This is a genomic window from Paenibacillus sp. FSL H7-0442 (assembly GCF_038593105.1).
Classification (GTDB): domain Bacteria; phylum Bacillota; class Bacilli; order Paenibacillales; family Paenibacillaceae; genus Paenibacillus; species Paenibacillus polymyxa_D.
Window position 1 is genome coordinate 4,487,563 of sequence record NZ_CP151963.1, and the last position, 57,671, is coordinate 4,545,233.

Annotated in this window: 56 protein-coding genes (2 of these 56 only partly in view); 17 read left to right on the forward strand and 39 right to left on the reverse strand. The window is 47.8% G+C overall.

Translation table 11 applies throughout. The features are described 5' to 3' along the window. A protein-coding gene (locus tag MHH57_RS19750; RefSeq protein ID WP_069012658.1) for a glycosyltransferase crosses the window boundary here: on the forward strand, positions 1 to 876 show its 3' portion. The gene continues 219 nt to the left of window position 1, outside the view; the window shows 876 of its 1,095 coding nt (coding positions 220-1,095); the start codon falls outside the window, past its left edge; its stop codon occupies positions 874 to 876. Positions 877 to 927: 51 nt separating this feature from the next. Next, entirely contained in the window at positions 928 to 2,022 is a 1,095-nt protein-coding gene (locus MHH57_RS19755; protein WP_029518310.1) for a glycosyltransferase family 4 protein, read from the forward strand. A 91-nt stretch (positions 2,023 to 2,113) separates the two neighbouring features. On the opposite strand, the gene MHH57_RS19760 is transcribed toward MHH57_RS19755, so the two are convergent. Genes MHH57_RS19760 through MHH57_RS19775 form a run of 4 tightly spaced genes read right to left on the reverse strand, consistent with a single transcriptional unit; the run spans position 2,114 to position 7,442 of the window. After that, on the reverse strand, positions 2,114 to 3,967 hold the full coding sequence (locus MHH57_RS19760) for a beta-glucoside-specific PTS transporter subunit IIABC (RefSeq protein WP_069012668.1): 1,854 nt from the start codon (positions 3,965 to 3,967) through the stop codon (positions 2,114 to 2,116). Positions 3,968 to 3,972: 5 nt separating this feature from the next. Next, positions 3,973 to 5,082 (reverse strand): ethanolamine utilization protein EutH, encoded by a 1,110-nt coding sequence (gene eutH, locus MHH57_RS19765; protein ID WP_029518308.1) that lies wholly within the window; start codon positions 5,080 to 5,082, stop codon positions 3,973 to 3,975. 11 nt (positions 5,083 to 5,093) lie between these two features. Further along, positions 5,094 to 6,128 carry a Gfo/Idh/MocA family oxidoreductase gene (locus MHH57_RS19770; protein WP_029518307.1) on the reverse strand — a complete coding sequence of 345 codons (1,035 nt, stop codon included), beginning with the start codon at positions 6,126 to 6,128 and terminating at the stop codon, positions 5,094 to 5,096. Positions 6,129 to 6,161: 33 nt separating this feature from the next. Then, entirely contained in the window at positions 6,162 to 7,442 is a 1,281-nt protein-coding gene (locus MHH57_RS19775) for a DUF4038 domain-containing protein (protein ID WP_069012657.1), read from the reverse strand. Positions 7,443 to 7,686: 244 nt separating this feature from the next. Between MHH57_RS19775 and MHH57_RS19780 the strand changes: the two genes are divergently transcribed. Continuing rightward, complete coding sequence (locus MHH57_RS19780; protein ID WP_029518305.1) at positions 7,687 to 8,715, forward strand: LacI family DNA-binding transcriptional regulator; 1,029 nt, start codon at positions 7,687 to 7,689, stop codon at positions 8,713 to 8,715. A 113-nt stretch (positions 8,716 to 8,828) separates the two neighbouring features. On the opposite strand, the gene MHH57_RS19785 is transcribed toward MHH57_RS19780, so the two are convergent. Beyond that, a complete protein-coding gene (locus MHH57_RS19785; RefSeq protein WP_029518304.1) occupies positions 8,829 to 9,734 on the reverse strand; it encodes an NAD(P)/FAD-dependent oxidoreductase in 906 nt (301 codons plus the stop codon). 114 nt (positions 9,735 to 9,848) lie between these two features. Continuing rightward, a complete protein-coding gene (locus MHH57_RS19790) occupies positions 9,849 to 10,247 on the reverse strand; it encodes an RrF2 family transcriptional regulator (protein WP_029518303.1) in 399 nt (132 codons plus the stop codon). 159 nt (positions 10,248 to 10,406) lie between these two features. Here MHH57_RS19790 and MHH57_RS19795 point away from each other — a divergent pair, with 159 nt between their 5' ends. The 5 genes from MHH57_RS19795 to MHH57_RS19815 all read left to right on the forward strand — a co-directional run bounded on the left by MHH57_RS19795 (position 10,407) and on the right by MHH57_RS19815 (position 16,000). Further along, complete coding sequence (locus MHH57_RS19795) at positions 10,407 to 12,332, forward strand: BglG family transcription antiterminator (protein WP_081317619.1); 1,926 nt, start codon at positions 10,407 to 10,409, stop codon at positions 12,330 to 12,332. A gap of 123 nt (positions 12,333 to 12,455) precedes the next feature. After that, positions 12,456 to 12,824, forward strand: coding sequence for a PTS lactose/cellobiose transporter subunit IIA (locus MHH57_RS19800; protein ID WP_029518301.1), 369 nt, complete (start codon positions 12,456 to 12,458; stop codon positions 12,822 to 12,824). A gap of 17 nt (positions 12,825 to 12,841) precedes the next feature. Beyond that, complete coding sequence (locus tag MHH57_RS19805; RefSeq protein ID WP_342434437.1) at positions 12,842 to 14,137, forward strand: PTS transporter subunit EIIC; 1,296 nt, start codon at positions 12,842 to 12,844, stop codon at positions 14,135 to 14,137. 70 nt (positions 14,138 to 14,207) lie between these two features. Further along, positions 14,208 to 15,644 carry a glycoside hydrolase family 1 protein gene (locus MHH57_RS19810; protein WP_342434438.1) on the forward strand — a complete coding sequence of 479 codons (1,437 nt, stop codon included), beginning with the start codon at positions 14,208 to 14,210 and terminating at the stop codon, positions 15,642 to 15,644. A gap of 29 nt (positions 15,645 to 15,673) precedes the next feature. Next, positions 15,674 to 16,000, forward strand: a complete 327-nt coding sequence (locus MHH57_RS19815) for a PTS sugar transporter subunit IIB (protein ID WP_039272650.1) — start codon at positions 15,674 to 15,676, stop codon at positions 15,998 to 16,000. 66 nt (positions 16,001 to 16,066) lie between these two features. Here the strand turns inward: MHH57_RS19815 and MHH57_RS19820 are convergent, their stop codons facing one another. The 3 genes from MHH57_RS19820 to MHH57_RS19830 all read right to left on the reverse strand — a co-directional run bounded on the left by MHH57_RS19820 (position 16,067) and on the right by MHH57_RS19830 (position 18,397). Then, a complete protein-coding gene (locus MHH57_RS19820) occupies positions 16,067 to 16,999 on the reverse strand; it encodes an NAD-dependent epimerase/dehydratase family protein (protein WP_209949729.1) in 933 nt (310 codons plus the stop codon). A gap of 131 nt (positions 17,000 to 17,130) precedes the next feature. After that, the gene (locus tag MHH57_RS19825) at positions 17,131 to 17,757 is read right to left on the reverse strand and encodes a DUF1796 family putative cysteine peptidase (RefSeq protein WP_069012652.1); all 627 of its coding nucleotides are present in this window, start codon (positions 17,755 to 17,757) and stop codon (positions 17,131 to 17,133) included. After that, on the reverse strand, positions 17,750 to 18,397 hold the full coding sequence (locus MHH57_RS19830; RefSeq protein WP_029518295.1) for a DUF1796 family putative cysteine peptidase: 648 nt from the start codon (positions 18,395 to 18,397) through the stop codon (positions 17,750 to 17,752). Before MHH57_RS19830 ends, MHH57_RS19825 begins: the two co-directional genes overlap by 8 nt. A 245-nt stretch (positions 18,398 to 18,642) precedes the next feature. Between MHH57_RS19830 and MHH57_RS19835 the strand changes: the two genes are divergently transcribed. Together MHH57_RS19835 and MHH57_RS19840 are read left to right on the forward strand one after the other, a co-directional pair. Continuing rightward, the gene (locus tag MHH57_RS19835; protein WP_029518294.1) at positions 18,643 to 18,990 is read left to right on the forward strand and encodes a hypothetical protein; all 348 of its coding nucleotides are present in this window, start codon (positions 18,643 to 18,645) and stop codon (positions 18,988 to 18,990) included. Positions 18,991 to 19,015: 25 nt separating this feature from the next. After that, positions 19,016 to 19,438, forward strand: a complete 423-nt coding sequence (locus MHH57_RS19840; protein WP_029518293.1) for a hypothetical protein — start codon at positions 19,016 to 19,018, stop codon at positions 19,436 to 19,438. A 65-nt stretch (positions 19,439 to 19,503) separates the two neighbouring features. Here the strand turns inward: MHH57_RS19840 and MHH57_RS19845 are convergent, their stop codons facing one another. Genes MHH57_RS19845 through MHH57_RS19860 form a run of 4 tightly spaced genes read right to left on the reverse strand, consistent with a single transcriptional unit; the run spans position 19,504 to position 23,430 of the window. Then, positions 19,504 to 19,677: a hypothetical protein gene (locus tag MHH57_RS19845; protein WP_165148594.1), complete on the reverse strand. Its 174-nt coding sequence runs from the start codon at positions 19,675 to 19,677 to the stop codon at positions 19,504 to 19,506. Between the two features lie 31 nt (positions 19,678 to 19,708). Then, on the reverse strand, positions 19,709 to 20,929 hold the full coding sequence (locus tag MHH57_RS19850) for a glycosyltransferase family 4 protein (RefSeq protein ID WP_342434439.1): 1,221 nt from the start codon (positions 20,927 to 20,929) through the stop codon (positions 19,709 to 19,711). Positions 20,930 to 20,962: 33 nt separating this feature from the next. Then, positions 20,963 to 22,189 carry a sialidase family protein gene (locus MHH57_RS19855; protein ID WP_069012650.1) on the reverse strand — a complete coding sequence of 409 codons (1,227 nt, stop codon included), beginning with the start codon at positions 22,187 to 22,189 and terminating at the stop codon, positions 20,963 to 20,965. Then, a complete protein-coding gene (locus MHH57_RS19860) occupies positions 22,189 to 23,430 on the reverse strand; it encodes a sialidase family protein (RefSeq protein WP_342434440.1) in 1,242 nt (413 codons plus the stop codon). The genes MHH57_RS19855 and MHH57_RS19860 overlap by 1 nt, the downstream gene beginning before the upstream one ends. Positions 23,431 to 23,626: 196 nt before the next feature. Here MHH57_RS19860 and MHH57_RS19865 point away from each other — a divergent pair, with 196 nt between their 5' ends. Continuing rightward, a complete protein-coding gene (locus tag MHH57_RS19865) occupies positions 23,627 to 23,983 on the forward strand; it encodes a hypothetical protein (protein WP_239645229.1) in 357 nt (118 codons plus the stop codon). Here the strand turns inward: MHH57_RS19865 and MHH57_RS19870 are convergent. The 18 genes from MHH57_RS19870 to MHH57_RS19955 all read right to left on the reverse strand — a co-directional run bounded on the left by MHH57_RS19870 (position 23,980) and on the right by MHH57_RS19955 (position 40,430). Continuing rightward, complete coding sequence (locus MHH57_RS19870) at positions 23,980 to 25,179, reverse strand: glycosyltransferase (RefSeq protein WP_069012648.1); 1,200 nt, start codon at positions 25,177 to 25,179, stop codon at positions 23,980 to 23,982. The genes MHH57_RS19865 and MHH57_RS19870 overlap by 4 nt on opposite strands. Before the next feature lie 28 nt (positions 25,180 to 25,207). Continuing rightward, positions 25,208 to 25,924 carry a glycosyltransferase gene (locus MHH57_RS19875; protein WP_029518287.1) on the reverse strand — a complete coding sequence of 239 codons (717 nt, stop codon included), beginning with the start codon at positions 25,922 to 25,924 and terminating at the stop codon, positions 25,208 to 25,210. Next, entirely contained in the window at positions 25,921 to 26,919 is a 999-nt protein-coding gene (locus MHH57_RS19880; protein ID WP_029518286.1) for an NAD-dependent epimerase/dehydratase family protein, read from the reverse strand. Before MHH57_RS19880 ends, MHH57_RS19875 begins: the two co-directional genes overlap by 4 nt. Continuing rightward, complete coding sequence (locus MHH57_RS19885) at positions 26,880 to 27,734, reverse strand: SDR family oxidoreductase (RefSeq protein WP_069012647.1); 855 nt, start codon at positions 27,732 to 27,734, stop codon at positions 26,880 to 26,882. Before MHH57_RS19885 ends, MHH57_RS19880 begins: the two co-directional genes overlap by 40 nt. Beyond that, on the reverse strand, positions 27,731 to 28,717 hold the full coding sequence (locus MHH57_RS19890) for a polysaccharide biosynthesis protein (protein WP_029518284.1): 987 nt from the start codon (positions 28,715 to 28,717) through the stop codon (positions 27,731 to 27,733). The genes MHH57_RS19885 and MHH57_RS19890 overlap by 4 nt, the downstream gene beginning before the upstream one ends. Continuing rightward, a complete protein-coding gene (gene wecB / locus MHH57_RS19895; RefSeq protein WP_209949724.1) occupies positions 28,710 to 29,801 on the reverse strand; it encodes a UDP-N-acetylglucosamine 2-epimerase (non-hydrolyzing) in 1,092 nt (363 codons plus the stop codon). The genes MHH57_RS19890 and wecB overlap by 8 nt, the downstream gene beginning before the upstream one ends. A 121-nt stretch (positions 29,802 to 29,922) precedes the next feature. After that, on the reverse strand, positions 29,923 to 31,584 hold the full coding sequence (locus MHH57_RS19900; RefSeq protein WP_029518282.1) for a glycosyltransferase: 1,662 nt from the start codon (positions 31,582 to 31,584) through the stop codon (positions 29,923 to 29,925). Between the two features lie 60 nt (positions 31,585 to 31,644). Next, complete coding sequence (locus MHH57_RS19905) at positions 31,645 to 32,778, reverse strand: glycosyltransferase (protein ID WP_029518281.1); 1,134 nt, start codon at positions 32,776 to 32,778, stop codon at positions 31,645 to 31,647. A 33-nt stretch (positions 32,779 to 32,811) separates the two neighbouring features. Next, positions 32,812 to 33,903, reverse strand: coding sequence for a DUF3880 domain-containing protein (locus MHH57_RS19910; protein ID WP_029518280.1), 1,092 nt, complete (start codon positions 33,901 to 33,903; stop codon positions 32,812 to 32,814). 181 nt (positions 33,904 to 34,084) lie between these two features. After that, the gene (locus MHH57_RS19915; RefSeq protein ID WP_039272662.1) at positions 34,085 to 34,444 is read right to left on the reverse strand and encodes a hypothetical protein; all 360 of its coding nucleotides are present in this window, start codon (positions 34,442 to 34,444) and stop codon (positions 34,085 to 34,087) included. Further along, entirely contained in the window at positions 34,392 to 34,742 is a 351-nt protein-coding gene (locus MHH57_RS19920; RefSeq protein ID WP_039272663.1) for a hypothetical protein, read from the reverse strand. The genes MHH57_RS19915 and MHH57_RS19920 overlap by 53 nt, the downstream gene beginning before the upstream one ends. Then, positions 34,742 to 35,074, reverse strand: a complete 333-nt coding sequence (locus MHH57_RS19925; protein ID WP_029518277.1) for a hypothetical protein — start codon at positions 35,072 to 35,074, stop codon at positions 34,742 to 34,744. The genes MHH57_RS19920 and MHH57_RS19925 overlap by 1 nt, the downstream gene beginning before the upstream one ends. Before the next feature lie 29 nt (positions 35,075 to 35,103). Further along, on the reverse strand, positions 35,104 to 35,391 hold the full coding sequence (locus tag MHH57_RS19930; RefSeq protein WP_013311765.1) for a hypothetical protein: 288 nt from the start codon (positions 35,389 to 35,391) through the stop codon (positions 35,104 to 35,106). A 119-nt stretch (positions 35,392 to 35,510) separates the two neighbouring features. Continuing rightward, positions 35,511 to 36,971 (reverse strand): glycosyltransferase, encoded by a 1,461-nt coding sequence (locus tag MHH57_RS19935; RefSeq protein WP_342434441.1) that lies wholly within the window; start codon positions 36,969 to 36,971, stop codon positions 35,511 to 35,513. Between the two features lie 72 nt (positions 36,972 to 37,043). Continuing rightward, entirely contained in the window at positions 37,044 to 37,775 is a 732-nt protein-coding gene (locus MHH57_RS19940) for a sugar phosphate nucleotidyltransferase (protein ID WP_029518275.1), read from the reverse strand. Beyond that, complete coding sequence (locus MHH57_RS19945; protein WP_069012642.1) at positions 37,772 to 38,572, reverse strand: glycosyltransferase family 2 protein; 801 nt, start codon at positions 38,570 to 38,572, stop codon at positions 37,772 to 37,774. The genes MHH57_RS19940 and MHH57_RS19945 overlap by 4 nt, the downstream gene beginning before the upstream one ends. Continuing rightward, positions 38,569 to 39,504: a glycosyltransferase family A protein gene (locus MHH57_RS19950; RefSeq protein WP_069012641.1), complete on the reverse strand. Its 936-nt coding sequence runs from the start codon at positions 39,502 to 39,504 to the stop codon at positions 38,569 to 38,571. Before MHH57_RS19950 ends, MHH57_RS19945 begins: the two co-directional genes overlap by 4 nt. After that, positions 39,501 to 40,430 carry a glycosyltransferase gene (locus tag MHH57_RS19955; RefSeq protein ID WP_069012640.1) on the reverse strand — a complete coding sequence of 310 codons (930 nt, stop codon included), beginning with the start codon at positions 40,428 to 40,430 and terminating at the stop codon, positions 39,501 to 39,503. The genes MHH57_RS19950 and MHH57_RS19955 overlap by 4 nt, the downstream gene beginning before the upstream one ends. A 559-nt stretch (positions 40,431 to 40,989) precedes the next feature. Between MHH57_RS19955 and MHH57_RS19960 the strand changes: the two genes are divergently transcribed. Together MHH57_RS19960 and MHH57_RS19965 are read left to right on the forward strand one after the other, a co-directional pair. Beyond that, positions 40,990 to 42,768 carry a M4 family metallopeptidase gene (locus tag MHH57_RS19960; protein WP_069012639.1) on the forward strand — a complete coding sequence of 593 codons (1,779 nt, stop codon included), beginning with the start codon at positions 40,990 to 40,992 and terminating at the stop codon, positions 42,766 to 42,768. A 468-nt stretch (positions 42,769 to 43,236) separates the two neighbouring features. Next, a complete protein-coding gene (locus MHH57_RS19965; protein ID WP_209949722.1) occupies positions 43,237 to 45,036 on the forward strand; it encodes a M4 family metallopeptidase in 1,800 nt (599 codons plus the stop codon). Between the two features lie 130 nt (positions 45,037 to 45,166). Here the strand turns inward: MHH57_RS19965 and MHH57_RS19970 are convergent, their stop codons facing one another. Both MHH57_RS19970 and MHH57_RS19975 read right to left on the reverse strand, forming a co-directional pair. Continuing rightward, a complete protein-coding gene (locus MHH57_RS19970; protein WP_209949721.1) occupies positions 45,167 to 45,946 on the reverse strand; it encodes a WIAG-tail domain in 780 nt (259 codons plus the stop codon). Between the two features lie 113 nt (positions 45,947 to 46,059). Continuing rightward, entirely contained in the window at positions 46,060 to 47,223 is a 1,164-nt protein-coding gene (locus MHH57_RS19975; RefSeq protein WP_342434442.1) for a glycosyltransferase family 4 protein, read from the reverse strand. A 204-nt stretch (positions 47,224 to 47,427) separates the two neighbouring features. On the opposite strand from MHH57_RS19975, the gene MHH57_RS19980 reads away from it, so the two are divergent. Together MHH57_RS19980 and asd are read left to right on the forward strand one after the other, a co-directional pair. After that, positions 47,428 to 48,555 carry a YheC/YheD family protein gene (locus tag MHH57_RS19980; RefSeq protein ID WP_029518268.1) on the forward strand — a complete coding sequence of 376 codons (1,128 nt, stop codon included), beginning with the start codon at positions 47,428 to 47,430 and terminating at the stop codon, positions 48,553 to 48,555. An 88-nt stretch (positions 48,556 to 48,643) separates the two neighbouring features. Beyond that, the gene (gene asd, locus MHH57_RS19985; RefSeq protein ID WP_029518267.1) at positions 48,644 to 49,441 is read left to right on the forward strand and encodes an archaetidylserine decarboxylase; all 798 of its coding nucleotides are present in this window, start codon (positions 48,644 to 48,646) and stop codon (positions 49,439 to 49,441) included. A gap of 187 nt (positions 49,442 to 49,628) precedes the next feature. Here the strand turns inward: asd and MHH57_RS19990 are convergent, their stop codons facing one another. Then, on the reverse strand, positions 49,629 to 50,414 hold the full coding sequence (locus MHH57_RS19990; protein WP_342434443.1) for an AraC family transcriptional regulator: 786 nt from the start codon (positions 50,412 to 50,414) through the stop codon (positions 49,629 to 49,631). Positions 50,415 to 50,594: 180 nt separating this feature from the next. Between MHH57_RS19990 and MHH57_RS19995 the strand changes: the two genes are divergently transcribed. Next, positions 50,595 to 51,893 carry an aminotransferase class I/II-fold pyridoxal phosphate-dependent enzyme gene (locus MHH57_RS19995; RefSeq protein ID WP_069012636.1) on the forward strand — a complete coding sequence of 433 codons (1,299 nt, stop codon included), beginning with the start codon at positions 50,595 to 50,597 and terminating at the stop codon, positions 51,891 to 51,893. A 101-nt stretch (positions 51,894 to 51,994) separates the two neighbouring features. Here MHH57_RS19995 and MHH57_RS20000 read toward each other — a convergent pair whose 3' ends face one another. Beyond that, positions 51,995 to 53,272 carry a HAMP domain-containing sensor histidine kinase gene (locus MHH57_RS20000; RefSeq protein WP_029518264.1) on the reverse strand — a complete coding sequence of 426 codons (1,278 nt, stop codon included), beginning with the start codon at positions 53,270 to 53,272 and terminating at the stop codon, positions 51,995 to 51,997. 205 nt (positions 53,273 to 53,477) lie between these two features. Here MHH57_RS20000 and MHH57_RS20005 point away from each other — a divergent pair, with 205 nt between their 5' ends. Next, the gene (locus MHH57_RS20005) at positions 53,478 to 53,594 is read left to right on the forward strand and encodes a hypothetical protein (protein ID WP_023990126.1); all 117 of its coding nucleotides are present in this window, start codon (positions 53,478 to 53,480) and stop codon (positions 53,592 to 53,594) included. A gap of 111 nt (positions 53,595 to 53,705) precedes the next feature. On the opposite strand, the gene MHH57_RS20010 is transcribed toward MHH57_RS20005, so the two are convergent. The 4 genes from MHH57_RS20010 to MHH57_RS20025 form a co-directional block, all read right to left on the reverse strand. Beyond that, on the reverse strand, positions 53,706 to 54,929 hold the full coding sequence (locus MHH57_RS20010; RefSeq protein ID WP_039272674.1) for an ABC transporter permease: 1,224 nt from the start codon (positions 54,927 to 54,929) through the stop codon (positions 53,706 to 53,708). A 2-nt stretch (positions 54,930 to 54,931) separates the two neighbouring features. Further along, complete coding sequence (locus MHH57_RS20015) at positions 54,932 to 55,678, reverse strand: ABC transporter ATP-binding protein (RefSeq protein WP_013311782.1); 747 nt, start codon at positions 55,676 to 55,678, stop codon at positions 54,932 to 54,934. A gap of 18 nt (positions 55,679 to 55,696) precedes the next feature. Continuing rightward, a complete protein-coding gene (locus tag MHH57_RS20020; protein ID WP_029518262.1) occupies positions 55,697 to 57,088 on the reverse strand; it encodes a DEAD/DEAH box helicase in 1,392 nt (463 codons plus the stop codon). A 122-nt stretch (positions 57,089 to 57,210) separates the two neighbouring features. Continuing rightward, positions 57,211 to 57,671, reverse strand: partial view of an SDR family oxidoreductase gene (locus MHH57_RS20025; protein ID WP_318628014.1) — the 3' portion only. 319 nt of this gene lie beyond the right edge of the window; only the last 461 of its 780 coding nucleotides appear in the window; the start codon falls outside the window, past its right edge; the stop codon is at positions 57,211 to 57,213.

Below are 57,671 nucleotides of genomic sequence, written 5' to 3' on the forward strand. Positions count from 1 at the left end.
TCCCTACGGCTGGTCCCTGATGATATAGATATTTGTGTCTGTACGGATCTGGACGAAGTCTGGGAGGAGGGTTGGCGGTCGCGGCTGGAACGCAACTGGAAGGAAGGAACTACCCGGATGCTATATGCCTTTACACATGGACAGCCTGGGCAAGATACCGTTTATACATGGTTCTGGAAAGAAAAAATACACACTCGTCACGGGTACCGCTGGGTACGCCCAGTTCACGAGGTGCTTGAATATATCGGAGAGGGTAAAGAACGCAACATCCGATCAGACCAGCTCCGCTTGTATCATGATCCCGATCCGCACAAGTCCCGCAGCCAATACCTTCCACTGCTGGAGCAGTCTGTGCGCGAGTTTCCCGAGGATGACCGCAACATGCATTACTTGGGGCGGGAATATATGTATCATGGCCGTTGGGACGAGTGCATTGCTACGCTGCAACAACATCTTGCCATGCCGCAGGCACGCTGGGCAGATGAACGCAGTGCTTCGATGCGCTTTATTTCTAGAGCCTATAAAGCAAGTGAACAATGGCAAGAGGCAACACGTTGGTTATACCGGGCTATTGCGGAAGCACCGTATTTACGTGAACCTTACACGGAAATGGCTCAGCTGGCCTATCATACGCGGAACTGGCCCGCCGTCTATCATATGGTTGAAGAAGCGCTGCAAATTTCTACACGACCGGATACGTACATGCAAGAGGATTTTTGCTGGGACGCCACGCTGTATGATCTTGGTGCCCTCGCTTGCTACGAGTTAGGCCTTTTACACAAAGCATGTGAATTTGCGAAAGAAGCAACAGAACGCTCCCCGGAAGATTCTCGCCTCAGTCATAATTATGCGCTAATTCAATCCAGGCTTCCATAGAAACCCACACCCCGTCCTGTTGGTTGAATAACTTGGTATTAAAGCTTGTGGTTGGCAAAGGAGGTTATTGAGATCAAAGTTCTATTTACTTTTTATATACCCAGCGGCGGCGTAGAAACCTTGAACCGCCAGCGTTGTAAAGCGCTCATTCAGGACGGGATCGAATGTCATCTTCTCTATTATCAGCAGGGTACAGGGATGCAAAACCTGCACGGCGATATTCCAGTGTTCACGACTTCCTCTGAAGAAGAAATTCGAAAGCTGGTGGAGACTCATCGCTACGATGCAATTATCGTCTCTTCGGACTACCCTATGCTCCCCAGATTGCGAATGTTGGGCTATCAGGGGATATTGATCTATGAATCGCAGGGCTTTGGCCCTCACGAAGAAGCGGCTTGGGTTGTTGCAGATGCAGTTCCGTATCTTCAAAATTACGCCGATGCAGTGCTCCTACCAGATACGACTCATTTAGTGAATCTTTTCTCCACCATGTGTCCATGGCTTAATCGCTATGTGTTTCCAAACGTGCTGGATACCAGCGTATTTAATTATGTACCTAACACTCCTCCAACTAATCCGGTTATTGCCTGGGTTGGACGGCTAGAGCCCAACAAGAACTGGAGGCATTTTGTCGATATTTCTTACTGGATGCTGCAAAACCGTGCGGATCTTCGAATCTGGATGTTTTATGATGAAACATTGTCACAGCCGGAGGATAAAATACAATTCGAAAAAATGCTTACTCAGCTTGGCATGTCCTCCATTATCGAGCGTTTTAAAAGCGTACCTCATGCCAATATGCCCCTGTATTACTCCATGATTGGCGACTCAGGCGGCTACTTGCTATCGACCTCATTGGTGGAGGGATTCGGCTATGCAGTTGCTGAGGCGATGGCCTGTCGTTGCCCGGTATTAAGCTCTGATTCAGACGGAGTACGAGCATTCATTGACCACAACGAAACCGGTAAATTTTATCAGCAGGGGGACATCTTGCAGGCGATACTGCAAGGACTAGACCTGATGAACAACGTACCTCAACGCGAATCTATCCGCAAGAAAGGACTGGCGCGAATCGTTAACCTGTTGGCACCGGATAAATATGTGCGTTCCTTCAGACAGATGATGAACACGCTAGGTGTGAGGTAATTAAAAAAAAAGCTGACGACAACCCTTTTTATATACGGGGCATCGTCAGCTTTATCTTGCCTTTTTTATTATTGAATATTGGAATTGGAATCTATCTAATCTTTAGTAAGCGGTCTCCTGCATGAATATCCTTGGAATCTTCAACTAAAATATCCGTGTACACGGCTGTATTGGTTACAATGACGGATGTGGTAATATCATATCCGTCATCCTCTATAGCTTTGGGATCGAATTCAACCAGCTTGTCCCCTTTTTGAATCGTATCTCCTTCAGACACAAAGGAAGTGAAATGTTTTCCCTTCAAGCTGACCGTATTAATTCCAATGTGAATGAGCAGTTCAACTCCATCCTCAGAGATCAGTCCAATCGCATGTTTTGTTTTGAAAACGGTAACAACAGTTCCGTTAAAAGGTGCGTAAGCTACTCCTTCTCGGGGGATAATTGCGGCTCCCTGACCCATCGCACCACTGGAGAAAGCTTCATCTTTCACTGTGGTTAAAGGAATCAATTGACCATGTAGAGGACTGAATATCGTTTTTTCTTCTTCTTTGTTTTCATCTGCAACCTTAATTTCAGACGCAGATTGTGCATTTTTATAACCGATAAGATAGGTCAGAATAAATGCGACTACAAAAGCTACAACCAAAGATATAATAAAGCCGATGAAGCCTGCATCCATGCCTTTTGGATTAATGAATAGAGGTATACCAAAAATACCGCCTGAGGCAAATCCATATGCCGTTGAGCCGAGTAAGCCTGCTGCAGCTCCTCCTATACCTCCAGCAATCGAGGCTAAAATAAACGGTTTTTTGGTGGGGAGCGTAACCCCGTAAATAGCTGGTTCAGTAACCCCCATCAAACCCGCAATTGTGGCAGAAGTGGCGATGGGTTTTAATTTAGGGTCCCGTGATTTCAAAGCAATGGCAAAAGCTGCACCTGTTTGGGCAAACGTAGTACAGAACAACATACCGTTAATCGGATCAAACCCGTTCGTAACTACATTATTCAAGAGAATTGGAATAAACGCCCAATGGAGACCAAAGATAATAATAGCCTGCCAGAATCCGGCCAGAACGAGACCAGCTACAGCCGGACTTAACTGGTAAATCCACATAGAGCCTTTGGCTAACCCATCGCTGATAATAGTTGCGATCGGTCCGACAACCAGAAAAACAATCGGTGATATGATGACCAAGGTCAGAAAAGGAACAATGAACATTTTAATGGAAGCAGGTGCAAACTTGCTTATCATTTTTTCGACCTTAGCTGCCAAGAACGCCCCAATAATGATAGGTATAACAGAAGAAGTATAATTAATTAGAACGACAGGTATGGTCAAAAAGGACAGCGCCGTTTTATCCGTAAAGGCCGAAGTAATGGTCGGATACACCAAGGCGGCCCCCAAAACAGCGGACAGGTACGGGTTTCCTCCAAACTTTTTACCTGCTGAAAACCCTAGAATAACCGGAAAGAAATAAAACATAGCGTCCGCTGTCGCATATAAAATTTTATACGTGCCCATCTGATCCGTCATCCAGCCCAGGGATGTGCATAAGGCCAATAGTCCTTTTAGAATCCCCACAGCAGCGAGCACACCCACAACGGGCATGAACACACCTGAAATGACATCGACAAATCGACTGAATAGGCTCGCTTTTTCATTTTTTTGATCGTCTTCAACCATCTGATCTCCATGCTTTACTCCCATTGTATCCAAAAGAGCTTCATATACTTTGGGAACCTCATTCCCGATGACCACCTGAAATTGGCCACCACTTTCTACAACGGTAATGACACCGTCAATCTGCTTGATCTTTTCTTTATCTGGCAATTGATTATCCTTCAGTTTGAATCTCAATCGAGTGACACAGTGAATGACACTGTTCACATTTTCATTTCCGCCCACGGCTCTCAACACTTCTTTGGCTGTTTTTTTATGATCCATCATGTTCACTCCTTCTTGGATGCGCTTTCTATTTTTCTATTCGTAGTAGCTGGATGTGCAATAACTGCGACAATTACGGCACTAATCCCGCCTGTAAGTTTTCCCACGATCATGGCAATCACCATATTCTTGTCCATTCCAGCTACAAAGCCAAGATGTCCTCCGAGAACGAAAGATCCACTGACAGCAAAGGCAATACTGATCACTTTTCCTCTGGGCTCCATCTCTTTAACTAAAGTGAAGGTAGGAATATTATGAGCAAGACTAGCCACAAGACCCGCAGTAGCCGATGGATCTATGTTTAGCAAACGTCCTGCCCGTTGAAGCGGATTTTTAAATATTTTTGTAATCCAAGCAACCAACGGAAACGCACCAGCCAATACAATAGCAATCGTTCCAACCGTTTGCACACCGACAGACAACGGAGCCATATTGGGAATAATCACAAATCCAGTTAAGGTTTCGACCCCAATCGCTGCCAAACCGACAAGGGATAGAAGCCTAATGCCGTTACCAAACCACTTGAACCATCGGATCGTATACTCCGTAAATAGACGTAAACCCAGCATAATGATTATTGAAAGAAGCATGGGAATGATCAGATTTTTTAAAATCATAATCACGTCAAATCCGGCGATCATTCCCCCTATGAAACAGCCAACGGGAATGGTACTAATACCGATCAAGATACCTTTTGCAAAATATGGATGATCCCCTTTTTCCAAAATGCCGAGGGCAACCGGAATCGTAAATACGAGCGTTGGGCCAAACATGGTCCCTAGAAAAACCCATGAAAACACGCCCGCTTGCTGGCTGTGCGCCATTTCTGCCGCAAGTGCGTATCCCCCCATATCTACCGCCAATATCGTATTAGCAAAGGATGCCGGATCGGCACCCATTGCCACATATAACGGTGAAACAATGGGGATCAACCACGCGGCCAGTACAGGGGCCAAGGAAACAATCCCTATCATGACCAGAGCAAGAGAGCCCATGGTCATAAACCCATTGTTGAAGGCTTGTCCCAAACCCCAGCGATTTCCCAAACATTGATCCAATGCACCCAACACTAAAAAAAGAGCGATAACATACATCACAATATCGTTAATGGACATCCTGTTGCCTCTTAATACACATGAACTTTATGATTTTCTGCGCTGTCATAGGTGTCGAATACAAGCTGTAGGGTCTTGATATTGTCGTGACCACTCGTTTGAAATTCTTTTCCCGTGTTGAGGCAATCTATAAAATGAGCCTGTAGCTTTTTATGGCTTTCCTCATAGTTTAATTCAGTCTTTTCAACCAATACTTTTTCGACTCCCTGATTATTAATGAGACATAATTTACCTGTGTTGTACAGCTTTAGGGTAGCCTCATCGCCTTCAATCACCAGTTGTTCTTTATGATCGGGAAGAACCTGTTCCGACAGCTGCCCATCCAGTTCCCTGCGAGTCGCCCAGCTCATGTCCATAAGACCGAAATAATGTTCATAACCTAACATGATAATGCCCGTGTCTTCTCCTTGTGTGTATGGACTGACCCGCTTGGTTTCCGCATACAAACGCCGAGGTTCACCGAATAAGAAACGCCAAGTATCCAGCCAATGAACTCCCATTTCATAAAACAAAAGCTTGGGCATATCTCTGAAAAATGGCTGCGGCAGCTCTTTTTCCGGAGCAAACCTCGGTGAATAAAAATCGGTATGCGTATAACGTATAACATTCATATTTCCAACGATATTCTCTGCCAGCAATTTTTTTATAATTTGAAAAGGTTCAAGCCAACGCCAATTTTCTGTCACCATAAGTCTGACTCCTGCTGCTTCAGCAATACTTACTATCTGCTCAGCTTCCTCAACAGAACGGGCAAAAGGTTTTTGGCACATAATATGTTTTCCGGCTGCGGCCGCCAGTCGAACCAGTTCCAGATGTGTCTCAGGAGGTGTAATGATGTCCACGACATCAATATCCGCTTCGCTTAGCATCTCCTCCAGGCTGGTATAACAATATTCAGTAGGGACATGGAATTGATCTGCTTTTTCAAAAAGTAAGCCTTTATTTCGATCACAAAATCCTTTGATTTCTGCATCCGAGATAAACTGCCATGCTTTGATATGTTTCTCCGACCAATATCCCGTTCCAATAACGCCGATTTTCCACATGTTGCTTCACTCCATCCACATTCTTCTCTGTTTTTATTTCGTTCCGATGATTACAACATCACTTTCAAAGCTGTGCATGTCTAGCACCGATTGATCCTTTTGGACGGACACGTCGGTTTGAGCAAACCGCTTCCCGGCTAAATCAATCGTTGTAAACTTGTATTCCTGCACGTTGATACTTAGTCGTACCTTTGTGTTAACCGGGACATACAACACAATGGTATTCTCGTTCCCCGCAGCTCTGATTTCCTCTGTCTTGTTTAAAACAATATCCAACGGCTTTACGCCAATCAGGTTGTACATTTCAAACAGATATTTAATAAAGGAATAATCCCATGCGCCCTCAAATTGCAATGCAGTTCTCCAATCATAGGGACTATCGAATCCTTCCCCTTCTACAATGCCGAATTTCTTTCCTTTCTTGTGCCAGCTCCAAATGCCATGCGCTCCGTAGGTAATGCCCGCACCCCCGCCTGCAAGGAGGCTTTGCCATGCCGCTTTTCTGGCATCCAGTGCTGTGTATCTGCCATACACATTGCGGCTGTAACTAATTTGTTCATAACATGGCTCTCCATTAATGACAGGCCGTATATCCGGCTTATAATAGAAATGTTGAGCAATCTCATGGGCTACATGTTGGAACTCGGAATTATGTCCTGATTGATACATATAGAATCCAAGACCCTGGTGTTTCTCAAAGGCTGGAGGAATTTCTCTCAATCTTCCTTGAATATGCAGCGTAGTTAAGCTTGCAGGGCTTAATTGTTGTACAATATCCAGTGCTTTTAAATAATAGGAATTGGCACGTTCGGTCGGAAAATCACTATCCCCGCTAATCAGAAAAATAGGATCAAATGGAGAAAAACGGTTTACCACGTACGTTACATAGGGTTCAACGCATTCAAACGGCATTTTATTACCTTTTTGGAACATCTCAGCCCATGTATCCGGCACATAGTTACACCACAACAGAACCAGTGCTGGAACAAATCCACGCTCTGTAGCCATCTTCAACATGATTTCTGCCCGGTCAAAATAAGCTTCGTTTAATGTATGGTAGTCGAAATCCCCATTTTCCATTAATGCAAACGGCTGTAGATTCAGATCCGATTCACTTGCGTCCCATTGTCGGAGTATGTTGATTTGCAACACATTGAAACCTTGCATCTTCCGATAGTCAAGATAATCGCTCCACTCCTCTATCGTCGCGTTGGTAAATACACTCCACACCGTATCTGCCAAATAAAAAAAAGGTTTTTCCTCTTTGGTAAAACTTCTTTGATTTTCAGCCATGTTTAAACTCAAATGAATCACCGTTCCTCTCTTGCTGTATGCGCAAAATTCTCTAAACAAAACTAAATAAAAAACTAAACTTATGTGTTTTTTACGTGAAATAAACTAAATTAGAGCGCTTTACACTTGAATATTAACATTATAAATTATAAAAGGTCAACAAATTTTTACTTTTAGTTATTTAGTTTAGTTTAGTTTATGAGCTAAACTTTCTTGCTGAGTAATGATATAATTTATGTAGTTTAGTTCAATAGGGGGTTCCACATTGAAAATTGATGATATTGCAAGGCTTGCAGGTGTTTCTAAATCTGCTGTTTCTCTTGCTTTTAATAACAAACCCGGAGTCAGTGAAGAAACCAAGGAGCACATTCTAAAAATAGCCCAAGAGCATGGATATAAACCACGCACCATGAAGACAAACAAGGAAGCCATTAAAAATCATCATGTGATTCGTTTTGTGGCCTGTAAAAATACAGACATCGTAACAGAGCACTATGATTCACTTCCATTTTTTAACGAATTAATTCATCATATTACCAATCAGGTGAGAGAACATGGAAACACCTTGATTTTTTCGTCTTTTGATAGCCATAGCCTCGAAGAAGAATTATCTACTTTGGAAAAAGATCAGCCCTCTTCAGGCATACTTCTACTTGGCACCAATTTAACTTCCGAGATTATTCATTCCATACAATCCATTCATTCCAATATTGTTATTTTGGATACTTGCTTTGAACACGTCGATGCCAGTTTCGTATCTATTAATAACTATCTCGGTGGGTATCAGGCAGGCCAATATTTAATTCAGTCAGGACACAGAAAGATAGGATACGTACAATCCAGTACCAGAATTCTGAACTTTAAAAAACGAAAGGAAGGGTTTATGGCGGCTTTAGAGGAGCACAATCTTTCCATAGAAAATGGGCTTACATTTGATATGCATCCCATGCTTGTGATGTCACAGGACGCATTTAGAACAGCTATTCATGAATTGGACGAGCTACCTTCGGCCCTATTTTGCGAAAATGATTATATGGCGATCAGTGCCATTAAAACGTTTCAGGAAATGAACATTCGAGTGCCTGAACAAATTTCCATCATGGGCTTTGATAATATACATGAAGCGAAGGTCATTAGCCCGGAACTCACAACCATTCATGTGAAAAAGGATATTTTGGCCCGAACGGCTGTAAACTTGCTTATGGAGAGGCTTAACCATCATCAGGGGCATCATACTCAGGTTCTTGTGAATACAGAGGTTATTGAAAGAAGGTCTTGTTTAGTCACAGAATGACCTATGATCATTGGTTCATTATTGCTTACTCTCTCTATGATTTTAGAATAAAGCCGCCATATTGGCGGCCTTTTCTATTATCGGATTCCATATTGGACATTTCCAATTTCTCGTCATTCGTTGAAATCTTCCTCTGTCAAATCCATATTTACGCTCGCAGCAGTTCGACTGCCGTCGGCCGCGGCAAAAATCAACTGAGAAGGCATGAAGTACGATGAATCCCCAGCAGCATATACACCAGGTATGGAGGTTCTCCCCGCTTCATCCGTCTTGATCCCGCCCGACTCCGTTCTTTCACAGCCCAAATGTTCTCCAAACGGTGCACTTTGTACAAACTGGGGAGTCACGAAGCCGCCGATCCTCGGGACTTGAGTGCCATCCGTAAAGCGCACGTGCTCAAGCTTTCCATTGTGGCCGATGAACGCCGCAACAGGTTGCTCTATTACTACTATCCCCTTGGATTGAAGCCGTTCTTTTTGCTCGTCCGACAGGGATGCATGACCGTTCGTACAGACGATCAAATCCTTGCTCCAATTAAGGAGTAGTTTGGCTGTATGAAATATAGCCGCCGATTCAGAGACAAGGACAAGCGGTTGATCCCGCAGCTCCCAACCGTCGCAATAAGGGCAATTAAACAAACTTTTCCCGTATAACGGATAAAAACCTTCGATCTTGGGGAATATCTCCTTCACGCCCGTCGCTAATATCAATTTTCGCGCTTGAACGCGAAGGCCTGACGAATCAAACCCCTCAAATCCGGATACGTTTTTCATAATCGAAACAACCTCGGTTTGCAAATGATGAACAGACGGATAACGCAGCACTTCCTCATAAGCTACACGGCGGAACTCAGATGGCGTTACGCCATCTCTTGTAATAAAACCGTGCGACGCATGCGTAACCGCATTTCTGGGCCGATTATTATCAATCAAGGCCACACTTCTCCTTGCCCTGCCCAGCACGAGGGCTGCATTCAACCCAGCAGGCCCTCCGCCAATAATAGCGCAATCGTATAGCATAACACCCAACTCCTTTTAAAAGATATTAAAGACTCTTTATGTCTGCGATAGAACCAAAAAAACACCGTTTTACATAACTGGCAACCACCCTCTTTCTATATAAAATCGCTCACTTTACACTTGTGCTTGCTTTTGCGCCAAATCGACCAATTTCGTATTTTTTAGATGTCGTTCCATTTTCTCCTCTGCTTCCCTCATTACAGCTTGAATCAGGCACTCAGAACCGTGGACGAAATCACATTCAAACAAAGAATTCGTACCTTCAATGGCATGGATAATATCCAAAAAAGTAATATCATCTTTATGACGGGATAGGCGATAACCTCCATTGGCTCCAGAAACGGATTCGATCATTCCAGCCTTCACAAGCCTCGTCAAAATTTTTGAAAGATAAGTTGGTGAAACATTTTGGGATTCAGCCAGTTGCTGAACACCTACCGGCTTAACCGACGAATCAGTAACGAGCATGAGCATAGTGTGCAGAGCATAATTCGTTGCTTTTGTAAATTTCATAACTACACCTCAATCAAAGACCTATTGTATCTACTATATCGCCGAATCTGCGAGTGTGTCAAGATCATCTAGGATTCACGCTGTTGTCAACCCTTCTTTTGGTTACGCTCTAACCGTTGTATACTGTTCATCAGAAACAGCTAAGAGAGGGGGCTCGTTGTGCGTATTTTTGATATTCTTCGTATATTGGTTGCTGAACAGATGGTCAAAGGAGCACACTTGGCAAATGCATTGAAGGTATCTTCTCGAACGATACGAACGGATTTAAAGGAATTGGGTGCGCTGTTGTCAAAGCATGGAGCAGCAGTTAAACCCCTTAAAGGAACAGGCTACAAGTTAGAGATTCGGGACGAACAAGCATTTCATCATCTGCTGAAGCAATTAAAGGATGATGAAAATAATGGGCCCTATCCATTAGCGAGTTCTTCTGAAGCTAGAAATCGTTTTTTAATGAAAAAGCTATTGCTTACCAATGCATATGTCAAACTTGATGATTTAGCCGAGATCCTGTATGTTAGTCGATCCACTTTACAGAATGACCTCAAAGAACTGCGCAAGCTGCTGGCAACTTACGGACTATCTCTGGAGAATAAACCCTATCATGGTATTCGAGTCAAAGGGAATGAGGCCAAGCTGCGTTATTGCATTTCCGACTATATATTCAGTAGGACAGATGAAATAGGCGAGCAGCAGATGTCCCACCCTTCTCTGATCTCTAACGAAGAGATGGAATTCATAAGAGAAGTGATTCTGGATCGTATTGAGATCCATGATATTCAGTTATCGGACATTGCCCTGAACAATCTGGTCATTCATATTGCTATAGCATGTAAGCGAATTCGTGAAGAAAGGTATGTGTCGTATTATCCGCAAGAGATGAAAAAAATCGAAGCGCAAAAAGAGTTTAGGGTGGCGACTGAGATCGTATCCGCCTTGGAACAAAACATGAAGCCCTCCTTTCCACTTGTTGAAGTTGCGTACATTGCTGTTCACCTGTTGGGTGTAAGGACCGTCGTTAGTGCACGTATGGATGAAGTGGAGATTAAAAAGATCATTGATAAAGATATCTACGAACTGACTATCGAAATACTAGACCAAATTGATCAGCAGTTGAAGATGAACATTCAACACGATCAAGAATTGCTGATTGCATTTTGCCTTCACCTCAAACCAGTGATCAACCGTTATCAATACGGAATGAATTTGCGTAATCCTATGCTGGATGAAATCAAAGCCAATTACCCGCTTGCCTTTGAAGCAGGTATCATTGCTGCGGAGGTCATCAAGCAGCGGCTTCATATACACATCGAGGAAAATGAAATTGGATATTTAGCCATTCATATCGGAGTCGCGATGGAAAGAAAGAAAATGGAGGATGCACCCAAAAGATGTATGATCGTATGTGCTTCTGGACTCGGCAGTGCTAAGCTGCTGTATTATAAGCTTCAATCGGTCTTCGGTTCAAGGTTGGATATCGTGGGAACCACTGAACTTTATAAGCTGAAACAAATGCCGTTGGATACACTGGACTTTGTCATTAGCACGATCCCCATTTCAGAACCGCTTTCTATCCCTATGATCCATGTGAATACATTTTTGGGCAGTTCTGATATTACTAAAATTGAACAAGCCATTTCTGAGGTCAGACTTCCTGCTGTGCAGTATGTACGAAAAAAATTGGTCTTCCTTCAGCAGAAGTTTGAGAACAAACTCCAAGTGCTTGAATTTATAGCCGAAAAAATACACGAAGCAGATCTTGTAAAAGGCCCTCTACTGCAATCCGTGATAGAGCGTGAAGCCGTTTCCCCCACTTCATTTGGCAACTTGGTCGCGATCCCGCATCCGATGGAACCTTTCGCAGATTCCACATTTTGGGCCATCTGTACATTACAAAAAGCAATCGATTGGGATGGCAAGCCGGTACAGTTTATTTGTATGCTCTGTATACAGCGTACGAAATCAGAAGATTTACAGACTATGTATCATATCTTGCTTGAAATTTTAAATAATGAACAGCTCGTCCAGCAGCTTATTCGCTGCAAAACGTATACAGAATTCATAGAAGTGTTGCATAAAAATAGTTGAACATAAGGAGTATGAAGAACGATTGATTTCCGTTAAGAAGAGGAAATAATGTGTGTTATGTTGAAAGCGATTCCAAATTATAATAGCCATACGAACGAGATGATTGAAAGGAGAGAGGATCACGTGAATCATGATGAATCTACAGAGCACGACGTGAACATGGAGGACATGGATGATACAGAGATTGTATTCCAAATTATATTATACGCAGGGAATGCACGCAGCTCCGCCATGGAGGCGATTGAGCTTGCAAAGGCGGGGAAATTTCGTGAAGCCAAAGAAGAATTAGCCTCAGCAAAAAAAGAACTGGTGTCCTCCCACAAGATTCAAACCAGAATCATCCGTAAGGAAGCAGCGGGTGAAAAAACAGAGATGTCTGTCATGATGGTACATGCTCAAGATCATTTGATGAATGCACTCACCATTCGCGATATGGCCTCAGAGTTTGTAGACCTGTATGAACGCATGGATCAATTCGTACCGAAATCGTAGAGGAGGGACGCTATCCCATGGCATTCAAAGACAAACTGGTTGACGGCCTCACATCGGTAGCAAATGCAATCAACAATTTTAAATATATTATAGCGATCAAATCAGCTTTTATCACATTGATGCCCGTTATTATTGTCGGGGCCTTTGCTGTACTGATTTCCAATATGGTCATGGACCCAGTCAATGGTTTGGCCCATTTTAGGCCATTCTCATTCCTGGCTGAGTACAAACCGATTTTCTCAGGCATTAACTATGCCAGCTTGAATATCCTTACCATTCTGGCTGTTTTCATGATTGGTCTGGAGCTAGGAAAAATTAATGGTGAGAAAAATCTTTTCCCCGGTTTGCTTGCTTTAATCTGTTTTATCTCTGTGACACCAACCACGATAGAGTTGATGGTTAACGGTGACATGCAACAAGTAACAGACGTCATAGCCCGTCAATTTACGGATACCAAGAGCTTGTTTTTAGGGATTTTCATAAGCATCCTGTCCGTCGAGCTATACAGCAAACTGGGTAAGTCCGACAAGCTAAAAATCAAAATGCCTGAAAGTGTTCCCAGCAATGTGGCCGTTTCATTCTCCGCACTCATTCCTACCATTATTACGGTGACTGTCTTCTCCATGTTTGGATTCTTTTTTCATAAGTTTACGGGACTCTATCTGTACGATGCTGTCTATAATGTGGTGCAAAAACCTCTGGAGACCGTAGTACAGGGACTGCCAGGTATACTGGTGCTGATGCTGGTTGCGCAAATTTTCTGGGTGATCGGTATTCACGGGAACCAAATGGTAAAGCCCATTCGTGAACCCCTGCTGCTTGGCGCGATTACCGTCAACATGACTGCTTATGAGCAAGGACTGCCCATTCCGAACATTATTACGATGCCTTTCTGGGACGTATATATGAGTATCGGTGGTTCAGGGATTACGCTAGCCCTCTTGATTTGTATTATGATCGCTTCCAAGCGTGAAGATATGAAGGAAATAACAAAGCTTTCGCTCGGCCCAGGTCTGTTTAATATTAATGAGCCTGTCATTTTCGGACTTCCGATTATGTTGAATCCATTGATGGCTATCCCTTTCATTATTACTCCGCTCATCACAGGAACGATTGGTTACTTCTCGACGTTGCTTGGATTTGCAGGTAAAGCCGTCGTCATGGTTCCATGGACTACTCCGCCTATTATTAATGCCTACCTGTCTACAGGTGGAAGCATTGGCGCTGTCGTCACTCAGATCATTTGCATTGTGGTAGCGATTATCATTTATTTCCCGTTCGTCAAAATTGCCAACAAGCGAACGACTGAATAATGCGCTACTATAGAAATACACTAATTAATTGAAAACGCATTCTTTATACAATGAAAAGGAGAAACATGTCATGGCTAAACATACGATACAAATTCCGTCGAATTTCATCATGGGTGCAGCGGCTTCCGCCTGGCAGACAGAGGGATGGAGCGGTAAAAAAGAAGGTCAGGACTCATTCCTGGACCAATGGTACAAAAATGACCGCTATGTCTGGCACAATGGATATGGGCCCGCGGTTGCAACCGACTTTTATAATCGCTATACCGAAGATATTGCGCTGATGAAGCAGATCGGCTTAACCCATTATCGTACTTCTATTAATTGGTCCCGCTTCTTAACGGATTATGAGAATGTAGTGGTGGATGAAACGTATGCGGATTATATGGGCCGGGTCATTGATGAGCTGATTGCAAGCGGAGTCGAGCCGATGATTTGTCTGGAACACTATGAGGTCCCTGCCTACCTGCTGGATAAATATGAAGGCTGGTCTTCCAAGCATGTAGTGGAGTTATTTGTAAAATATGCGGAAAAAGTGTTTGAACGGTACGGCGATCGGGTCAAGCACTGGTTTACGTTTAATGAGCCCATTGTTGTACAGACTCGTGTCTATCTAGATGCCCTTCGCTATCCCTATGAACAAAATACGCGGAAGTGGATGCAATGGAACTATAATAAAACGCTGGCAACCGCAAAGTGCGTACAGCTTTTCAAAGCAAAAAACTATAGTCAGCACGGGGCTAAAATAGGCGTTATTCTGAATCCTGAAGTCACTTATGCCCGATCAAGCGCCCCTCATGACCAGTATGCGGCACATGTGTATGATTTATTTTACAATCGAGTATTTCTGGACCCGCTTATTAAAGGCGAGTACCCACAAGAATTGTTCGATCTCATGGGCAAGCATGATATTACATTTGAAGCTACAACGGAAGAACTGACCGTAATTAAGGAAAATACCGTTGACTACGTCGGGATCAATCTCTATTATCCCCATCGGGTCAAAGCGCAGAGTAAAGCGTGGAACGAAAACACCCCCTTCCACCCCTCTTACTACTATGGGCATTTTGATCTTCCGGGTAAAAGAATGAACAAGTCACGGGGCTGGGAGATTTATCCCAAAATCATTTACGATATGGGAATGCGTATCAAGAACGAATATCACAATATCGAGTGGTTTGTCGCAGAAAATGGTATGGGTATTGAGAATGAAGCTGCTTTCAAAAATGAGGAACACATCATTCAGGACGACTATCGTATTGACTTTATAACGGAGCATTTGTACTACACATTACAAGCTGTAGAAGCGGGCTCCAACTGTACAGGTTATATGCTGTGGGCCTTTACAGACAACGTTTCTCCCATGAATGCTTTTAAAAATCGCTATGGACTGGTGGAAATTAACCTGGACAATGATCGAAGTCGGCATTTGAAGAAATCCGGCTACTGGTATCAGGCCGCGATCAAAGAACGCTCATTTATTGCTGATCTGGATGAAGAGTACAAGTAGTTAAAAATGAATTCTGGAGGCGCTCAAATATGAAAAAAATTATTTTGGCATGTGCTGCGGGTATGTCGACATCCATTTTGGTTTCTAAAATGAAAAAAGAAGCAGCAGCAAGATCCATAGAGCTGAACATCGAAGCCATCCCCGAAAGCACCATCAAGGAAGAGCTGGAAGGCATTACAGATTCCGTGATTGCTATTTTGCTCGGACCTCAAGTGCGGATGCGTAAAAAGGCAGTCACCGAAATTGCAGCTCCCTATGGTATCCCAGTAGATGTCATTGACACGTTGGCTTATGGTAGAGGGAACGGTGCAGCTGTCCTAGATCAAGCCTTTAAGCTGGCTGGCGAGAACATCTAATTGCTATTCAAATGAAAAAGAGGCTGAGAATTCCCTCAGTCTCTTTCTTGAGTTGCGCGCTCTTTATCACGACATATCTTCTTTGCCTGAGCCCATACTACTCACATACGTTTCCTGTAAACCGGCAGAAATGCCGTATAGCGGTTCCCAACGAAGCCAATGTCTGGCGACTGCGTTACTAAGACAGCTATGGTGAATGTCTCCAGCTCGCGCTGGTGAATACACAGGGCGGACAGACGAACCATGCAGCTTCAGTAAATCGTAGGCCAGTCGATTGATGGACGTCGTTCGTCCCGTACTTACATGTACTGTGCGTTGATCCGCTGCATGAATAGCCGCCATATTCGCTCGAACTACATCCTTGACGTACACAAAGTCACGAGTTTGCGTCCCATCGCCGTGAATGAGCAAGGGGCTTCCTTTTTTCAGCCGCTCCATAAAAAGAGCGACAACACCACCCTCTCCCTTCGCGGCCTGACCGGGACCGTACACATTTCCATAACGCAAAATCGTGTAGTTCATACCGTGCAGCCGATAAAAAAGTCGAATATACGATTCTGCGGTCAGCTTGGACAGTCCGTAGCCTGAAATGGGCTCCACGGGATCGTCTTCCTGTATACATTGCTTTTGCAGCTCTCCGTATACGCCAGATGTGGAAGCAAATATGAATTTTGACACACCGGCTTCATGACAAGCCTGCAATAAATGAATCGTCCCCAGCACGTTCACATCCGCGTCCTCATCGGGTTGATGGATGGATTGCTGCACATCAGCCTGTGCGGCCAAGTGAAACACAATATCCGGGCTTTCCCGAATCAGCAACGTCCTAGCTTCAGAGCTGCGAATATCCGCAATATGCATGACCGCGCGCGGGTCCACATTTGCCATATTTCCGGTCGTCAGATTATCCAGCACATGTACTCTGATGTCCGAATCAGCAAGCGCACGTACCAGCTGAGAACCAATAAATCCAGCTCCCCCGGTGACCAAAGCCTTCACTAGCTCACCCTCCTTTTGAACCGAAGCATATGACTTCCCTTCGCATCATGTTATGCGACTCCCTATAGCTTGGCGCAGGCACACGCACAGTCCGAAGACAATCTATAATGTGTCTCTAGAATCTCAGCATCTCAGACATGCAGTCTCACGTTTTCCAGCATATAACGCCACATCTCATCCTGACCGTTCCATATATCCTCAGGCGGTAGCTCCACTGAAACCAGCCGCTCCAAACCCCAATCCAGCTCCGTCACACCATCTGTCCCTGTATAATCCACGTATAACAAGCGAAAATCATGTGTAATCCTCTGTAATAACACATCATGTAGTTCCACCGCTTGCTCCCGATTGCCTCCAAGACGAACTAGTAGCAGACGGGACGCAAGCGTGAATTGATCCAGTAGACGTGCGATGCGGCGATCAAGCGTCGTTTTGAATGCAGGGTAGGAAGTCAGCTGCTCCGATGTATTTTGGCTAACCGGAAAATGGTGTGCCGCTATAATCTCATAGTTTGCATCCTCGACCATGAAGTTATGTTCGCCGTAATCATGTCCCGTGACACGTAGACTGTCAACATCCATAAAATCGGCAAAACGGGCGTCCAGCAAGCGACTGATCTGTGACAAGTTACCGGAAATCATCCAGTCCAGCGGACCCGCATAGGGACGCAGTCCGTTTTTATCCAGCTGAATGGAAGGCAAGCAATGTCCACCCAGACTGAATACAGCATCATAATCCCCCTGCAACCGCTCAAGCACGACGCCCTCCCCTTTCCGAAGACAAGGTCATCCCTTTAAAAAGAGTACGCCAATGCGGATCACTCTTGTAATTCCATACATCGGCAAAAGGCATTTCCACCGCGCATACATGCGGAAGCTGCCAATCCACCTCCGTCAACTCCGTTACGCCGGAACAATTCACTACCAACAAACAAAATTCATTCGCTACCATGCCTGACAAAATACGTTCCAGTTCCTCTACTTCTTCATAGGTTCCCAGCATACGGACGAACAAGCTGCGCTTCGCCATCTGTGTTTTTGCAAAAAAACGTTCAATACGACGGTCTATCTTTTCCTTGAACTCGGGATAGGTCACCAGATCTGAGGACGTATTGCGCTCCTGCGGAAAATCATGTACCGAGATCACATTATAAGCGATATCTCTGACCATATAATTCAGTTGGCTCGTACCAACGACACTCAAATTGGGCAATTCCATAAATCCGGCAAACCGATTTTCAAGCAAGCGGTTCACATCGGACAGCGTGTCAGACATCATCCAATCCAGTACCCCGGCAAACGGCCGCAAACGGTTCTTTTCCAATTGAATGGCAGGTGTACAGTTTTGCCCCAGACTGAAGACCGCTTCATATTCCCCTGCCAGCTGTGCGAGTCTCATAGCCGTGCCTCCTTTTTTAATACGACCCTTCTCTCAGTTCCTACTCTATCCTTCTTCTGTAGTCGAAAAAGGGACTTCAGGCCGTAGTTTGTTCCACTCTACATTACATGCACAGCACGGCGAAAAGGGTTGGACACCGATGCGCTTTTTGTCAAAGAGGCGTACAACTATCCAGTCCAATCCCGGTTATTTTTCATATCATATTAAGGCTGGTAACCTAACGGAATTCAAGGAGGCATCATCATATGTCCGTGTTTCTTTTAACCATCGATCACCATCTCGCTTACCACAGCGCCCATATACAAAGCTGCCATGTGACCTTTTTCAATCGTGAAAAGAGGGCCGTCGATGTGTTGCTGGAAATGGGGAATGACAGTGGCGTTTTTAGGCGGCAACTTCTTCGACTGGGCCCTTCTCCCGAAGCTGACTCCGTGCTAGAACTCAAGGATATGGAGGCAGCCCAAAATCCGTTTTATCTGCGAGTGATCACGAATATTTACAATCCAGAAACGCTGTTTATCCTGGCTGAATTTTTGGAAAACGGGAACGTTGTCGCTAAGCGTACAGCCAGTCATTTTACCGTGACACCCTAATGAACGGGCAGAGGAGGAAGAAGGTATGTTGAAATATTCAGTTCAAAACAAAGCTGAGCCAGGCACATATGCACTGCCTTTTCAGGTTACCGATCAGGAGAGCGTGCTCTCTACATTGATCATTCCTGCAAGTGAAGCTGAAGGACGTATTGTCATTGAAGTCTCTTTGGCATGGGAAAATCCGCTGCTCAACTGGGATATCGGGGAGCTGGATATTCGATTGCGTCGCAACGATGAGCGGGGACCTATGCTGGACTGGTTGCAGGATTCCTGTTATCAGGAGGGATTTGCCGAGTTAATCTATGAGGAAACGGGAACACAGGGAGAGCCTTATGTATACTGCCTGACCGTACAATCAGCCGACCGCCGTGCTGTTGTTACAGGACCACTCATGGTTCGAGGCTCTGTGTATGTAGATTCGATGGACGAGAACCCGGATGGACAATGAACTGAAATAACTAAAGGCAGGTGGGAGTTTTAAGCCCAACCTGCCTTTTTATAGGGTCTGTATTCTCATGGCGCGGATTGCTTCAGACATTCTAAAATGTCAGCGTCCGGCAGCGTATAATCTTCTGGCAACGAAGTGTTAATTCGGTTCCATATTGCGTAATCGACCTTCAAATCCGGGTGTGACTGCTGGATTTCAAAAATACGGTTGTACAAGTCTCCAACGACAGGAAAAGTCATGCTCTCCCTCCTAACTATTGAATCAACGTATTCAACGTACTTGATTCAGCGCTTGCCCATAAATATTCACGAGTCGTTCAATCATAACATCCAGAGACCAATGCGCGATCCCCCATGCTTTGGCACGATTTCCCATGACTATCCGCACTTCATCCTGTGCCAGCAAATGCTGCAAATGAGCTGCCAGTGCCTCCACATCGCCAACCGGGGAGACTAGTCCGGTGTGTTCATGCTTCACCATTTCCGGCAGTCCACCCGCATCCGATACCACTGCCGGAAGCCCCATAATCTGCGCCTCCATGACCGAAAACGGCTGATTGTCCTGTATGCTTGGATGAACAAAAAGGTCCGCCAGTTGTAAAAGAGCAGGTACATCTTCACGATGCCCCAGAAAAGTCACATTTTCCTCCAGCCCTAGCTCCTTCGCCTGTGTCTGAAGCTCTTCCCTTTTATCTCCCTCCCCCACAATCCAGCAAACCCAATCCGTACGACTTGCTTTCAGCAGGCCAAGAGCGCTCATTAAATAATGCAGCCCTTTGATATAGACCAGCCGTGAAGGACAAATGATAACTTTTTTCCCCTCAGGTCGTATCATGTCCGTTCCCCGGGCGTGGACTTCCCAGAAGTGCTCGGTATCCAAACCGTATTGGAAAGTAGCAATCTGCTGCTCAGGCACTTCGAACTCACGCACAAGCGTCTGTTTCATCCATTCTGTAGACGTAATGGTAATATCCGCGGATAGAGCGCCATAGTGCTCTAGCGCCCAATAATACTTCCACATCAGCGTCTCACGGTAACCCTCCTCATGATCCCGCTCCAAAGCCATCATAACTTCACGAGCCAGCGAGCCATGAATATTCGCTACCAACGCGCTATCTTTGCGTTTGACCCGACTTAGCGCACGCGTCGCAATGACATCTTGCGTGTGAATCACATCATACTGCTCGACCCCGAAATACGCCGCTGCCAGCTCCATACAGTATCGATCCTTTTCCACCGTCTGCACCCATGAATCCAAATGTAATACAGGGACAGCCGATTCATTCAGCTTCGTATCCAGCAGGGGCAGCAGTTGATCCTTCAGTAGCTCCCTATCTTCAAAAACAATATGGTATTTAGGTGTATCCGGTCCGTTTCCCATCAAGTCTACCGTGTGGCCCAGTAGCTCCAGTCTCCGTTTAATTTGCATCATAAAGGGCCATACGCCACCCAAATGAGGAATCGGCCAGTACGTAGCCAACAAAATTTTCAAAACAGCCTCACCTCCTCTGTCTCGTACGCTGAGCTACACCCCATTACTTCCGTAAATTTGCTGGAAACCCGATAACGCATCTGTCCAGACCGCAAAAAACCCATTATTCGGCACGATCGTTACATCAATAAAATTACCGATTGTAACGACTGGAACCGGACTAATCCCGTTAGGATTAAAGGAGCTGTCTGTTATTCTGAGGTTCGTAAATGTACTTCCTCCGTCCGTTGATTCGGCCACAAATACGTCTAATAAAGAGGTCGTTATTTGATTGGTATAATATACGATCTTGATCACGCCGGTCACAGGCGAAACATCAATAGCCGGGAAAAAATGCTGTGCCCCTGCACTGGCCCCTGTCACCGATTGCGGCGCAGTCCAGCTTAATCCACCATTCACCGACCTGGCAAGCAGCACATCCGCATACCCTGCCCGATTATCCTGCCAGACCGCATAAAGTGTTCCCTGATTCGGGCTCGTAGAGCGATCCACGGCAATGTTAGCTGCCGGCAGCACATTGAAACCAAAGCCGGCCACGGGCAACGGACTCGGAACCGGGACCACAGAAGATACAGGTAGCGAGGAACTAAATGCTGTCCCTCCATTGAAGGACACAATGACCTGATATTGGTTAACCGGATTCGTGACAATGTACCCGACATAAATCACCCCTGTAATGCTCACAGTGATTTCCCCCCGCGTAATCTGATTGGAGCCAGCGGTGAGCACCACGGGTGTCCCCCATGTGATCCCTCCATCCTGCGAACGTTGGAAGAACATGACTGATCCGCCGAAAAAGTCAGGATTGTACTGATGCGTATAACATAAATAGATATTTCCGGTATAGGAGCTGACCTGAGAAGTATCGAATTTCACGCTGACCTCAACATTATTGACAAATGTCCCATACCCTCGCTGGGCAATCACAGGCGGATCAAATGTATTACCGTTGTCTCTCGACACATAAGTGGCGATGGTACCGCTCAAACCGTCTGCGGTAAATACGTGACAGGCTATGACAAACAAGTTGGGAAAACCGTAGCTGACGCTATGGGATTCCGCCCCTACATAGCCGGCTGGTAGCGGTAAAATCTGCTGTGTGAAAGAGGCACCGCCGTTACCTGAACGGTATACCGCCGTCAACGGCGGCCCTGTCGTAAAATCGATAGCCGCAGACACAATGGTACCGTCGAGCAGGTTGAAAGCTACACTCGGCTCCTGGGCCAGCCTTCCGTTAGGCGTAAGCTGTACGTTCGGCATCAGGCTCCACCCCCCGGTACACCCGCAAATATCGTCAAACTGCCTGTGCGCGTATCTGTCCAGACGGAAATATAGCTGTTCGGCGGTACAATGGCGACATCAATATAATCACCGATCAGCTCTGATTCGCCTCCACCGACATTCGGGTTAAAGGAGGTCGTCGTGAGACGACTGTTCGTAAAGGTGTTACCTCCATCGGACGACTCTGCGGCGAACACATCCAGATTAAAGCCGTCCACGCGATTGGTATAGTACACGACAACGACCAGTCCCGTCTTGGGCGACACTGAAATTGCAGGGAAAAAATTTTGCGAGCCGGGCGGGCTGTCTGTCACAATGACCGGAGCACTCCAGGTACCGCCAAAATCGCTTGATTTGGACAACAAAATATTGCTGTATCCCTGACCAAAGTCCTGCCACACGGCATATAGCGTATTTGTTGTGGAAGGCACACCCGAGCAGTCCGCGGCCAAGCTGGGGAAATTCAATATCCGAAAGTCATAACCAGGAACGGGCAAAGGATTGGGCACAAGCGTTATATTGGATACGAGAATATCCCCGCTGAAGGTTGCCCCTCCATCAAAGGAGCGTCGGATAAAAAAAGCTGGTGTTTGCGGTCCCGTACGAATCCAACTGACATATACGCTTCCATATTTGTCGACCGCAGGCTCAGGCCGCTCCGTGGAGGATTGGATATTGGAGAGCATTAACGGTCGGTCCCAAGTTAGTCCTCCATCGGTGGAACGCTGGTAGAAGGCCGCAGATTGAGCATTAAAATCCACATTATATTGGCGGTTATACGTGACATAGACGTGCCCGAGATAGGGACTTGCCCCCGCATTATCCGTCGTAATATTAGTCCAGTCATTATTAATGTAATCTCCATAGCCCGGGTTAATGACCACTGGAGGATCAAAGGTGGCTCCATCGTCCGTAGAACGGTAGATCACGACAGCCCCGTTTTCATTGCCCGGAAATACATGCGCGGATACGATAAAAATATTGGGGAACAGATAGGCTACCATTCCTGCCTCGGCTCCTGTATATCCCGGTGGAATTGGCAGTAAAGTATCCGTCCAGTTCGCTCCGGCATCCAATGAGCGATACAGTCCAATCAAGGGAGGCCCACTGCTAAAATCAACAGCTACAGCTATAACAATATTCGGATTCAGTAAATTAACAGCAACACTAGGCTCAAATTTGGGCAGGCCGCTGGGTGTCACCTGAAAATTCAAAGGCATCGCGAGCATTCCCTTCATTATATAAATAGATACGCCTGAAGTATTTCTATCAAAATGTACTTTTTTCAGCACAGCCTAGAGACAACCATACAAGCTTTCTTTTCAATAGATTCATAGTATAAAAGCATCCCTTCAAGGGTTATCCAATATTCTGTTTTTTGAGAGGATGATTCGATTGGCTTTTACAACCGGTTATATGACGAACACTAGAGATTTTGGTACTGCCTGCTCCAATGTTGTTGTGAACTTGGTCAATGAGGACACAGTAAATGCGGCAACCGTGACCATCCAAATTTTTTTCTCGCTGGTACCGGATACCAAGACACCACTGTATGTGACATCGGTTAACTTGCCTGCAAACTCCATTGCCCGCCGTACCTTCTTTATACAAGGGGTTCTTGCCTATGAGGTACAATACAACGTGGCCTCCGCTGCTCCAGCGAATGTCGTGCTCTCCAACTTTGGACTGGATCAGTTTGGTAATGTTGTACAGGAGCACCGTGTTCTCCAGTCCGAGCTGACCACAATCCCTGCACTGTCCCCTGTTATTTAAAAGCCACCCTGTTCCAGTGCCTGATGCAATCTGTGGGTGTAATACACGTAATTCCATTCTGGCGGTACGGACTGAACCCCTCGTCCGCTGCCGATGGTGGAATGGTCATCTGTATAGTAGGAAAAGGCATGTGTATCCTGTAATGGGCGCAACAAATCCGTGAGATACAGTAGATCCGTCACGGCAATATAAGGTTTGACACCGAAGCATACAACAAAGCGAGTCGTGGTTTCACCAATAGCCTGAACCAGTGCTTCCTGGATCGAATAATGCTGCCGTGATGTTACGATTAACCGAGGGTCGAGCATCATCGACAGGAAAGCGCTAGCTTCCTGTTCTGGCGTTAAATCCAGCAGCCGTACCACGCAATTGCTGTAGTGCTGCTCCAGCAGATTATCCAGCAATGATTCAGCTTGAGCCATATCCGTGACAGGCATTAAAATCGTCATTTCAAGTGGGATGCCCCGGCGTGCTCTCGCCTCATACTTGGCGATTTGGAATGCGCGCCGCCAGCGTCGGTGCTCCTTTTGGCTGTGTAGGCCGGCCGATACACTAAATGTGGAATTCACCCGGTAATCCATCAGGATCTCCGGGATGAATTTCATATTGCACGTCTCGGTCAGCCGCAGCCAGTAATCATAATCCTCAACGGGTTGCAGCCGATAGCCGCCAATCTGGAGGGCATATTTGCTTTTGTACATAAATGAAACCCCAACAATGCTGGCGTTCAGCAATTCGTGATGTGGCTGACTTTGGTACCGGATCAACGCCTGTTGATGCTGCTCGTCATACAACGGGTTCCCATATGCGTCAACCTGGCGGAAGGTAGAAAACACAAGACCGAGTGAGTCTGGCCCCTGCTTCAGCTCTTGCCGCAATCGTTCAATAAAGGAAGCATTATAAACATTGTCGCTGGAGACCCAGGTCACATACTTGATCCCAGGATCTTTAAACAACTCATCGAATCCCCGGTTTAGGGCGTGGGATACTCCTTGGTTCTGAGGGAGTGTAACCAACTGAACGCGCGGGTCTCCCATTGCTGCATAGAGCGCTGGCCCCACCATTTCCGGCGCTCCGTCAATAACAATGATGAAGCGAAATCCCCTGTAGCTCTGGGCTAGTACGGATGAGATTGCAGCTTGCAGATAGCCGATATCCTGTTTGTACAGTGGCATAACAATCCCCGTATCTACCATATCAATCCCCCCTGACAGACTTTCGGCTTCATGAGGATAAACCACTCAATACCTGACTGAAGCGATCTCGATAACGTGCTTGGGTGATGTTGTACTCCCGCTCCACAGCGGGCCAATATTTTTTGGTTCCCATTTCATCATGCCAACGGTAGTTAACCAAGGACTCGTTCAGAAAAGGAAATGGATATCCCGCCAGCATCACGCGGTACCACATATCCAGATCATGTGTGTACGGCAGCAATTCATCAAACAAACCGATATGTGCAAACAGCTCCTTTTTAAACATAACCGTGCATCCATTGACCGGATTTCCTTGTTGAAAAAAACGGTAAAACTCCGTCATAGACGGAAACACGGCGGCTGCCTGGTAGCTTGTGACTTGGCTGTATTGATTGATGAAATTGAAGTTGGTATGGGAGATGTACGCACCGTTTTCCACCATAAAAGAAACCTGATTGTTAATTTTATCCCTATGATAGGTATCGTCGGAACTGAGCCACGCAATATAATCGCCACTGGCATGTCGGATACCATGATTCAGAGCGCTGGCTGTTCCACCATTGGATTTACCTAAATAATGTATATAAGGAAGATAGGCCTGAAGCATATCAACATGTTCCGTGGAGCCGTCATCGACGACAATAATCTCGAGTGGGCCATAAGTTTGCTCTAGTGCACTTTGCAAAGCCTGATCCACATATGCACAGTTATAAAAGGGAATGACGATCGTTACTTTCGGTCTCATATCGTTCCTTCCTTTCCGGCTCGGCGGTATTGAATCATATCCTCCAGAGATTGCCTCAGCTGTATGGTCGGCTTCCAGCCCATGTCCTCCAGCTCTTTCGCACGGTATGCCTCGGTAGATGCTGACTCTGCCACATCCCCCCATTGTATGGGAATAGATGTTTTGGCCAGCGCAACCATACGTTCCACGATATTGCCCAGTTCCACAATGCGGCCTGTGCAGACCGAGTACACTCGGCCTGGCACACCCTGTTCCAATAGCACACCGTATGCGCGAACGGCATCACGAACGTCGAGAAAATCACGTTGCGCATGTCGGGAAGATACCCGGAACGGGACAGTTTCAGTTGCGGACTGCCCCTCCCTACGTTCCGTCTGAACGATATACCCCGCGAGTAATGCACAAAATCCGGTAGATGGACCCGGACCGATCAAGTTGCAAGGCTCTGCCAGCATGACGGATTGTTCGAACAGCGCGCCCCACGAGAGCGCGACTGCCTCTTGAAGGCTTTTGCTAAGGCTGTATGGATGTGTTGGATGATACGGAGCCTGCAAAGCCGTCTTTAGCCGAGAACCCGCCACGACAATTCTGGCTTTGGGGAAAGGTCGCAGTACATCGAGCAGATACAGGGTGGACAGTACATTGGATTCCATGTATAGCAGGGGACTCTCCCAAGATTCAGGGACGGAATTTTTACCACCCAGGTGAAGCACATAATCCGGAGCAATCTGTCTAATTACTTCGCCCAGACGTTTCTTGTCGAGCAAGTCACACACATAAGGCGTAATACAGTTGCGAGTCTCCGCCTCTGGGCTGTTATTTTCATCATCGCGAGCCAGTAAGATCAGTTCTGAGACGGAAGCGGCAGTGCGAGTCAGCGCCGCTACCTCCCAGCCGAGCTTTGCAAAATGGCGGCAGGCATGCATCCCGGTATAGCCCGCCGCTCCGGTAATGACTATGACAGGCCGACGTTGTTCCGCTGTGCTTCCGTCCATTCCAGCAGCTCCTTCAGCATGATGCTGTAGTGAGGAACATCGTAGAGCAGATCGGCCCGGGTAGAACGAAGCGTCCGGTCCTGCACCGGCTCATCTTTCGGCACGATCCGAATATCCTCCCTATTCCAGATGTCTTTGAACAGCAGCAGCAAATCGTGCTTGCTGATCGGTTCAGGGTGAACCAGATGAATGAGTCCGTCCAGCGGCTCATTCATCTGCACCTGTATCGCCTTTGCTAATTCCAGCGTCGTAACCCCGTTCCAAAAGACCCGGCGATACCCGTTAACGTCTCCGCTCTGCTGCAAGAACCAGTGCAGCAGACCAATGCCACTGGGCCGAATTTCCGGCCCGATAATGGAGGTACGGATAGTCAGATGCCCTGCGGCCTTTACTTCTCCGAGTATTTTCGTCAAAGCATAGGCACTTGTCCCATCGGGTTGATCCGTCTCCTTATATAAACCAGGTACCCGATTTCCCTCGAATACGCAATCCGTGCTGATATGAACCAATCGGGCACCGATACTGTCCGCTGTCCGCCGGAGAAGATGTGGCAGCAACCCATTAATTTGGTATGCTGCAATTTGATCCTCCCCGGCATGCTGATTCAGTACACCTACCGCGTTAATAATAACGTCTGGCCGTACACTCCGTACCAGCTGCTCCACCATAAAGCTGTCCTTTACATCCAGCAGCAGACCACCTTTATTTTCGGGATCACGGGTGGTGTAGAACACGTTATACCCGCTCTGGTTTTGGAAATACTTCACCAGAACATGGCCCGCCATGCCGTTACCACCCAAAATAAGCAGCTTCATTTGATGAACCCCCCGCTTTGGAGAATGCTGCGAATCTCCTCTTTCGACATCAAATTAAACTCCGAACTAAAGCTGCTGAATGACACGGGAGGGCACTGATTATAGCGGTCCTTTAATTGAGGAATATTCAGCGTTGGGAGAATGACTAAATATTGCTCGTCATAGACTACCGTCGTCAGGCTTTCAAAATCGCTCATCAAAATCTCATGAATTTTCTCACCGGGACGCACACCTTTTTCTACAATTTCTACGTTTTCCACACCTGAATCCTCAATGAGCACCTCAGCCAAGTCCAAAATACGGCAGGTTGGCATGGTCATGATAAAAATTTCCCCGCCTACACTTTCCACCGAGGCTTTGAACAGGAGACTGATCGCATCACGCAAGGTTAGGAAGAAGCGCGTCATGTTCATATCTGTGATCGAAACCTTGCCCTTTTGGCGAATCTGGCTTTGGAACAGATGCACCACGCTTCCGTTTGTGCCCAAAACATTACCGCCGCGCACCGTCACGAAACGCGTATCGCTATTCAGCAGATTGGCGTAAACAATCAGTTTTTCTCCTATTGCCTTCGTCATGCCGTAAAAATTGGACGGATTCGCGGCCTTGTCGGTCGATATATAAATGACTTTCTTGACCTGATTAACGACAGCGGCCTCGATTACGTTTTGAGTGCCTACGACATTGGTTTTGAGTGCCTCGTAGGGCTGATCCTCACAGACGGGTACGTGCTTGAGCGCTGCCAAATGAAATACATAGTCCACTCCTTGACAAGCGGTAGTCAGCGCATCCTTATCCCGAATATCTCCAATACAGAAGCTGAGTCGTTCATCCTCAAACTGCCTGTTCATGGCAACCTGACTGGATTCTCCGCGTGAAAAGATAATGACCTCTTTGGGGTTACGCGGCAGTAACTGGGCAACCAGCTCATGCCCCCAGGAGCCGGTACCGCCGGTAACCAAGATACGTTGGTTTTCAAACATGCCGTTTCCCTCCAAGCAGAAATTTAACTACCTTATCCGACACATCTTCCACCAGATAGCCTGCGGGACATTGCCACTTATGGGTCATCCCGGTCATTATGGCTACCGCGTTTGCTATAACCTCGCCATCAAGGCCGGACACGATATTGCTGCCGCAATCTACCGTTTCCGGCCGTTCAGTCGTCCGGCGCATCGTAACCGTCGGCACCCCCATGACACAGCATTCTTCCTGTACGGTACCACTGTCTGTCAAAGCGCAGCGGGCATGCCGCTCCAGCAGAACGAAGTCAAAAAAACCGAACGGTTCGTGAAATTCCACTAGCGGATCAAGCTGGATCGGCGGATGGCTTGCGATCCGGGCGGCAGTCCGGGGATGAATACTGCAAATGACCCGCTGCCCGAACTGCTGGGCTACCCGGTTAAGACCATCTAAAATAGCCAGCAAATGCGGTGGATGGTCGACATTTTCGGCTCTGTGGGCAGTGACCAGGAAATATTCTCCCGGCGACAGTCCCAACTTTTTCAAAATCCCACTACCGGTTACCTCTTTCTCATAGTGCTGCATTACTTCGTAGATCGGATTTCCAGTCAGTATGATTCGTTGGCTTGGGAAGCCTTCGCGTAGTAGGTGCTGCTTGCTTTGCTCCGTATAAGGCATATTAATGGTAGATATCGCATCAATGACACGCCGGTTCTTCTCCTCCGGCACATCCAGATCATAACAGCGGTTCCCCGCCTCCATATGCACGACCGGATAACCCATACGTTCCGCAAGTAAGGCACATAAAGCGCTGTTCGTATCACCGAGCAATAGCACATGATCGGGGCGTTCCTTGTTTAAAATATCCTCCATCTGCGAGTACATGGCGGACAACTGTTTGCCCAGTGTCCCCGCTTTCTCCTGAAGTACATAATCCGGGGCACGCAGTCCCAGTTCGCGAAAGAACTGCCCGCTCAGGCTTTCGGTGTAATTTTGGCCCGTATGCACAAGCACATGTTCATCTGCATGGCGGTCTAGCTTCGGAATGATCAGGCTGAGCCGTATAATCTCCGGTCTTGTGCCGAGCACGGTCAATATTTTCATGGTTTTGGAACCCACCTTTGCTGTCGTTGTTTCATTGAATTGTGGCGTTCAATGAAGGATAGCCATCCAGCAGACTGGCTGTGCTCCAGCTTAACGTTCATCTCAAAGGTCCGGCGTAGGTTCACCCGGACCGTTGTTTTGTATGCTGTCCAGCCTTGAGTGTGACTCGCTTCGGTTTGTGCGCGTTGTGTCGCCGTGACCGGTGCTTGATTTTCCGCTTGAGCTTCTGTCTGGACTTGGTTTTCGGATAAAGTCCCTTCGACAACGGGAACCCGTGAATTTTCTTAAGGCGACTCTTGCCGCCGCTTCTCTTATACCTGCGATTCCGAAGTCTGGTACGCTTGCGGCCCTTTGGCCATCTCGCCCGAATACTACGCTTGCCGCGGGGCAATTCGGGTGGTGACTCAGGTAAAGGGGGTGCTGGTTGTGGCAAGCCCTGAATGGCTGCATATTCGATTGGCGGCAGACCCAGCACAGGCAGCTGACACACCACCGATTCAGGAAATTCTCGAATCGTGCTGGTATAACCCTCCGGTATAGCGGTGACCTGACGCAGCCCTTCGCCTTCCCTCGTCCATACAGGTCCACCCGGCTGCTGAATCAACGGGAACCAATGCGGATGATGACATACCCATTGACTGACCATGAGGTGCATACTGCTTCGGTAGGAATCAGGTCCGTATACACGTGTAGCTGCACTGTTGTTACGGACACCAATCCGTTCCACTTCCTCGGGATGATCGAGCAGATAGCCCACTTTTTGCGCCAGCATGTCGCTGTTGCCCGGCTCTACCAAAAAATCTGTATTTCCGGTAGCCTCCATCAATTCCACAAGTCCACCCTGCGCAAAGGCTACCACGGGCTTACCGTAAACTAGCCCTTCCAGGGCGGTCAGACCAAAGCCTTCTTCCACCATACTTGGGATCACAACAATATCCATTGCGCTATAGGCCGTTGACACGGATTCCTCGAATGAATTGAACTGGAAGCGGCGGCTATAACGAGATTGGCGGATTAAAGAGACACATTTTACGTAATATTCCGAGTCCACCGAGCTGCCGATGATCCAGAAACGACACCGCGAATTGGTTTCGCACAGCTTTAGAGCCATTTGGACAAAAGGTAACAGCCCTTTGGCTTCGTAGATAAAGGAAGAAATATAACCAATGCAAATATGAAAATCCCGCAGCCCCAGTTTTTCACGTTTCCTTTTCCGTTCCAGCACATGCTCTCTGGGAGACGGCATATCCATATCCCGGCAGGGAGACAACACCGTATGCGGACGTGTCAGTCCCCCACCATGCAAAGGACGCATTACAGCTTGAGAAATGCCGATGACCCATTGGCTATAGCGCTCAATGATAGAAACAGAAACTGGCGTATGCGCATTCTGGTTAATGACTTCGGTAATTTTCCAGATCACCGGAATATTAAGCTCATGGGCAGCCATTGCAGGCATGACGTTCACACAGGTATTGACCAGCACCACATCAGGTCGAGCATGCCGAAGCATCTGGAACAACGGTGCATACGCCACATGGGTCCGCAAATTCTCCGCATCCTGCGCCAATCCCTCATATGGGGTATACATGCCATGCAGCATGAACAGATTCTGTGTCAGAACGGTGATTCCGCGCTTGCGGGCCATTGAGGTCAGCCGCCCTTCACCAGGCGTTACGAGAATACAATCGAAGTACGTACGCATATCTAGACAAAATTGCAATAGCAGCTTCTCTGCCCCCGTAATACTGCGGACGTTGCTAACATGGCTGAATAACATCATTTTCGGCTTGATCGGAGTTCACCTCCTTTAAAATAGCAACCACCGGACGTGTGAATCACCTTATGGAAATATGACCGACAACAGTTGGTCAATCCGGTGACCATACGTGTGCTCCCGCAGGGTTCGTTCCAGAGCACGCAGAGCAATCTCACGACGCTCCTTTTCATGCGTCAAATAAAACTCAACCTTCTCCAGCAGTTCCTGCTGAGAGCTGTAGGTCTCTATCTCTTCCCCTGGCTTGTAAAAACGAGCCAGATCATCTCTTGTATCTGTCAGTTGCAACGTGCCACTGGCAGAAATTTCAAACGTACGCGGATTGGGCGAAGCCCCCGGAATTTTCAGTGAGTTGTTGTTCACCGAATCATCCTGATGGGAACGATGAAGATTAATTACGATTTTGCTGCCGTTGTACGAATCATTGGTCTCGCCCGGAGACATCCAGCGACCCAGCTCAATTTTGTCACCATACGACTGATAATCCGGGAGACGATCCCACCAGATTCCGTTGATTTTAATGTTACGAGCCATGAGCTGCGGCATAATCGGATTAAAGAAATAGATGCGGTTCCAGTAGGCTGAGCCTGTAAACCCAATCTCACGTCGTACCGAAGCGGGCGAGCTGAGGGGGAAATAGTGAGTCAGAAATGCTCCAAAGGGCAAATAGTGCACAGACGTGCAACCCAACTGACGGTACAGCTCCATGCAGTTCATCTCTAACGTGAACACATAATCATAATTCGTAACGATTTTGGTCGTCGTGTCGGTGTAATACGGATCGTCCGTTAGCCAGATGGCGGTGGGGATGCCCAACTGGCGTACCGCAGTAACCTGCTCCAACGGAAGATCCATTCCATCCAGTGCCAGCATCAGATTCGGACGGAGCTGAGCGGCAATATCTCCTACCGGCTGACGTGGGTCTGTTACGGTAACCTGAGCCGTCATGCTCTGCAATGTGGTAATGACCGCCTCATCCAGCGGAGAATACGGAAGGCCTTTGCCTGAGACGACATACAGTACATGGATTTGTCGAAAAGGGAAAACTGCTTTCATCCGCGCAACAATTGCGTTAGCACGGCCGCGCAGATATCCTTCGTCGTATCCGTCATGCAATCCCGCAGTTCTCCCCTTTTCCCAGGAGGCTGCCGCCGTCTGGTGAACAGCCGGGTCATACGGTCCTGTCGTAGATATCGTCATCACTTTCACTCCTCACTGTTTATGGTGTTTACTTTAGGCCATCGCCTTGTCCAGCAGTTCTTCCATGCGATTGGAGTACATATGCTTTTGCATAGTCGTGTACAATGCGCGCCAGGCCATGCGTTCGCGTTCCCAATCATGCTTGAGATAGTAGTCCAGCTTCACTTTCAATTCATCTGCTCCAGAGAAAGTTTCAATGTCATAGCCTGGTCGGTAATAACGGCTCAAATCCTTCCGAACATCCGTCATTTGAAGCGTGCCACAAGCAGAAATTTCATATGTCCGAGGATTGATGGACTCCGCTGAAAGCTGGTGTGTATTCCGATTATCCAGTCCGGGGTCTGTCGGGCGGTGCATATTGATGACAATTTTGGAGCCGTTATAATATTGAGCGGTCTCTTCCGGCTCCATAAAGCCCGGACGGATAAAGCGTTCCAGCACATCCCGCCGGGTCAGCCGATCCCAGTGCCCACCTACGATCAGCACTCTTTTGTCCGCCAAGAAGGGAGCTAGGTGGTCGAATAGCTTCACACGGTTCCAGAAGGCATTTCCAATGAAACAAATATCATGCTGATGCTCCCGCTCTACCCGCCGAGGATAAAAGATACGAGCTGACGCAGCCAGCGGCAAATAGTGAACCCTCGTTACTCCCTGATCGCGATAAAACGGCAGGCAAGAAATTTCGTGCGTAAATACGACATCGTAGGATTGACAGATCAACGCCGTATCCTCCGTAAAGTAAGGATCATCTACAAACCATATGGCCGTCCGAATGCCTAGGGCTCGTATTTGCTGTACCTGCTCCAGATGATCCGCCGGAAAAACATGCAGCCCGTTCATGACCAGCACGAGGTCTGGACGTTGAGCCTCGGCGTCAGCTAGCATCGTAGCAGGCGTACCGATGGCGCATGAGCTGCATATTTGGCCTAATGCTTCTTGCACACCTGTGTCTATAGCTGCGAAACCTTGCGGAATATACAACACTTTCAAATGACGAACAGCAGGCTGTATGGCCACGACCTGTGACAGAGCAGCCGTGCAACCGCCCATTCTGCGTCCTTCCCGATAGCCGCATCGGTACGCTTCGCGTTCATTTCCGCTTTGTTGATCGTTCACATCCTTCACCCTGTCCTGTTGTAGGATAAACTTCTGTCACTCCTAAACTATATGCGGAGGGGTCAAACGCATCATGGACGACTGCCACTGCCCGGACAAAATTGGCGTTTGCCCGTCCAACTGCCGAACCGCAAATAACCCCGAAGCTGTGTAGCTTCGGGGGTTAGCTGTCATGGATGTTCTGCATAGTTTACTGAGCCTTGTAAGCGACCTGGTGTCCATCTTCATAACCTTTGGCAAAGCCTGAATTGAAACCCTCGTTGTAAGCTGCATCATACCCCTGCTGAAATGCCTGCGGATCATGCTCCAATGCAACAGTCCCGGGCTGTGGATTCTCCGCAGAAGGGACTGCCACCGGGTTAGCTTGAGGTTTTTTTCGCCGCCGCAAAAGAGGATGTCTTCTACGTGCAGAATGATGTCCTCTTTTACGGCGTCTTAGAGCAAGCAGACGTCTTCTTCTCCGTTTTAATCTGCGAATGCTGGAACGCCGGGCATCTTTACGTCTTTTGCGGGCTTTTTCCCGAGTGGCGCGTTCCCACCTTGTGCTCATTTTCATTCCTCCTTTGCTTTCTCGTGGTGGTTTCATTTTTCTGAACAGGCACATGGAGCCACGGCTTCGTCGGTTTTCCATATACCTGTCGTCTTAATGGAATACCCGCCAACATTTGCGTGATTTCGCCCTGGTAGTTGCTGAGTATACGAATGGTTTCTTCCAGACGGGTAGCCGACATATCCGCATGGGGCGTCAAGTCCGCAAGACTGGTCAGCATCCGGGCAACGGCGTGCTGGCTGGCAGCAATAGACTCCATTATATCCAGCTTGATCTCACGTTCACGCCTCATGCTCATTAGTTCATATCCCCCGAGCCCATGCCTCCCATCATCCCTTCCATGCCGCCACCCTGCTGCTCATCCTGATCCAGCAATGCTTTGAGATTGCTGCAAAGACCAGTCTGAAGCCGCGTTAATCCCTCCAGCATTTCCACCATTTGCTCGTGAATCTCCAAAGGTCGCCCCAGCTGTTCTTCATCGGTGTCAAAGGCGTGGGGCGCCAGATGGTTCAGCGCCCAATTACGCACTTTTTCTGCTTCGACCGCCTTGGCCTCCAGGATCATAGACACATTCCGCTGCATTTTGGAGGCTGCGTCCAGCATGTGAATCATTGCTTGTTCCCTACTCATGTGTTCACTCCCTGCCCTCGGTTGTTACGTTACTCCTCTTCCGGGTATGCCGTTTCCTTCACGACACGAACGAGCATTTCAGCCATTGCTTCTTGAAGATCGGCAATGCCGTTCAGATAGGCCACAATGCTTTTGTTTACTTGTCCCGAGCTGTCGAGAATGCCCGGAATTCCGTCAAAACGCGGCTCCTCATCTGGCAGTTCATGTATGATCTGCGCCATGCGCACAACCACCTGCCGTTCCGCATCCAACAACCTTGACATCTGCTGCTGCGAGTGCGAAATGTGGATCAGCAAATCATCTAACTCGTTATGCATAAGCCCCTCCTTTATGTGCTCCGCCGTGCGGAACGCACGAATTACCTACGGGCTTTCCGCTACTACAGCGTATGCCGCAGCGAGTAGTCGGTTCCGCCTAAAAGCGCCTATTCAGATCATTACAGATGCCCGTGCAGCACCGGTGGAGCAATAATAGGCTGCTTCTCCGGCAATGCCGACAATTCTTCAGAGGACAAAAATTGAATTGGATAGTCCTCAGCCCGCCAACTCATCACAGCGTAGAGGGTAAGGAATGGTCTTTTCCAACCGTTGCCGATTTGGTACAGTTGCCCACCTTCAGCATACAGTAACTCGATCCATCGCCTACGTTGGGCCGGGATATGAAGTGTGGGCAACATGGACATGTTCCCCAGCTCAGGAGCCGCCAGCACAGGCAAGGGTTCCTCTGGCGACTCAGCTACAGGTGCATCAGTGCTGCCGGAAACTGTGACCTCCGGCTTCCCTACCAAGGGAAGTGCCAACAAGTCCAGCTGAGACAATCTGACAGGGCGCACGTTTTCACCTCCCGCAGCACTGACTCCATGCAGATACCGCCTTCTTCCCGGCTCTAACCGAAATACTACACCGGACGGTCCCTGAACAACCGCTCCGATGGGGTAAAAGCTTGCCGCTGATACGTGTGTTTCCTTATCTGTTGAGATCTGGCCGTCCGTCTCCGCTGTACTGAATTTCAGGGTGTGAAACAGCTTATCCGCATCCCCCCACTTTTGTACAAAAAAGGATCGGTTCCGGCTGCTTTCCTCCATTGAACCGCTTGTTTCGGTCGTTAGAGGAAAACCATACACCGTATCCCGATCTCTTTCTTCATAATGGATAAAAGCATCTCCGGCAATTGCCATACGTATCCCCAACAAACGCACACGCAGTAGCCAATCTGCATGGGCCTCCTCAATACTGTGGCAGCCTTCGTCCCAGTAGCCCGTTTTTTTCAGTGTCTCTCTGCGCAGCAATAAACAAAATCCAGCCAAGCTTTCGGTCTCTCGCCATGCATCCGGTTTGGGAACATTGAAGGTCATGGCAAATTGACGTGCTCCATTATCGTTCATATAAGGAACCTCGATCTGCTGTTCTTTGAATGGACCATTCGTTACAGGCCCAACAACACCCATACACGGATCGCTGTGTAAACACCCTAACAACCGATCCAACCAGCCGGGGGTCACCATGGAGTTTTGATCCAGTACCACAATAGTAGTGCCTTTTGCCATCATCAGCCCCTGATTCAGGCTACCTATCATTTGCACATCCTTTTTTAACAGCGCATAACGCACAGCGATGCTTTTACGGAGCAAATAGGTGGATGTCCCGTCCGTCGAGCCGCAGTCCACTACAATAATTTCGTGAGGATGGCTCGTATTCTCCTCAATACGGTGAATGCATGCACGGAGCTGTTGAAGCTGATTGCAGGACGGAATGATAATACTGACGCCTTCAAATACTTTGCCGAACGAAGCCTGACCCAACCTGTTACCTTGCTCCTGGCCCCTTTTATATCCTGACCAATAGCCTTTCTTTCCGAGCCGCTTGCTGTGTTTCCTTTGCATATTCAGGCGTTTCATGCCGTTCACTCCTCCGGGTGGCATTATGCCTATACTATATGCCTGGCCCGGTAGGATGGTGTTTCATTGAGATCAAGGTAGAAGTCCTTTCATTTTCAATCCAGCTTCCTGAAGGGAATCGAAGGTTCCTGCGTCGCTCCAATAACGCCGTAAAATATCATATTCCAGCTTGCCTTCAGCGGCATAACAGTTGTTAACATCCGTGATCTCAAGCTCACCACGTGCCGAAGGTGTAATTTGCCGGATCTTATCGAACACGGCAGTATCGTACATATAGATACCCGTAACGCAGTATTTGGATTGGGGATGCTGTGGCTTTTCTTCAATCCGCGTAATGCTCTCCGGACGCTCAGGATCAAACACGGGTACCCCGTAACGACGAGCATCTGCCACCTTTTTCAACAACACTCTGGCGCTCCCCGGGGGCTGTTGCTTGAATCGTTCGATCACAGGTCCCAAGTCTTCCTTGAACAAATTATCACCTAACAAAACAGTGAATTTCTCTTCTGCCTGCATATAGCTTCTTGCCAGTTCGAGTGCTTCTGCAATGCCGCCCGCCTTTTCTTGAATCCGGTAGGTCAGTTGGACACCATAATCACTGCCACTGCCCAAAAAATCGGTATACAGTCCGGCCGATTGTTTACCAATAATAATAAGCATATCCGTAATCCCAGCCTGTCGCAGCCTCTCGATACCATATACGATCATGGGATACTTGCCGACCGGAAGCAGATGCTTGTTGAGTAATGTAGTCAACGGATGAAGGCGCGATCCGGTTCCTCCTGCGAGAATAACCCCTTTCATATCTTCCTTCCTCCTTCGACAGCATGTTCAGTGCATACAACCCCAGCGTTTCCAGTTTCGATGAACATTCTGGGATCTATGCTCCATTTCTCTATAAATAAACGATAGTTCCGCTCGATCAGCTCTTCGATCCAGGAAGTTTCCGAGCGTGAGAAGCTCGCATTCCCCTCGTGATAGACAAAACAGTCGTTGCACATGAGCAGCTTGTAGCCATGCACACGTGCGCGCAGACAATAATCGTCATCCTCATAATGTCCGGGACTGAACCGTTCATCCAGCAATCCGATCCGTTCCATCAGATCACGCCGGAATAACAAACAAAATCCGACCAACCGCTTAACCTCCTGCCACCTGGAGGGATTACTTACATTATTCTGCTCCGCATATCTCAGACAGCTGGCCAAATCTCCTTCCAAGCCGTGTATCTGCTGAATACCGCTGACGCAATTCGTCACCGGTCCCACCAATCCCACGATGCTTTCGCTCTGCAATGCGGCCAACATATTCGATAGCCATCCCCGCGTAACCGTCACATCATTGTTTAAAATAACGAACTGATCACCCGAAGCCAGCCGGAGCCCCATATTACATGCTGCTGGAAAGCCCCTGTTTTCAGGAAGACGTATGCTGATCAGCCGCTCGGATGCGCAAAAATCATCCGTTCCGTCATTCGAAGCGTTGTCCACAACAATGATTTCATACGGTACATCTATCGTATGTGTCCGAATCGCCTCAATACACGGCTTTAACAGATGCAGGCCGTTATAAGTCGGAATAATGATGCTCGTCAGACTCATTGTGCATTCCTCCCTTTGGCAACGTCTACCCGTGTTGGAACAGGCCCGAGCGGGGAATACCCGGCTACCTGAAACACAGCCGTCAGTGCCTCTGCATGATCACCGACGATCAACTGTTCCATAGCGTTCCCTTTGCCAACATTGAAGGTCCGCTTACGGTTTGTTTTAATGACATCGACAGCATGTACTGCCGCCACGATCATGCCATACAGAATTGCCATGGCGTGGGCTTTTGGCGGTACGGCAAGCACGGCTGAGCCAAGCTGATCCAGTAAACGCCGAGATAATGCATGCGGTACGGCGGTCAATGAGCTTGCTCCCAGATCCGGCCTGCGCAGTACGCGATTCAGGAATGCTTTGCACCGTGTCACGCTGTCTTGCTGGGCATAGGGGGGCAAATGTCTGCCCAGATCATTAAGCGCGACATCCGTTCCCTGATCCACCGCGTGGAGAAAAGGCAGCAAATCAGATCCCGAAATCGGCAAATCTCCGTCCACGAACAGCACAATATCAGCCTGCGTCATACGCGCGCCTACTGCACGGCCAACATCATGCCCCAGTCGATCGGGCACGTTGACGAGAGTCACATTAGGATGATGTTTGGCTACGGTGGAGCGCGTGCCGTCCGTGCAGCCGTTCAATACGACAATGATATCCGTAAGCGGAAGTTTTTCCAGCTCGCTCAGCACCCGGTCAATCGTTGACTCTTCATTACAGGCGCTGACCACGGCCGCTGCGGTTCCCTGTAATACAATATCTCCCGGAACTTCGCGTTCCACAGGCGGAGTCACTTTGGTCATTCCTGTTGCCCGAGGTGTGGGCTTTCTCACCCTACGGCTATGCATTGAAGTCGTCGTTCCTCGTTTTCGCTGAACACGTCTGACCCCCCAGCTCGGTTCTTCACGCTTCCCTCTGCGATACGGTCTACTCACAGTTTCACCTCGTCTCTGATCCGTTTGCGCTCCAAATCCGTAAAGCCCGCACGCGTTCCCAGATGCGATGTAAGCCAGGCAATGGCATCCAGATGATCCTGAACAATTACACCTGCCAGCGGGTCCTTGCCGTTCTGTTTTTTACGTGTCGCATTTATTTTACCGACAGCTATTCCATATACAGTCACCACTCGTAACCCGGAAGCGATGGACATAGCTTGAAATAAAGGAGGTTTCTCCAAGGGCTTTGGACCTATTTTGTTTAGAGCCTTTTGACTAATGGCGTGTGGAATGCCAGTCATAGATGCCCCCCCTAAATCAGCACGATTCGACAAGATATTCAATACATGCTTTGCCTCCACTACAGGATGTACGGGCGTATGATTCACAGGTCCATGGTAATCATTCAGCACCACATCCGCTCCTGCACATATGGCGTGTATAAACGGCCGGAGTCTAACGCAGGGAATGACGATATCCCCATCCAGGAAAAGCAGGATCTGTCCGGATGCCGCCTCCGCTCCAACACGACGGCCAACATCATGTCCGAGCGGTTCCGGGAAAGAAAGTACACGAGCTCCCGCCGCTGCTGCCACCTTCGCCGTTCTATCGTGTGATCCGTTCTCAACGACGATAACCTCTGTATGTGGATGGACACGGCGCGCCTCGCGAATCACAGCTCCGATTGTTTTTTGCTCATTCATGGCCGGAATAATGACAGATACGAAAAACTTTCCCACTGATGACGGTCCAGATGGTCGCTCTTCGCCGATCTGTGCCCCTCTCTCCGTGTCGAGTACCTCCCTCATGGCAGGGGTCTTATGCATGTTCGGCATTCGTAACGGCAGCCACATCTTAGAATGATAGTATGCGCCGGAATGCCGCCTCCGTTTGATCTTGTATCCAGCTCTTCCCTGCTTCTTCATGCTCCCGTCTCACCTCCCTTCCTGCTGTATAGATGGACAGCATGATTAGGACAGTTCAACATAACCTATGCGGTCCAAAAGCCGTGTGTAACGGCAAGCGTGGAGTCTTTTCGACATAGCAATTTTCGACTTTATTTTACATAACTTATTAATCCTATTAAATAAGTGAGTTATTAGGGTCTAAAGATTCATTTTGGATAAATTTGTGACATAGATCTTCTCGTCTGTCATTCTCTGTGCTAATATCAGAGCCAGATGATGGGAGTTCAAAAAATCAACATTAGTTTTTTTTGCATAAGTCATTCTTTTCCATTATCCACCATTATTCTATTTTCTTTATATACGACAGGAAAGGAGGAGTTTGTCACCTTTTTAGGCCACATGCTTCATACTGCAGTACCCTCTTTTCACGTACGCTTCATGAAAAACACTTCGGTATTTCTCTTCATGTTCCATTTTCTTCTATTCCAGACGACAACACGACCTACATAAATGGCGCAATGCCTTATTCAAGACAGGATGATTCATCCTGACATTAATCGAGGAGAGTGAATTTTTAATGAAAAAAGTATGGGTTTCGCTTCTTGGAGGAGCTATGTTGTTAGGGTCTGTCGCGTCTGGTGCATCAGCGGAGAGTTCCGTTTCGGGGCCGACTCAGCTTACACCGACCTTTCACGCCGAGCAATGGAAAGCCCCTTCCTCGGTATCGGGTGACGACATTGTATGGAGCTATTTGAATCGGCAAAAGAAATCGTTATTGGGTGCGGACGACTCTAGTGTACGTGAACAATTCCGAATCGTTGATCGCACAAGCGACAAGTCCGGTGTGAGCCATTATCGGCTGAAACAGTATGTAAACGGGATTCCCGTATATGGAGCTGAACAGACTATTCATGTGGGCAAATCTGGTGAGGTCACCTCTTACTTAGGAGCGGTGGTTACTGAGGATCAGCAAGCTGAAGCTACGCAAGGTACAACTCCAAAAATCAGCGCTTCTGAAGCGGTCTACACTGCATATAAAGAAGCATCTGCACGGATTGAAGCCCTCCCTACCTCCGACGATACGATTTCTAAAGATGCTGAGGAACAAAGCAGTGTAAGCAAAGACACTTACGCCGAAGCAGCTAACAACGAAAAAACGCTATCCATTGATAAAGACGAGCTGAGTCTTGATAAAGCGTCTGCCTTGAAAGATAGCAAAATTGAAGCGGTGGAGACAGAAAAAAGTTCCATTGCCAAAATCGCTAATCTGCAGCCAGAAGTAGATCCTAAAGCCGATCTGTACTTCTATCCTAAAGGGGATGACCTGCAGCTGGTTTATGTAACAGAAGTCAATGTTTTAGAACCTGCCCCACTGCGTACTCGCTACATTATTGATGCCAATGATGGCAGCATCGTATTCCAGTATGACATCATTAATGAAGCGACAGGCACAGGTAAAGGTGTGCTTGGTGATAGCAAATCATTCAACACGACGGCTTCCGGTAGTAGCTACCAGTTAAAAGATACAACACGCGGTAATGGTATCGTGACTTACACGGCCTCCAACCGCCAAAGCATCCCAGGTACCCTTCTGACCGATGCCGATAATGTATGGAATGATCCAGCCGGCGTGGATGCCCATGCATATGCTGCCAAAACATATGATTACTATAAGTCTAAATTTGGACGCAACAGCATTGACGGACGCGGGCTGCAACTCCGTTCGACAGTCCATTACGGTAGCCGCTACAACAACGCCTTCTGGAATGGCTCCCAAATGACTTATGGAGACGGGGATGGTAGCACATTTATCGCCTTCAGCGGGGACCCCGATGTAGTGGGACATGAACTTACGCACGGTGTCACAGAGTATACTTCGAATTTGGAATATTACGGAGAGTCCGGTGCATTAAATGAAGCTTTCTCGGACGTTATCGGCAATGACATTCAGCGTAAAAACTGGCTTGTAGGCGATGATATTTATACGCCAAACATTGCAGGCGATGCTCTTCGCTCTATGTCAAATCCTACGCTGTATGATCAACCAGATCACTATTCCGACTTGTATAAAGGCAGCTCCGATAACGGTGGCGTTCATACGAACAGCGGCATTATTAATAAAGCCTACTATTTATTGGCACAAGGTGGTACTTTCCATGGGGTAGCTGTAAATGGAATTGGCCGCGATGCAGCGGTCCAAATTTACTATAGTGCCTTTACGAACTACCTGACTTCTTCTTCTGACTTCTCCAACGCACGCGCTGCTGTGATCCAAGCGGCAAAAGATCTGTACGGTGCGAACTCGGCACAAGCAACTGCAGCTGCCAAATCTTTTGATGCTGTAGGTGTAAACTAAATCATATACGCTATAATCCTCATATTCTCGTCCATAGACCGTTGCCGTTGTGCAACTGTCATGTGGCCCTACTCATACAATGGACGAAAAAATAGGGGTGCAGTGTACAAGTCTGCGCCCCTTCCCCCCTTATTTATGGCGTCCCCTCAAAGGGGCGCCCTTTTCATATTCATAGAGTCCCTCCGATCATTTTCGACTAAATAAGACAAATAAACCGTAAATCAGGGACTAAAGATTCATTTTGGGGTATTTTGTAAAATTAATCTTCTCGTTCGACAACCTCTGTGCTAATATCAGAGCCGAGACGATGAAATTGCAAAAAAAATAAACCTTAATATTTTACATAAGGTCATTTTTATCCAGCCTCTTCACGTTTCAAAGTAGCAACAAGACTTACATATATGACGCTAGGCTTCTGCAAACAGGGTGTTTTTTACCCCAACATTAATTAAGGAGAGTGAGTATGAATTGAAAAAAGTATGGGTTTCACTTCTAGGAGGAGCTATGTTATTAGGAGCCATTGCGCCTGGAGCCTCCGCAGCTGAAAATTCTGTTCCCGATCCGACTCAGTTTACGCCAACATTCCAAACGGTGAACTGGAAGTCTCCTTCAACGGTAACAGGCGACAATCTGGTCTGGAGCTTTTTAAATCGACAACAAAAAACATTATTGAGTCTGGACGATACCCACATCGGTTCCCATGTGCGCGAGCAATTTCGTATCGTGGATCGCACCAGTGACAAATTTGGTACAAAGCATTATCGGTTAAAACAATATGTAGACGGAATTCCCGTATTTGGAGCCGAACAGACCATCCATGTGAACAAGTCTGGTCAAATCACCTCTTATTTGGGAGCTGTCATTTCAGAAAATCAACAAGCCGATGCTAAAGAAAATACAACTCCAAAAATCAGTGCTACTGAGGCTGTATATACCGCTTATAAAGATGCAGCTATACGGGTTCAGTCTCTCCCTTCCTCCGCCCCAATCGTTCCTGAACCTTACGAGGGTACAAGTAGTGTAAGTAAAGACACTTACGGAACAGCATCTAACAATGAATTTTCAATCTCTGTTGATAAGGACTCCTTGGATTTGGATAAAGCAGCTGAACTGGAGAACAGTACATTGGAAGTGGTAGAGCCTGCATCCTCTATTCCCAAGATTGCCAATCTGGAACCAAGCGTGGACCCTACAGCAGAACTGTACATCTATCCCGATGGAGACTCCACACGTCTCGTCTATGTAACCGAAGTTAATACTCTACAGCCCACTCTGCTGCGCACACGTTACTTTATTGACGCTAATGACGGAAAAATCGTATTCAAGTATGACATTCTTAACGAAGTAATCGGCACAGGGCGCGGTGTATTCGGCGATACCAAAACATTTGAAACCACAGCCTCGGGCAAGAAGTATCAACTAAAGGATACGACTCGTGGTAAAGGAATCCTAACTTATAACGTCCACAACACCGAGACGCTCCCCGGCACCCTGTATACAGATTCCGATAACGTATGGGAAGATCCTGCTGCGGTGGATGCCCACGCTTACGCTATTCGCACTTACGATTATTACAAGGATAGATTTGGACGCGACAGCATTGACGGGCATGGCATGGCCATCGCTTCGGCAGTCCATTACGGCGCAAAGAACTACAATAATGCCCACTGGGGTGGCACTCACATGCTTTACGGAGACGGAGACGGCACGTTATTTGCCCCTTTTAGCAGCGACCTTGAAATTGTTGCCCATGAGCTGACACACGGTGTGACCGAGCATTCATCAGGGCTCGTGTATTTCGCTGAATCTGGTGCATTAAGTGAAGCCATCTCAGATATTATAGGCAACGACATTGAGCGTACCAATTGGGATTTCGGCAAAGTCGCTTATACCCCTAATATTAAGGGCGATGCCATTCGCTCCCTTTCCGATCCTGTCAAATACGGTCAAGTCGATCACTACAGCAATCTCTATCCTGATCCTAACAACGAGGATTATGGTGGAGCCCATATTAATAGCGGTATTATTAATAAAGCCTACTATCTACTGGCACAAGGTGGCACTTTTCATGGTGTCAAGGTAGATGGAATCGGACGTGATGCAGCCGTATATATTTATTATAATGCCTTCACCAATTATCTGACTTCCACGTCTAACTTCTCCACCGCACGTGCTGCTGTTATCCAAACAGCCAAAGACAGTTATGGTGAAAATTCAATAGCCGTAACCTCTGCTATTAAGTCTTTTGATGCCGTAGGTGTGAAATAAGTGTAATAATATAAACTTCCCCGATATTACAAGTCTACCCCCTTCTCTCTTATGTATACGGCGTCCCACTAGGGGACGCCTTTTTTCTACTATAAAGTTGATTATGGACACTTATATTCCTGGCTTCTTATTATTGCCCCATCGCAATCCAAAGGACCAACCCTTCACATAGCGGACCTGAGTGTATGCGTTCCACAGTAAGTACTGCTGAATACCTCTGACGTTGTGTGACGGATACCATCACTCCCGGTATACTGGCATTGGCTGTGATTACATACTGTGTATCTACAAAAGGTTTCTCAAATACAACGCTCACTTCACCCCTATCCGCTTGTGCGGGGAGGTGAAAAGAAATGCTCCCATATTGAGGTGAAGCTATATGATCGTCAGAAGCCTCGTCACTGGTCGCTGATCCATCGCGAATGGCATTCAAGTCTAATTCTTTCTCCGTATCGAAAGCTAGATCGATATCTTGCTCAGGCAAGACCACGCGCTGCTTTGGGCGGTGTCTTCCTTCCGCAATGTGAATACTGGTTATGGAACAATCCAGTAATGAATCTTGCTCTGCCTGATCTTCCATCGTAATAGACGGTTTATCGTTATCCATCCTGCATTCCGTATCTGACTCAGGCACAGACAACAGCAGTACAGATGCTCGATTCATCTGCATCGCTTCCTCTAGCGTTTTGGGAAGCTTATGCTTCTTCCATGCCGCTTCCTCTACAGCTTGAACCGAGGTATCCTTCTCTACAGGGGCAGGGACCGTTGCCGTCCCGCGCTGGCTCGGTCTATGACTGCCGGAAGTCGAAGCCGCTTTCTCCTTGTTAACACGGGGGGAGGGAACCGCATGGGAAAGGTTACGCCGTGCTGTTCTTTTATCCTTAGGGCTATGGTTCGTACGATGGTTCATGGTGACCGCTCCTTTGGCACAGGAGTGAACCAGCGGTCGCTCCGCTTCATTCACCCGGCTGGGAATCATGGCTAATGCCTATAAGATAGCCTATGCGCGTAACAGCGCCTACGTCACTCCGTTACGCAGTCCGTTATGATTTGTGCCCAGCGTTGTGCTGAGTGCTGCCACAAAAATCGTCTCCGTACCTCGCCAAGTCCGGCTTCTCCCATCCGTCGTCGCAAGTCAGGTTGCTGGAGCAGCCTGATGATGGCATCGGCCATTTCCTGCTCACCGTGAGACGGATACACAAGCCAGCCTGTCTCGCCGTGTTGTACTACCTCTGGAATACCGCCGATTCGTGAAGCGACCACCGGCACTCCTGCTGCCATAGCTTCCAGATTGACCAGCCCGAAGGCCTCATCCTTCACTGAAGGAACAACAGTCGCATCGGCTAGCTGATATAGCGAGGCCAATGCTGGATGCGGAACATAGTCTAGGAATTGCACATGCTTCCCCAACCTTAGTTTACGCACCTGCCGATGCAACGACGCCGTATACGGCGTGAGGCGGTCATGCCCGTAATAGGCACTACCTGCAATGAGCAGCAGTACGCCCGGGCAGGCGCGGACGACATGCCGCAGGGCCTTGAGCAGCCGGTGAACGCCCTTCCCTGGCATCAGTCTGCCCGCAAATAATACGATTTGGCGGCCTGACCAGCCGAAATCGTCCAATCGCGCCGACCTGGCCGCTTCTGCTGCTGGAGTCCACCGTGGCAGGAAATCGCCAGGATGGATACCCAGCTTGTTTACGACGATGCGTTTCCTGACTGCTTCGGAACAGTCAGAAGCTACGATTGCTCCCAAATACGCACTGTTCACAATAATGCGATCCATTGATGCCAGTAGCCTACCCATGTCCTTCCGTTCAAGGTGAGGCTCCCGGATGAACGTGGTCGAATGCAAAGTCAGCACAACTCGGCTATTGGGCAAAGCCTCGCGAATGGCATACGCAACTGCCGGGCGGTTGTGTACATCTACTACCGCTGGTGACCATCTCTTTAAATCGGCAATCACCTCAGAAATATAACCTGCTCCCCGCGTAAAACGCATACAGGGAATTCCGTCGACATCGCCATGATCCGATGCCTCTGCTCCCTTTATGCCATAGATCTGCGCCTGAAGCTCATGACTAGCCAGCGGTACCATGCGGGCAATTACCCGCTCCACAGAACTGCTGCGGGGCGAAGGTATAACAAAGGAGCCCGGTGTAACAACTGCTACCTTCGGCCTCTGCATCACCACACCTACTTTCTGACCTTATTCCAACACTCTGCAACACTCATCTTGTATCATATCGTCTGCCTCCCTGAAAGGTGCCTCGCTTCTAACTTTGGGCTTACCGCAAGGCTAGCGTCCATGCCTGGCCGATCTTTGATACATATGATGGACTACAATCACAGTATGATCAGTTGGAGTGCTACAAGGAGGGCGGACATACTCATGTTGCATGTCGGCGTCATGCTCAACCCGGCAACCTACCGGGGCATTCCCGCCATGAGGACGCGATATGAATCCATCGCCAATTACGAGGACGCCGGGTTAAGCTACGAGCTCATCCCCTGCTTTCTTCGTCTGGAGGATATTCATATAGCGACCGGAACATGCCGGGCTTTTGTTAAACACGGCAACGAGTATCGGCAAATGACTCTTCCGTTGCCGCCGGTCATCCACAATCGGACTCTCTATCGGCAAAATGAAAATGCTAGAGATATCAACAAGCTTGTACAAAAGGGATACTATATTTTTAATGAACAAAACCGTTTCCCCAAAGACCATATACATGCAATTCTGCAGGAAGACCCTCTGCTACGCATCCACCTCCCCAAAACCTTGCAAGGCAACCTTTCCTCCATCCATACCTTAATGGAGGAAACCGGAGATGTTGTCATTAAACCCAGTAGCGGTAGCGTGGGTAGAGGAATTATGCGTCTGCGGCATTCCCGCGGAGGCTGGACTTTGCAATGTGCACATCCTTCTATACCTGAGCGTTGGTCCACACTACGTTTGCATGTCGGAGAACTCCCGTTATTTCTACACAAACGACTGCTGCATGTGCCTCATATCGTACAGGAAACCATACCGCTTGCTTTGTACAACAATCGTCCGTTTGATATCCGTGTGACGGTTCAGCGCGGATATGGCGGTATCTGGGGTGTGACAGGCATGTTCGCTAAAATTGCTCCTTCCCACACCTTTGTCTCCAATGTGGCACAGGGGGGTACGGCCCGTTCCTTACTGGAGGTGTTATCACAAACAGAGACGGTTCAGACTTCGAACGCAGTCCGGCTAATGAATGAACTAGAGCGGCTCTCGTTACAAATCGTGCACCGACTGGCACAAACCCTTCCTCGTCTCGCCGATGTCGGTCTGGATCTGGGAATTACCCGTGAAGGCAAGATTGTTTTTATCGAATGCAACGGTCGTGACCAGCGCTATGGCTTCAGCCAGGCTGGCATGCATAATGTCTGGAAAGAAACATACACTCAGCCGATGGCTTACGCTCGTTGGCTTCTCGAACGGATGCCTTCGTCAGATACCGAACGTTCACCAGGCCGTCCACTGTATTGATTTACGTCACATTCTGTGTCAATATAGTTCAGAGCGGCCGGACAGGTTCCGGCCAAGACGGCTCGGAAATGAACAAGGGGGATCTGTAATGGCAAAACAGTGGCTGCGGCTCATGACGGAGCTATCATCGCGCAAGTGGGTGTGCCGGATTGTAGGCTCCTTCGCGCAAAGCGGTGCAAGCCGACTTTTTATCCCCACCTTTATACGTACGTACCAGATCCAGACGCATGAGGCTGAACAGGAATGGAAGGAATACCGTTCTCTGAACGCCTATTTTACACGCAAATTAAAAGCGGGCATGCGCCCGATTGATACGAACGCCGAGGTGATGACCAGTCCGGTGGATGCACGGATTACTTTCACTGGCCCAATTACGTCCGGCACTCTTTTGAATGTCAAAGGGCAGGACTATACGCTGGAAGAGCTTCTTAACCGCTCTCCGCGTCTTGAAAAATACACACACGGCTATGCTTTTGTACTCTATCTCAGCCCGACGGATTATCATCGCATTCATGCACCAGTATCCGGTACGCTGGTAGAAAAAGAGCATCTGCGCGGCAAGGTATACCCAGTGAATGACTTCGGCTTGCAGCATATGCGAGCAGTTCTTAGCCGCAATGAACGACAGATTACGTACATCGCCCACGAATATGGTGAGGTGGCGGTCGTTAAGGTTGGCGCAATGAATGTGAGTAGCATCAAATATACGGATGATAAAGCCGTCTCATGGACAAAAGGAGACGATCTCGCCTATTTCGAATTTGGGTCAACCGTCGTTTTGCTAACTGAGAACGGTACGTTTGAGCCAGACCCCGCATTGAAGCTGGGGGATGTGGTGAAAATGGGACAACGTCTGGGTTGCTTTCGACATGATCCCAAAGCATAAGTGAATATATCATAACAGGATTATAGCTACACATATGAGCATTGGAATCGAATGATATAAATTGCTCATATAAAAAAGGACCCGGCGTAATGGCTCGGGTCCTTTTTTTGGAATTTATCCTTTATATTTGTCATGCGTTACTCCCATTATGCCTAAATCCGAAACAGCTTGTCCACCGTCTATAACATTACCGGATCTCAGACGGACTTTTCCCCGTGTATTGCTTGAATTGGCGGCTGAAAAAAAAGATGTCACGATACCCCAAAGCCTCTGCCACCTCGGTCACATTCATTCCCGCATGCAGCAGTAGATGCTGTGCACGCTCAATCCGCATGCTGATAATATGAGATTGCGCGGAAACACCTAGCAGCTCCTTGAATTTAATCGAAAAATAACGCGGTGACAGCCCTGCCCGTGCAGCTAAATCCTCGACGCGATGAGGAAGTCCCGGATGCTGACGCACGTAGTTGGCCGTTTCCCGAATGACCTCGGTGAGCTGGTTACTGGCCTGTTGCTCCTGCGGCTCCTTACGGTCCGCACGCAGCAGATGAATCATCAGTTGTTTTAGAATCAGCTTGCCTTCCTCGTCAGATCCGTAAGCACGCTCCAGGCGCAGTCGAACGTACCTGGCAAGCATATGCTCTACCTCGAACGTTTCCTCCAGCATACGGTAGCTTGCAGGGACTAGCTCTGGTTGTTCGATGAGATCAAAATGAATATAGGTAAGTATGAGCGGCTTTTGCGGGTTATGTGTGGCACGGGTATCATCCCCCGGCTTGAACAGGAAGCAACTCCCCTTGCTCACCGGATACGATGTTCCGTTTAAGACCACTGTTCCTTCTCCGCTCCATACATAGAATAAATCATAGTTTGGCATCGGCTTCTCGCGTACCTGCCATTTCCAGCCCGGCTCGCACACAATTTTGGCGAAGGCCGACAACAGGATAAACGATGACGCAGATGTATCCAGCAAAATCTGCACCTCCTCTTGTTAATCTTTGGTTGTCCTCTATCCCGTTAATTTATAATATAAGCTCAGCGCCTTCATTAAGCAAAAAAATGCGTTTTTATGCTCCCAGATGCTTTTGCGTGACGCTTACCGTGTGTGATGCTATAATATGTAATCAAAATGACTTGGAAGGATGAAACGGGAATGAATCCACTGGCAGCGCAGTTAAACCAAAACATTCAGACAGGCAACGAGCATGTATATCAAATGCTTTCTCTTTTAGGGAAAGAAATTTATTTCCCAAAAGAGGGGATTTTGAGTCAATCCGCAGAAGCCGGGAAGCTTGCTAAAAAGTACAACGCCACGATTGGTATTGCTACGGAAGGTAACGGTCCTATGCATTTGGAGGTCATTCAGGAGAAGCTGTCCGCTTACAATCCCAAGGATTTATACCCTTACGCACCCCCTGCGGGCAAACCTGAACTTCGTAGTGTATGGCGTGACAAAATGCTGAAGGAAAACCCTTCATTGGCTGGAAAAGGTTATGGCCTTCCCGTAGTTACGAACGCGCTGACCCATGGTTTGAGCATCGTTGCCGACCTGTTCACGGATGAAGGGGACGCTGTCATTTACCCAGACAAAAACTGGGAAAACTATGAGCTGACTTTCGGTATTCGCCGTCATGGACGTTTGGTGAATTTCCCGTTGTTCACAGAGGATCAACGTTTTAATAGTGAAGGATTACGCGAGGCGCTACTGGCACAGAAAGAATACGGCAAAGCAATCGTTGTGCTGAACTTCCCGAATAACCCGACGGGCTACACACCGGGAGTCGAAGAGGGTAAAGCGATTGTTGCTGCCATTCAGGAAGCCGCAGAAGCAGGCATCAATGTCGTAGTTGTGACGGATGACGCTTATTTTGGTCTGTTCTTCGAGGACTCCCTGCATGAATCACTATTCGGTCAGTTAGCTGGACTTCATCCGAGAATTCTACCCGTCAAAATTGACGGAGCTACCAAAGAAGAATTCGTTTGGGGCTTCCGTGTCGGATTTATTACCTTTGCTTCGGAACATCAGGATGTACTGAGCGCACTGGAACAAAAAACATTAGGGATTATTCGGGCAACGATTTCGAGCGGTCCTCACCCATCTCAAACCTTCGTCCTGGATGCCCTCAAATCACCCGATTTTGCACAACAGAAAAATGAAAAGTTCCAAATTATGAAGGGGCGGGCTAATAAAGTCAAAGCGTTGCTCGATAGTGGAAAATACGGAGATGTATGGAGCTACTATCCTTTCAATTCGGGTTATTTTATGTGCCTTAAGCTGAACGGCTTGTCCGCTGAACGACTGCGCACACATTTGCTGGAACAATATGGGGTAGGAACAATTGCGCTGGGTGAATATGATCTCCGAATCGCATTCTCATGTATCGAGGAAGAGTATCTGGAAGACCTGTATGACATTGTTTACCGTGGCGCACAAGATTTGTTGAACGCATAATATGTAACAGATTCAATATAGCATCATTAGCGGTATGCCGGATGTTGTGGCATACCGCTTTTTAATGGGCTGAACCATTGTAAGTCACACTTCGAAACAAACTATCCTTCAGCAGCGAGCATTGATTCTTGTGCGAGTGGCAGCAGGATGACTACCTCCGTTCCGACTCCGGGCTCACTCTCATAGTGTATACTTCCGTTCATGGCTTCAATGATTCGAAAGGAGACGACCGTTCCCAGTCCCGTTCCTACCTCTTTGGTTGAAAAAAACAAAGTACCCACTCGCTCCAGATGCTCCTGACTCATGCCTTTTCCTGTATCCCTAATATGCAGACATGCCTTCTCTTCCTGAATCGCCAGCTTTATGTATACCCTGCCTCCATCATCCGCAGCTTCGATCGCATTTTTCGTCACATGTATTAACGCCTGTAACAGCTGATTACGATCCATATGTACGTATATTTCATTCCTTAGCTCAGTATACAGTCTTACGCCTTGCTTGGTCGCCATCGGTTTCAAAAGCAAAACAATCTGTTGAACCATGCCAGACAGATCCATCAGCTCTGTGTTCCCAATCTGCGGTCTGGATAAGTTCAGATAGTCGCTAATAATTCTTTCAGCCCGATCGACCTCTGCTAGTGCCAAAGCAATATATCTGCGATTTTTCCCTTCTAGCCCTGACTGAACCATTTGCAAGAACCCTTTAATAACGGTCAATGGATTCCGTACTTCATGAGCCATAGAGGCAGCCAGTTCACCTAACGTATTCAGATGCTCAGCATATTTAATCTTTCTTCTCATTTCTTCCCGTTCCAAACTAAACTCCATCCAGAAAGAGGAGGCTCCAATGCTTAGGAATTGAATCATACCGAACCAGAGTATTGCCCGGATCAGCTCGATCTCATCCTTATCTAGCCTTCCATTGACCCAGGAATGTATTAACAGAAATATAAACATGGCAATACTGGTCCATATACTCATTAGCATATTCATGCCCACCCGAAGCAATATACTATTGAGCTGCATAAACTTTTTTCTCACCAAGAGAGGCCCCAAATAACACAACATCATGCTGGGAAAACTCACCACTATAGACTCAGGATCTATATACATACGAGCCATCACCATCAACGTTATATTCAGAAGCCCTGCCTTAGGACCAAAATATAAAACAGAAAGGATCAGAGGAACATATCGAAGATCCCAAAATAGTCCATACCAAATATACGAAAACATAAGGCAAAGCACAGAAGACACACCCAGCACCCCTCCCATAAGCAACGGGGTATGTTTCATATGCCGATGATCTGACAAAGCGCTATATACCAATAACGGTACAAACACAAGAAATATGTTCACGAGCAGCTTATCTATCAGCATCTCGTCTTTCCCACTTTCCAAGTGATAATGATTACATACTTCTTCTATTCTCGACAATACGTGTCTTTTCCTCTCTCCTCCCCTACATTGATGAAAAATATAAGGCGATTCGGCAACATACCTGAGCATTGGCCCACGCAATCTGAAAATCCACTTCATAAGATACGATGTATCCTTTATCACAATGACCGAGAGGAGAATGAGCATGGGAGCAGAAGAAACAAGAGGCGGTTACGGTGGTTACGGCGCATTCACAAGCACAGGAACAATTCTGGTACTGTTCATTTTATTAGTTATCATCAGCAAAACGATCTTTATATAAGCTGACGGATATCTGCACCCACGGCTATGATAGCAGTACAAAAAAAGGCTAATTCGCAAGCAGCAAGTGCTGCCTGCGAATTAGCCTTTACTTTATTCACATAGATACAAATCACACTTCTTCTTCATCCTGACCGTCCAAACGCCATTTTTTGGCTTGAGCGCCTCGTAGCAGGAACACTACTGCAACTCCCCCAAGCAACGTGAGCAGTGTAGACAGTAGATCTTCCGTTCCCTTTGCCAGAAAAGGAAGCCACAGAACCACAGCAGCCGGCAACGTCAACCGAACAACAAAGTCGAGAAAAGACGCACGACGACTATGCGCAGGAATCGGATACAACTGAAGCCATAACGAATCCTTGTGATACTGCCTTAGTGAAGTGACCTGTACACCAATGAGGAATATGAAAAATAAATATACTGCAATACCAATCCAACTAGCATGGGTGATATATATAATTAACAACCCCAGAATCCCGAGCCGAATGACAATACCTGCTGGCTCTGTGCGCAGGAACGTCTTAAACAGCAGATAACGATACGCTCCCCTTCTGTTCCAAGGTATGTTACCTCCCAACCAGGATAGCCAACGGCGCGGCGTCACTCTCTGCGTAAGGGCGGGCACATCGACAAACCAGCCCAAAGTGCGCATCACCCGAGCAGCCTGCATACCCTCTGTACGAATCAGCTTTTCCCAAGCCACTAGCAGCTTGACCGGAAAACGCAGAACAAGCACGTACACCACACCGACCAATATGATAAATGGTACGCTGTGTAGTGGAGGCTGCCATAGCCATGCGGCTACCATCAGCACAGCCAACACCCACCGAAGCAGACGATAGCCTATACTCCCGCCAATCGATACCATACGAAGCTCTTGCCAGCCGCCGTAGCTGAATAGCAGCTTTAATAGCACGAACAGTAGCAGGGTCAGTAGCAACGGCTTAGGCGCGGAATCACTGCGAATATACAGCGGCCACACTATAATAGACAGCAATAGCAAACCGAATATTTTATACACCACACCCCGAATCCGGCTGGCCTTAAAATAATAGTGCATTGCGTGCTCCTGTGGACGGAGAAAAACAATATCCGCTGCGTTTAAATACGTACGAAAGCTCGCATGAGCAATCGGAATAGCCACAATAAGCATGATCCAGCGGATGGGCAAATCCGGTGGAGTATGCATTAGTAGCGACGTGTACCATGCGGCAAAGGCAATCAGTGCAAAGCCGAACACCACCGCCAGACCGCTCTGAATGACATAGCCCAGATAAGGCAACACCTGTCCCCAGAACGCTACACGTCTTTCTTTATGCAGACGTTGCAAATCCATGCTCATTCCCTGCCCTGTACCAGCTCATAAAATGCATCTTCCAGCGGCATGCCCGGCTTACCCGCCTGTGCTGTCACTTCGTCCAGCGTACCCTGCGCAATGATGGCACCCTGATGAAGTACAATGAAACGATCGCAATAATTTTCAATCGTGGACAAAATATGAGAACTGAGTAGAATGGACGAACCCGAACGCTTCATCTCTAACATAAAGTCAAGCAGGGAACGAATACCAAGCGGGTCCAAACCCAAAAAAGGTTCATCTATGACATACAACGGCGGTCCCGCTAAAAATGCACACATAATCATCACTTTCTGGCGCATCCCTTTAGACAGGTGCATCGACATACTTCCACTTTTATCCCGCATACGGAACAAGTCCAGCATTTGATCACTGCGTGTGCGGAAATCTGCTTCGCTAACTCCGTACGCTCTGGCCGTGAATTCCATATGCTCCATCACCGTCATTTCAGGATACAGCTCTGGAGATTCAGGTACAAAAGCAATGGCTCCCTGATATTCCTCGGGATTTTCATCCTGCTTATGCCCCTGCACACGAATTTCTCCGGCCTGCGGTGTCATCAGGCCCAAAATATGCTTCATGGTCGTACTTTTCCCGGCCCCGTTCAGACCAATCAGTCCTACCATTTCGCCCGGTTTCACATCCAGCGAAATCTGATGCAACACCGGGCGCTTGGCGCTATATCCGCCGGTCAGTCCGTTAATTTGCAACACAGGCTGTTGTTCCATGGCTCCCCCTCTTCTCCCTTACTCGTTCGGTTTTGATCCTTTTTCCTTCAGCCATCTTGGTGCACCCTTGTTTTTGCGATCACGCTCGCGCTGTGCTTTTCCTGCTTTGGACAAGGCTGCACCTTTGCTCTTGCCTGGAGCTGAACCGTTCGCGGAATTCCTGCCAGGACGTCCGTTTTCGGCACGAACAGGTGCCTTTCGGTCCTCCGCCGATGCTCCGTTAGATAAGGATCTAGCCTCGGAGGGTCTTACAGGTGCACGCTTGGCATCCGCCGGACGCGGCACAACTACTCGACCTCCATGCAACGCACGCTCTGCGATGTCAATGCCCAGTTCACGGGAGAACTTACGCATGATGAACGTTTCACGGTCAGTGACAACCGATGCCACCAATCCTTTGCGTCCCATCCGTCCTGTCCGTCCTGCACGGTGAACATAAGCTTGACTATCCGTAGCCGGATCAAAATGAATAACCATTTCAAGGCCCTCAATATCCAGACCACGGGCTGCCACATCCGAAGCGACCAGCACTTTGAGCTTGTCCTCACGGAATCGGGCCAACACATTGCTACGCGTGACTTTATCCGCATCTCCATACAAGGATGCCGTAGTCAGCCCCATATGCTTGAGCTTGGCCTCAATCTCCCCGATGGCATTGGTTGTATTCACGAACACCAGCGCTTTTCTCGGATTAAAATGACGTACCAGACGGCGCAGCATATCCACCTTATCCCGTTCTTCAGATACAAAGTAATAGTGTTCCAGTCCACTGGCCGTCTTCTGGTCGGGATCAATCCCAATTTCTACGTATTCACGCATCTCCCGTTTCGCCAGCGACTGAATCTCGTCGTTCAGCGTTGCGGACAGGAATACCAATTGACGATCACGTTGGGCGGTGCCCAATATATTGGTTACATCGCCTGCTCCGCCGAGCTGGAACATCTGATCCACCTCATCGATAACAATGGCTGTAATATTGTGCATTTTCAACTTTTTTGAAGCGATGAGTTCCCGTACACGTCCTGGTGTGCCCACGACAAGCTGTGGATGATCCTTGAGCTTTTCGATTTGACGTTTGATAGCCGCCCCACCAATCAGACCGAGTACACGGATTCCGCGATGCTCACCGTAGCGCTGACCCTCACGTACAATTTGCATGGCCAGTTCCTGGCTTGGAGCTAGTATCAGCTTTTGCGTAGCCTTTTTCTGCGGATCAATCGCTTGCAACAGCGGCAGCAAATAAGCCAGTGTCTTGCCTGTGCCAGTTTGTGAGCGCGCCAATACATGCTTTCCCTTCATTATTTCCGGTATAGCCTCTGCCTGAACTGGCGAAGGCTGTGTAATTTCATGCTCAGTCAGTTTGTCCAACAGATCTTGTTCAACGCCGAGCGATTCAAAATTCAATGTCATGAAAAGGTCCAACCCCTATACGTAAATTCGTTACTCTCCATTATATGCGAAAATTCCTCTGTTACCAAATCACAAAAATAAAAGATGTCCCTCACCATAGCTAATGGCTTACGGGACATCTTTTATTTCTTATTCATCACCCCATGACCCAGCCTGTCGGTCAGTCTGGGAGCTAACTGATACAGCTTGAGAAAAGGAGATACCCACCGTGGCAGATTAACCTCCTCCTTGCGAAGCTCCATCGCTCTTACGATATGCCGTGCTACCTTATCTGGTTGTAGCATAAACCAGCTTACATTTCGAACATATCCTCCTGAAGGATCTGCCAGCTCAAAAAAGGGTGTGTCGATCGGTCCGGGGTTAATCGTCGTTACAGTCACTCCACTCCCGCGCAGCTCTTGCCGGAGCGCATTGCTGAAACCGAGCAACGCATGCTTCGTCGCCGTGTAAGAAGACGATTTGGCTGTCCCGATTTTCCCGGCCATTGATGCTACATTGACAATCTGTCCATGGCCCCGCTCTGTCATTTGCGGCAGAAACGCCTTGATGCAGCGAACAACACCCATGTAGTTCACGTCCATCA

Bases quoted from the DNA above. Each gene is read 5' to 3' on its own strand.
- MHH57_RS19760 (WP_069012668.1), bottom strand. From the start codon at position 3,967: ATGGATCATAAAAAAACAGCCAAAGAAGTGTTGAGAGCCGTGGGCGGA.
- eutH (WP_029518308.1), bottom strand. From the start codon at position 5,082: ATGTCCATTAACGATATTGTGATGTATGTTATCGCTCTTTTTTTAGTG.
- MHH57_RS19770 (WP_029518307.1), bottom strand. From the start codon at position 6,128: ATGTGGAAAATCGGCGTTATTGGAACGGGATATTGGTCGGAGAAACAT.
- MHH57_RS19785 (WP_029518304.1), bottom strand. From the start codon at position 9,734: ATGCTATACGATTGCGCTATTATTGGCGGAGGGCCTGCTGGGTTGAAT.
- MHH57_RS19790 (WP_029518303.1), bottom strand. From the start codon at position 10,247: ATGAAATTTACAAAAGCAACGAATTATGCTCTGCACACTATGCTCATG.
- MHH57_RS19805 (WP_342434437.1), top strand. From the start codon at position 12,842: ATGGCATTCAAAGACAAACTGGTTGACGGCCTCACATCGGTAGCAAAT.
- MHH57_RS19810 (WP_342434438.1), top strand. From the start codon at position 14,208: ATGGCTAAACATACGATACAAATTCCGTCGAATTTCATCATGGGTGCA.
- MHH57_RS19815 (WP_039272650.1), top strand. From the start codon at position 15,674: ATGAAAAAAATTATTTTGGCATGTGCTGCGGGTATGTCGACATCCATT.
- MHH57_RS19830 (WP_029518295.1), bottom strand. From the start codon at position 18,397: ATGAGACTCGCACAGCTGGCAGGGGAATATGAAGCGGTCTTCAGTCTG.
- MHH57_RS19835 (WP_029518294.1), top strand. From the start codon at position 18,643: ATGTCCGTGTTTCTTTTAACCATCGATCACCATCTCGCTTACCACAGC.
- MHH57_RS19840 (WP_029518293.1), top strand. From the start codon at position 19,016: ATGTTGAAATATTCAGTTCAAAACAAAGCTGAGCCAGGCACATATGCA.
- MHH57_RS19845 (WP_165148594.1), bottom strand. From the start codon at position 19,677: ATGACTTTTCCTGTCGTTGGAGACTTGTACAACCGTATTTTTGAAATC.
- MHH57_RS19855 (WP_069012650.1), bottom strand. From the start codon at position 22,189: ATGCCGAACGTACAGCTTACGCCTAACGGAAGGCTGGCCCAGGAGCCG.
- MHH57_RS19860 (WP_342434440.1), bottom strand. From the start codon at position 23,430: ATGCCTTTGAATTTTCAGGTGACACCCAGCGGCCTGCCCAAATTTGAG.
- MHH57_RS19865 (WP_239645229.1), top strand. From the start codon at position 23,627: ATGACGAACACTAGAGATTTTGGTACTGCCTGCTCCAATGTTGTTGTG.
- MHH57_RS19870 (WP_069012648.1), bottom strand. From the start codon at position 25,179: ATGGTAGATACGGGGATTGTTATGCCACTGTACAAACAGGATATCGGC.
- MHH57_RS19875 (WP_029518287.1), bottom strand. From the start codon at position 25,924: ATGAGACCGAAAGTAACGATCGTCATTCCCTTTTATAACTGTGCATAT.
- MHH57_RS19880 (WP_029518286.1), bottom strand. From the start codon at position 26,919: ATGGACGGAAGCACAGCGGAACAACGTCGGCCTGTCATAGTCATTACC.
- MHH57_RS19885 (WP_069012647.1), bottom strand. From the start codon at position 27,734: ATGAAGCTGCTTATTTTGGGTGGTAACGGCATGGCGGGCCATGTTCTG.
- MHH57_RS19890 (WP_029518284.1), bottom strand. From the start codon at position 28,717: ATGTTTGAAAACCAACGTATCTTGGTTACCGGCGGTACCGGCTCCTGG.
- wecB (WP_209949724.1), bottom strand. From the start codon at position 29,801: ATGAAAATATTGACCGTGCTCGGCACAAGACCGGAGATTATACGGCTC.
- MHH57_RS19900 (WP_029518282.1), bottom strand. From the start codon at position 31,584: ATGATGTTATTCAGCCATGTTAGCAACGTCCGCAGTATTACGGGGGCA.
- MHH57_RS19905 (WP_029518281.1), bottom strand. From the start codon at position 32,778: ATGACGATATCTACGACAGGACCGTATGACCCGGCTGTTCACCAGACG.
- MHH57_RS19915 (WP_039272662.1), bottom strand. From the start codon at position 34,444: ATGAGCACAAGGTGGGAACGCGCCACTCGGGAAAAAGCCCGCAAAAGA.
- MHH57_RS19920 (WP_039272663.1), bottom strand. From the start codon at position 34,742: ATGAGCATGAGGCGTGAACGTGAGATCAAGCTGGATATAATGGAGTCT.
- MHH57_RS19925 (WP_029518277.1), bottom strand. From the start codon at position 35,074: ATGAGTAGGGAACAAGCAATGATTCACATGCTGGACGCAGCCTCCAAA.
- MHH57_RS19930 (WP_013311765.1), bottom strand. From the start codon at position 35,391: ATGCATAACGAGTTAGATGATTTGCTGATCCACATTTCGCACTCGCAG.
- MHH57_RS19935 (WP_342434441.1), bottom strand. From the start codon at position 36,971: ATGAAACGCCTGAATATGCAAAGGAAACACAGCAAGCGGCTCGGAAAG.
- MHH57_RS19940 (WP_029518275.1), bottom strand. From the start codon at position 37,775: ATGAAAGGGGTTATTCTCGCAGGAGGAACCGGATCGCGCCTTCATCCG.
- MHH57_RS19945 (WP_069012642.1), bottom strand. From the start codon at position 38,572: ATGAGTCTGACGAGCATCATTATTCCGACTTATAACGGCCTGCATCTG.
- MHH57_RS19955 (WP_069012640.1), bottom strand. From the start codon at position 40,430: ATGAAGAAGCAGGGAAGAGCTGGATACAAGATCAAACGGAGGCGGCAT.
- MHH57_RS19960 (WP_069012639.1), top strand. From the start codon at position 40,990: ATGAAAAAAGTATGGGTTTCGCTTCTTGGAGGAGCTATGTTGTTAGGG.
- MHH57_RS19970 (WP_209949721.1), bottom strand. From the start codon at position 45,946: ATGAACCATCGTACGAACCATAGCCCTAAGGATAAAAGAACAGCACGG.
- MHH57_RS19975 (WP_342434442.1), bottom strand. From the start codon at position 47,223: ATGCAGAGGCCGAAGGTAGCAGTTGTTACACCGGGCTCCTTTGTTATA.
- MHH57_RS19980 (WP_029518268.1), top strand. From the start codon at position 47,428: ATGTTGCATGTCGGCGTCATGCTCAACCCGGCAACCTACCGGGGCATT.
- asd (WP_029518267.1), top strand. From the start codon at position 48,644: ATGGCAAAACAGTGGCTGCGGCTCATGACGGAGCTATCATCGCGCAAG.
- MHH57_RS19995 (WP_069012636.1), top strand. From the start codon at position 50,595: ATGAATCCACTGGCAGCGCAGTTAAACCAAAACATTCAGACAGGCAAC.
- MHH57_RS20000 (WP_029518264.1), bottom strand. From the start codon at position 53,272: ATGCTGATAGATAAGCTGCTCGTGAACATATTTCTTGTGTTTGTACCG.
- MHH57_RS20005 (WP_023990126.1), top strand. From the start codon at position 53,478: ATGGGAGCAGAAGAAACAAGAGGCGGTTACGGTGGTTACGGCGCATTC.
- MHH57_RS20010 (WP_039272674.1), bottom strand. From the start codon at position 54,929: ATGGATTTGCAACGTCTGCATAAAGAAAGACGTGTAGCGTTCTGGGGA.
- MHH57_RS20015 (WP_013311782.1), bottom strand. From the start codon at position 55,678: ATGGAACAACAGCCTGTGTTGCAAATTAACGGACTGACCGGCGGATAT.
- MHH57_RS20020 (WP_029518262.1), bottom strand. From the start codon at position 57,088: ATGACATTGAATTTTGAATCGCTCGGCGTTGAACAAGATCTGTTGGAC.